We start from the raw sequence: 55,475 nt of genomic DNA, 5'->3' as shown, positions 1-55,475 counted from the left end.
GCGGCCGCACCGTCGTGTACGACGTCCTCGAAGAGGTCATCGCCGAGCACCCGGTGCTGCTGAACCGTGCGCCCACCCTGCACCGCCTCGGCATCCAGGCCTTCGAGCCGCAGCTGGTCGAGGGCAAGGCCATCCAGATCCACCCGCTCGTCTGCACCGCGTTCAACGCGGACTTCGACGGTGACCAGATGGCCGTGCACCTGCCGCTGTCCGCGGAGGCGCAGGCCGAGGCCCGCATCCTGATGCTGTCCTCGAACAACATCCTCAAGCCCGCCGACGGCCGTCCGGTGACGATGCCGACCCAGGACATGGTCCTCGGTCTGTTCTTCCTGACGACCGACGGCGAGATGCGCAACGTCAAGGGCGAGGGCCGTGCCTTCGGCTCGGCGGCCGAGGCGATCATGGCCTTCGACGCCGGCGAGCTCTCGCTCCAGTCGAAGATCGACATCCGCTTCCCGGTGGGCACCATCCCGCCGCGCGGCTGGACCCCGCCGGTCGCGGAAGAGGGCGAGCCGGAGTACCAGACCGGTGACAGCTTCCGTCTGAAGACCACGCTCGGCCGTGCGCTCTTCAACGAGCTGCTGCCCGAGGACTACCCGTTCGTCGACTACGAGGTCGGCAAGAAGCAGCTCTCCGAGATCGTCAACGACCTCGCCGAGCGCTACCCGAAGGTCATCGTGGCGGCGACGCTCGACAACCTGAAGGCGTCCGGCTTCTACTGGGCGACCCGTTCCGGCGTCACCGTCGCCATCTCCGACGTCGTCGTTCCCGAGGCGAAGAAGGCGATCGTCGCCGGCTACGAGGCCAAGGACGAGAAGGTCCAGAAGCAGTACGAGCGCGGTCTGATCACCAAGGACGAGCGCACGCAGGAGCTCATCCAGATCTGGACCCAGGCGACCAACGAGGTCGCCGAGGCGATGAACGACAACTTCCCGAAGACCAACCCGATCTTCATGATGGTGAACTCGGGTGCACGAGGCAACATGATGCAGATGCGTCAGATCGCCGGTATGCGTGGTCTGGTGTCGAACGCGAAGAACGAGACGATCCCGCGTCCGATCAAGGCGTCGTTCCGTGAGGGTCTGTCCGTGCTGGAGTACTTCATCTCCACGCACGGTGCCCGTAAGGGTCTGGCGGACACCGCCCTGCGTACCGCCGACTCGGGTTACCTCACCCGTCGTCTGGTCGACGTCTCCCAGGACGTCATCATCCGCGAGGAGGACTGCGGCACCGAGCGCGGCCTCAAGCTGCACATCGCGGAGGTCGGCGCGGACGGCGTGCTGCGCAAGGCGGACAACGTCGAGACGTCCGTGTACGCGCGCTGCCTCGCCGAGGACATCGTGGTCGACGGTCAGGTCCTGGCCCCGGCCGGCACCGACCTCGGTGACGTGCTCATCGACGAGCTGGTGGCCCGTGGCGTCGCGGAGGTCAAGACCCGCTCGGTCCTGACCTGCGAGTCCGCCGTCGGCACCTGCGCCATGTGCTACGGCCGTTCGCTGGCCACCGGCAAGCTGGTCGACATCGGTGAGGCGGTCGGCATCATCGCCGCCCAGTCCATCGGTGAGCCCGGTACCCAGCTGACGATGCGTACCTTCCACACCGGTGGTGTGGCCGGTGACGACATCACCCAGGGTCTGCCGCGTGTCGTCGAGCTCTTCGAGGCCCGTACCCCGAAGGGTGTCGCCCCGATCTCCGAGGCCCAGGGCCGCGTGCGGATCGAGGAGACCGAGAAGACCAAGAAGATCGTCGTCACGCCGGACGACGGCAGCGACGAGATGGCCTACCCCATCTCGAAGCGTGCCCGTCTCCTGGTCAGCGAGGGCGAGCACGTCGAGGTGGGCCAGAAGCTCACCGTGGGTGCCACCAACCCGCACGACGTGCTGCGCATCCTGGGTCAGCGTGCCGTCCAGGTCCACCTGGTCGGCGAGGTCCAGAAGGTGTACAACTCGCAGGGTGTGTCGATCCACGACAAGCACATCGAGATCATCATCCGGCAGATGCTGCGCCGCGTGACGATCATCGAGTCGGGCGACGCCGAGCTGCTGCCCGGCGAGCTGGTCGAGCGCTCGAAGTTCGAGCACGAGAACCGTCGTGTGGTCCAGGAGGGCGGTCACCCGGCTTCGGGTCGTCCGCAGCTCATGGGTATCACCAAGGCCTCGCTGGCGACGGAGTCCTGGCTGTCGGCCGCCTCCTTCCAGGAGACGACCCGAGTCCTGACGGACGCGGCGATCAACGCCAAGTCCGACAGCCTCATCGGCCTCAAGGAGAACGTCATCATCGGTAAGCTCATCCCGGCCGGTACGGGCCTGTCCCGCTACCGCAACATCCGGGTCGAGCCGACCGAGGAGGCGAAGGCCGCGATGTACTCGGCCGTCGGCTACGACGACATCGACTACTCGCCGTTCGGCACCGGCTCCGGCCAGGCCGTTCCGCTGGAGGACTACGACTACGGTCCGTACAACCAGTAGGAGATGGTTCTGAAGGGCGGTCACCCCGTTTCGTGCGGGGTGGCCGCCCTTCGGCGTTGTGGCGGCGCGCGGTGAGCTCCGGCGCCGTCACGACGGGCTCGCATGTCAGGCGGTGAAGCCGCCGTCCACGTGGATCGAGGCGCCGGTGATGTACGCGCCGTCCGGACTTGCCAGGTGGGCGACGGTGGCCGCGATCTCGGCCGCCTCCGCGTAGCGGCCCACCGCCGTGAATCCGGCGATCACCTCGGCGTCCGGTCCGTCGGCCGGGTTGCTCTCCGTGTCGGTGGGCCCGGGGTGCACCAGGTTGACGGTGATGCCACGCGGGCCGAGTTCCCGGGCCAGGCCCTTCGTCATCCCGGTCAGAGCCGTCTTGCTCATGGAGTACAGCGCCAGTCCGGGGAAGACCGCACGCTCGGCGACGTTGCTGCCGATGCTGATGATGCGGCCGCCCCGGCCCATGTGCCGAACTGCCGCCCGGGACGCCGCGAACGGCGCCCGGACGTTCACCGCGAGGGTGCGATCGATCTCCGCCGCCCCCAGGTCTTCGAGCGGGCCGACGAGGAAGACACCGGCGTTGTTGACCAGGATGTCGAGTCTGCCGAACGCCGAGGCGGCCTCGTCCACCGCGGCGGTGAGCGCCTCAGGGACGGTGCTGTCGGCCCGTACGGCCCGTGCACGGCGCCCTCCGGCCTTGACCTGCTCCACCACCTGGCCGGCACGTTCCGCGCCGCTCTCGTAGGTCAGGACGACGTCGGCACCTTCCTCGGCGAGCCGTAACGCCACGGCGGCGCCGATGCCGCGGCTGCCGCCCGTGACCAATGCCACGTTTCCTTCAAGTCGATTCATGACGTCGAGCATGGTCGGCGCCGGCCCCGGAAACTGGCGGGAATCCGACCTGGCATTCGACCTCCGCCGGAGGTCCGACTTTCTCGTACAAACCTGTGCCGGAAGGCGAAGGCGGAATCAACATGCGCGTTCTTCGGCGGGACGGTGTGCGGTGCGGGCGCGGGTGCGGGTGCGGGTGCGGAGCCGGTGGGCCGTGGCGGCGCGGGGCGCCTGTGACCTCGTACGTTCTCGAAGGAGTCGGCGGAGCGGCACGCGCCGGCACGCCGGCTTGTGCTGCCGTCCCGGGCTGAATCCTCGCCGTATCGATGAATGCACGGAATACACGGCACGGGGTTCACGGCCGGTCCGATTTTCCGGCTCCGGGCGGAGATTCTGTTCGAGAGCGCCGCTCTCGCGGACGACGCTACGGAATCCCCAACTCGAAGATGACGTAATGCGCGTACCACCCCGACGCCACCGCCGCCGTGGCGAAGAACACCACCAGGGTCGGCCACCTCAGCCGGGCCAACGCCGCCGCCGGGGCGAGCAGCAGGGGGAAGACGGGGAGCAGGTAACGCGGGGTGTTGCCGAACATCTGCTGGGTGCCGAGGATCGTCACGATCGAGGCGAGCGTGTACGCCGTCAGCACCAGTGGCGGCCGGCTGCGGAGCAGGAGTGCGACGAGGAACGGCAGCGCCACCACCACCTGCACGGCGATCAGGTCGGGGACCGGGTAGGCGAAGAGGTAGTCGCCGTGCCCCACCGCCACGTTCCGCAGCACGTCCAGGGTGTACGCGCCGAAGTCGAAGTAATGGGCCCAGGCCTCGCGCTGGAGCGAGAAGTACGCGCCCGGGGCGCCCATCGACCAGCCGACCCAGCCGATGTAGGTGAGCAGGCCGAGGGGTGCGGCGACCGCCGCGTACAGCGGGGCCGCGACGCCCTGCTCACGGCGGCTGTCCCGGCGCGCCAGCGTCACCAGGGCCGCCAGGCCGACCGCGCCGATCAGCACCGCTGCCGTGGGCCGGCTCAGGCCGGACAGGAAGGCGAGCAGGCCCGCCGTCACCCACCGGCGCCTCAGCACGGCGTGGCAGGTCCAGGCGGCGATCGCCACGAACAGGGACTCCGTGTAGACCGCCCACTCGACGCCGGCGGCCGGGGCCACGGCCCACAGGCCGGCCGCGACGGTGCCGGCGCGGGCCCCGGCCAGCAGCGAGACCACCGCGTAGATGCCGGCCGCGGCGACGAAGGAACAGACGACGGAGACGAGGATCGCCGAGCCGTAGAGGCCGATGCCGGTGATCTCCGAGACGGCTCGGACCAGACCGGGGTAGAGGGGGAAGAAGGCGACCGAGTTCTGCTCCGCACTGAACTGGCCGCCCGGGGCGAGGGGCCGGAGGGGCTCGGGGTGATAGCCCTTCCGCGCGACCTGGAGGTACCACCAGCCGTCCCACGTGGACAGGACGTCCCACCAGTGGGCGCCGCCGCCGAAACGGGGGTCCTTGTCGCGGTAGTCGCCGGCGGACGTCAGCAGCCAGGCGAAGACGAGGAGGCCGGTGAGCTTGGCGGCGCCGTAGAGGGCGAGGGGCGGGAGGTAGGGGCGGGCGGCCGGCGGAAGACGGAGCGCGCGGGGGCGTGGCGCCGGTTCGGCGGTCGTCGCGGTGTTGCTCTGAGCTGCGCTCATGCGTGTGCTGCCCCCAAAAAAAAGCCGCGCCGTGCGCCGTGCCGCGCGGGTCCTTCGGGCGGCTGCGGGTCCGTGGTCGCTGGTCGCGCGGTTCCCCGCGTCCCGAGGGGAGCGTCGAAGGGGACCGGCGATCAGAAGATCTGATCAGCGTCGCACAGCCGTGCATCCGATCGGCGTCGGCTCGCGCCGCTCTCCGTTCGCGTGTCGTTCGTCTCCGTGGTATATCGGGAGGCAACTCAAAACCGCAGCTCACGTCCCCCGCAACCGGTCCCCCTTCTTTTGTTTTGACCGGAGTGAATGCGCTGGGTACGCTCAGACCTTGTGCCTGGGGTGTGCCCTGATCCTCGTGCGTGCCTTCAAACCGCACCGGAGTGACGAAGTGGCCACCGCGATCCGCGCCCCCTTCTGCCTCGCGGCAGGAGCCCACGGAATCCGACACACCCGACCGCGTGGGTCGGCGATGTTCCAGGTTAGCTTCACCATTCGGCACACAGAAACCGGAGAAGTAGTGCCTACGATCCAGCAGCTGGTCCGCAAGGGCCGGCAGGACAAGGTCGAGAAGAACAAGACGCCCGCACTCGAGGGTTCCCCTCAGCGTCGCGGCGTCTGCACGCGTGTGTTCACGACCACCCCGAAGAAGCCGAACTCGGCCCTGCGTAAGGTCGCGCGTGTGCGTCTGACCAGCGGGATCGAGGTCACCGCTTACATTCCGGGTGAGGGACACAACCTGCAGGAGCACTCCATCGTGCTCGTGCGCGGCGGCCGTGTGAAGGACCTGCCCGGTGTTCGCTACAAGATCATCCGCGGCTCGCTCGACACCCAGGGTGTCAAGAACCGCAAGCAGGCCCGCAGCCGCTACGGCGCCAAGAAGGAGAAGTAAGAATGCCTCGTAAGGGCCCTGCCCCGAAGCGCCCGGTCATCATCGACCCGGTCTACGGTTCTCCTCTTGTCACGTCGCTCATCAACAAGGTGCTGCTGAACGGCAAGCGCTCCACCGCCGAGCGCATCGTGTACGGCGCCATGGAGGGCCTGCGCGAGAAGACCAGCAACGACCCGGTCATCACGCTCAAGCGCGCGCTGGAGAACATCAAGCCCACGCTTGAGGTCAAGTCCCGCCGCGTCGGTGGCGCCACCTACCAGGTGCCGGTCGAGGTCAAGCCCGGCCGTGCCAACACCCTGGCGCTGCGCTGGCTGGTCGGCTACTCCCGCGCCCGTCGCGAGAAGACCATGACCGAGCGTCTGCTCAACGAGCTTCTCGACGCTTCGAACGGCCTCGGTGCGGCCGTCAAGAAGCGCGAGGACACGCACAAGATGGCCGAGTCCAACAAGGCCTTCGCGCACTACCGCTGGTAGTCGCTACCCCCATCGAGACCGAGAGAAGACCGAAGCCTTATGGCTACCACTTCACTTGACCTGGCCAAGGTCCGCAACATCGGGATCATGGCCCACATCGACGCGGGCAAGACGACCACCACCGAGCGGATCCTGTTCTACACCGGTGTGTCGTACAAGATCGGTGAGGTCCACGACGGCGCTGCCACCATGGACTGGATGGAGCAGGAGCAGGAGCGTGGCATCACGATCACCTCTGCTGCCACCACCTGCCACTGGCCGCTGGAAGACGTCGACCACACCATCAACATCATCGACACCCCGGGCCACGTCGACTTCACCGTCGAGGTGGAGCGCTCGCTGCGCGTGCTCGACGGTGCCGTGACGGTGTTCGACGGCGTCGCCGGTGTCGAGCCGCAGTCCGAGACGGTGTGGCGTCAGGCGGACCGCTACGGCGTGCCGCGTATCTGCTTCGTCAACAAGCTCGACCGGACCGGTGCCGAGTTCCACCGCTGTGTCGACATGATCAGCGACCGCCTGGGCGCGCAGCCGATCGTCATGCAGCTCCCGATCGGTGCCGAGGCCGACTTCCAGGGCGTCGTGGACCTCGTCCGCATGAAGGCGCTCGTGTGGTCCGCCGAGGCCACCAAGGGCGAGATGTACGACGTCGTCGACATCCCGGCCACCCACACCGAGGCTGCCGAGGAGTACCGCGGCAAGCTTCTGGAGGCCGTGGCCGAGAACGACGAAGAGATCATGGAGCTGTACCTGGAGGGCGAGGAGCCCTCCGAGGAGCAGCTGTACGCCGCGATCCGTCGTATCACCATCGCGTCCGGCAAGTCCGACGGCACCACCGTCACCCCGGTGTTCTGCGGTACCGCGTTCAAGAACAAGGGCGTTCAGCCCCTGCTCGACGCGGTCGTGCGCTACCTCCCCTCCCCGCTCGACGTCGAGGCCATCGAGGGCCACGCCGTGAACGACCCGGAGGAGGTCGTCAAGCGCAAGCCGTCCGACGACGAGCCGCTGTCCGCGCTGGCGTTCAAGATCATGAGCGACCCGCACCTCGGCAAGCTCACCTTCGTCCGGGTCTACTCGGGCCGCCTGGAGTCCGGCACCGCCGTGCTGAACTCCGTCAAGGGCAAGAAGGAGCGCATCGGCAAGATCTACCGCATGCACGCGAACAAGCGTGAGGAGATCGAGTCGGTGGGCGCCGGCGACATCATCGCCGTCATGGGTCTGAAGCAGACCACGACCGGTGAGACGCTGTGCGACGACAAGCAGCCGGTGATCCTGGAGTCCATGGACTTCCCGGCCCCGGTCATCCAGGTCGCCATCGAGCCCAAGTCGAAGGGCGACCAGGAGAAGCTCGGCGTCGCGATCCAGCGCCTGGCCGAGGAGGACCCGTCCTTCCAGGTCCACTCGGACGAGGAGACCGGCCAGACCATCATCGGCGGCATGGGCGAACTGCACCTCGAGGTGCTGGTCGACCGTATGCGCCGTGAGTTCAAGGTCGAGGCCAACGTCGGCAAGCCGCAGGTGGCGTACCGCGAGACGATCCGCAAGGCCGTCGAGCGCGTCGACTACACCCACAAGAAGCAGACCGGTGGTACCGGTCAGTTCGCGAAGGTGCAGATCGGCATCGAGCCGCTCGAGGGTGGCGACACGTCGTACGAGTTCGTGAACAAGGTGACCGGTGGCCGTATCCCGAAGGAGTACATCCCTTCGGTGGACGCCGGTGCGCAGGAGGCCATGCAGTTCGGCATCCTCGCCGGTTACGAGATGACCGGTGTCCGCGTGATCCTGCACGACGGTGCCTACCACGAGGTCGACTCCTCCGAGCTCGCCTTCAAGATCGCCGGTTCGCAGGCCTTCAAGGAGGCCGCGCGCAAGGCGTCCCCCGTGCTCCTTGAGCCGATGATGGCCGTCGAGGTCACCACGCCCGAGGACTACATGGGTGAGGTCATCGGCGACATCAACTCCCGCCGTGGTCAGATCCAGGCCATGGAGGAGCGGGCCGGTGCCCGCGTCGTGAAGGGCCTCGTGCCCCTCTCGGAGATGTTCGGTTACGTCGGCGACCTGCGCAGCAAGACGTCCGGCCGGGCCAGCTACTCCATGCAGTTCGACTCCTACGCCGAGGTTCCGCGGAACGTCGCCGAGGAGATCATCGCGAAGGCCAAGGGCGAGTAAGTACCGCGTTCAACGCGGCGCGCACAGACGCCTTAGGCTTGACCCCGGAGCCTCACGGGTCGTTCCTCCGCATTCGTGGCGGAACGACCCGGGGCCCGGGACCCAACAGCAAAGATCACCTGGCGCCGACTGAACCCAGGCGTACAGAACCACTCCACAGGAGGACCCCAGTGGCGAAGGCGAAGTTCGAGCGGACTAAGCCGCACGTCAACATCGGCACCATCGGTCACATCGACCACGGTAAGACGACCCTCACGGCCGCCATTACCAAGGTGCTGCACGACGCGTACCCGGACCTGAACGAGGCGACCGCGTTCGACAACATCGACAAGGCGCCCGAGGAGCGTCAGCGCGGTATCACGATCTCCATCGCGCACGTCGAGTACCAGACGGAGACCCGTCACTACGCGCACGTCGACTGCCCCGGTCACGCGGACTACATCAAGAACATGATCACGGGTGCCGCGCAGATGGACGGCGCGATCCTGGTCGTGGCCGCCACCGACGGCCCGATGCCGCAGACCAAGGAGCACGTGCTCCTGGCCCGCCAGGTCGGCGTTCCGTACATCGTCGTCGCCCTGAACAAGGCCGACATGGTGGACGACGAGGAGATCATGGAGCTCGTCGAGCTCGAGGTCCGTGAGCTCCTCTCCGAGTACGAGTTCCCGGGCGACGACCTGCCGGTCGTCCGTGTCTCCGCGCTGAAGGCGCTGGAGGGCGACGCCGAGTGGACGCAGTCCGTGCTCGACCTCATGACCGCCGTCGACGAGAACATCCCGCAGCCCGAGCGTGACGTCGACAAGCCGTTCCTGATGCCGATCGAGGACGTCTTCACGATCACCGGTCGTGGCACCGTCGTCACCGGTCGTATCGAGCGTGGTGTCCTCAAGGTCAACGAGACCGTCGACATCATCGGCATCAAGACCGAGAAGACCACCACCACGGTCACCGGCATCGAGATGTTCCGCAAGCTGCTCGACGAGGGCCAGGCCGGTGAGAACGTCGGTCTGCTCCTCCGTGGCATCAAGCGCGAGGACGTCGAGCGCGGCCAGGTCATCATCAAGCCGGGCTCGGTCACCCCGCACACCGAGTTCGAGGCGCAGGCCTACATCCTCTCCAAGGACGAGGGTGGCCGCCACACGCCGTTCTTCAACAACTACCGTCCGCAGTTCTACTTCCGTACGACGGACGTGACCGGCGTCGTGACCCTCCCCGAGGGCACCGAGATGGTCATGCCGGGTGACAACACCGAGATGAAGGTGGAGCTCATCCAGCCCGTCGCCATGGAAGAGGGCCTGAAGTTCGCCATCCGCGAGGGTGGCCGCACGGTCGGCGCCGGCCAGGTCACCAAGATCAACAAGTGATCTCGGCCCGCAAGGGCTGACCAGGCAGGTCTGAAGGGGCCCGTACGACTCCGGTCGTACGGGCCTCTTTGCTGCTTCGGCAGGACCTCACTGCATGTTCTGCACGGGCGGATGGTCGTACGACGCCTCGCACACGTACACCTGGAGGGTGTAGCCGCGCCCGATGGTGATCTGCGTGTCCAGCGCCGGTCCGAGGAAGTGGTAGCCGGTGTATCCCGCGTCCTCCACCGGTGCCCAGCTGCCGCTGCCACCGTCCCACTCGGTGCCGTCGATCGTGAGCAGGGGCCGCACCCCGGCGCCGCACTCGGCGCAGGCCATGGGGAACGGGTCGGAGAAACTCCAGGGCGCGTGTCCCCCGAGCTTCCATCCCGGGGCGACGGCCAGGTCGTACTGGTAGCAGACCCCCGGCTCCTCGTCCTCGCCCTCGATGCCCTCCTCCCACTCGTGGATCCGGTCCGCCAGCCCCTGAGGCAGCTCGTGCGGGGCCGGGTACTCCGTGACGGTCTCGGGGTGCAGCACACAGGGCTCGGGCAGATAGTCGTCGCTGCCGATGACGGCGGGCCGCGGGGGAGCGGCGAGCGCGGTCACGACATCGGCGGCCCGGCGCCAACGCAGCTCGACCCTCGGCGAGTAGTCGTCCTCGGGATGGTCGAAGGCGCACCACAGCACCTGGAGCAGATCGGCGCCCTCGGGCCGGGGCAGCGTCGGCACATCCGCGGCACGTATCTGCGCGACCGGCACCAGCGGCACCGGCCCGTCCAGGGCTGCCCGGTACGGCGTGGTCCCCCGGTCGACCAGCGTGCGCTCCTCCTCGGTCAACAGGTCGGCGCCCTCGGCGTGCGGCCGGGCCCAGGCCTTGCGCAGGACACGCCGGCCGACGTGGACATCGTCCGGCGCCACACCGTGCTGCCAGGGACCCGCATGTTCCGGACAGGTCGGCCACGGCTCCTCGGCCGGCCACAGCAGGGGCCCGCCGACGGAACTGCCGGCCGCGGTGGGCGCACCGGCGCGGGGATGCAGGCGGACGGCGGTGCGGGCGAGCGGAGCCAGTTCGGGGAAGACCGCGGTGATGTCCAGAGGGCGGGGCGGCGTCGTACGGGTCGTCATGGCCGGAGGCTACCGGCCCGGTCTGACAGCACCGCTTCGAAGGTATTCGTCGCGTACGATCCGTCCCCCCACTACCACTTCGACTACGTCGGAGCGGGCCGCAACTACAAGTGGGTCGGCACCGCGAACCTACGCAATGTCCGGGACCAGCTCCACCAGGCCCGCGCCTGCGGCAACCACGGCCTGTGGGTGGCCAACGTGGGCGACCGACCTGAAGGGGAACGAGCTCCCGACGGAGTTCTTCCTCACCTACGCGTGGAATCCGGACCACTGGACCTTCGGCCGGCTCGCCGGGCGGGAGTGCCGGTACGGCCGCCAGAACTTCCAGGACGCGTGGTTCGAGCTGGTCGGGTACGAGGTGACGGCGACCGCGAACCTGTACGCGCTGCGGACGGCCGAGTTCACCGACCTGCTGTACGCACGGCAAGGCAGGGCCGCGATCAACTCCCTCGCCGCGCAGGCAGAGCAGGCTTTGTAGCGAGGCTTCGCCTTGGCCGACCGCTTCGACTCGCAGGTGGCGCGGCAAACGGCGGGGCTTCCAGCCCAGCCGCACATCGACTGCGGGGACGTGGACCGGTACGGCCCCAACGCGCCCTGGCGGCAACCGGAGATTAACCTGCCTTTTCGCTCGGGCTGCCTACCTCTCTGTGTCTGCGAAGAGTTCGGTCGTGGTGGTGGCTGTGGCGGCGCGGGTCAGCCACGTGGTGAGGGTGTCGTGGTCGTCGCAGGTGGTGATGCGGTCGCGGGCTTCGTCGCTGACGTCGATGCCACGGCCGCTGAGGACGACGAGGAGGGCTTCGGAGAGGCCTTCGAAGAGGCCTTCGGCGCGCAGGGCCTGGGCCGTCTGGGACTGGAAGATGGAGAGGTCGACGGCCATGAGGTGCCTCCAAAGGTCCGCGGCGGGAGTCTTGCCCAGGCCTTGTTCGGTGAGCTCGAGCCGGACGTTGACGTGGGTCACCCCGTACGAGGGGTTCGAGCCGGGAACGGCTGACCTGGCGCGCGAGGGCGCGCTAGTGTGCTCTGCATCCATCGGGAAGTTGCAGTCTTCCTAGGTGGTCAGGCCCTCGATCGGGATCGCTAGTCCCGGCCGGGGGCCGTCGTATGTGCGTCGCGAGTGACGGGTGACCGTGTGTTGCCCCGGCCGTCACTCGGTGTTGTCGCGGCGAGCATATGCCGGGCAACCGGCACCGAATCCAGCCCAGTTGGCCATGTTCACTCCGCAGGGTGACGGGTGACGGGTGACGGGTGACGGGTGACGGGTGACGGGTGACGGGCGGCGGCGGGGAGGCGGGTGGGGTTGGGGAGGGGGATTTCCCTGGGTTTTTTCACTACTTGGCGGCGGGCGTCACCGTCCCGCGGCGGACCGCGTGACGGTCAGCTCGGCCCAGACGGTCTTGCGGGGGCGGGGCCCGAGGGAGACGCCCCAGCGGTCGGCGAGGGCCTCCACGATCACCAGCCCGCGGCCGTTCTCGTCCTCCCCGGAGGGGAGTTGGAGGCGAGGGTGGCGCTCCTCGCAGGTGTCCGTCACCTCGATGCGGACCGTGTTCCCGACGACGTACATCAGCAGCCGGAAACCCCGGCCCGCCGTCCGCCCGTGCGTCGACGCGTTGGCCGCCAGTTCCGCGACGACGTACGCCACGTCCTCCGACGGCAGCCCCCACGACCGCAGTTGCTCGGTCGCCAGCAGTCGCGCCAGCCGGGCCCCTCTGCGGGTGGGCGACAGCAGCACGCTGAAGTTGCGGATCGGGCAGTCGAGGGGGGTGGAGATTTCCTGGTTCACATCACTCAGCGTGGCCGCTCGTGCCTACCGTGAACAGTGACGGAGCCGTTGCGTACGGTCACTGTCCGCTGCTTGTCCGGCGCTGTCCGGGCCGTCGGACACGGGCGTACGGGTAGGGCGTCGTCGAGGCACGGTCGTACGACGGAGGGGTGCGGGATGAGTGTGGACGGCGCGGTGGCGCGGCTCAGGAGCGAGGCGGACGAGCCGGGTTGGGAGGTGGATCCCGATGACGACTGGGGTGTCGCGGTCATCGCGACCGTCGGGCGGCAGCTGAAGCTGCGGCGGGAGGCGGTGGGGATGCGGGCCGCCGAGTTCGGGGTGGCGGTCGGGTACGGCGAGGACATGGTCTACAAAATCGAGGGTGGGAAGCGGATTCCGCGGCCGGAGTATCTGGACAGGGCGGACGAGGTGCTGGGGGCGGGTGGGCTGCTCTCGGCGATGAAGGAGGACGTGCGGCGGGTCCGGTACCCCAAGAAGGTGCGGGACCTGGCGCAGCTGGAGGCGAGGGCGGTGGAGCTCCAGCTCTACGACCCGCTCAACATCCACGGGTTGTTGCAGACACCTGAGTACGCGCGAGGACTGCTCCTCATGCGTCGCCCGGCGTACACCGGGGACGAGGTGGAGCGGTTCATCGCCGCGCGCGTGGCCCGTAAGGCCGTCTTCGAGCGGGACCCGGCGCCCGAACTCAGCTTCGTTCTGGAGGAGTGGACGCTTCGGCGTCCGCTCGGCGGGCGGGCGGTGCTCCGTCAGCAGCTGGAACACCTCCTGGAAGCTGCGCAGTTGCGGAACGTCGAGCTTCAGGTGATGCCGATGGACCGTGAGGAGCACGCGGGGGTCGACGGCGGAATCGAGGTGCTGAAGTCCGAGGACGGCTCGGCGGTGGGGCGTTCGGTAGCAGTGGCCAACGGCCGACCGGTGTCCGATGCGAAGCAACTCCGTATCCTTGAACTGCGGTACGGCATCATCCGGGCGCAGGCGCTCACGCCACGTGAGTCGACTGCCTTCATCGAACAACTGCTGGGGGAGACATGACCCGCACGACCACGGCCGAGGACGCCTCCGGTCTGACGTGGTTCAAGAGCAGCTACAGCAGTGGCAGTGAAGGCGACTCCTGCGTCGAAGTCGCCGTCAGCCCCGCCACCGTCCACATCCGCGACTCCAAGAACACCGCGACCACCTCCCGCGGTCCCCACCTCACCTTCCCGCCGGCCACCTGGACGGCCTTCCTCTCCCACGCGGCCGCCGCCGGCGAGTGAGGTACGCCCGCGAGTTGTTCGCGCCGCTGGGGGCGGCCGTCGCGGTGGGCGCGCTGAACGCCACCGGCACCTGGTCGTTCGCGGATGTCTCGGTCGGCGCGTTCCTGGCGGGCAGACGGCAGCAGTGGGACCGCCTCTTCGCCGCGGTCTGCGCGCTCTGCGCCTTCGACTACGACGAGGCGACGGCGATCGCCGACGAGATGGCCTACTTCCGCGACTACGACCTGTCCGCGCCACTCCTCGTCCTCTGGTCGGCCGGAGTGACGGGGGCCGAGAGCCTGCACGACCCGTCGCCGCCGGTCGTACGCCGCATGTGCCGCATGGCGGCTGACCTCCAACTGACCGAGTTCCTGAACATGTTGGTGCGGATGGCCCTCGACGCGGGTACGGACGCCGCTGCCGGTGCGCCTCAGGTCATCGAGATCCTCACCGCCGCCGGCGCCTTGGCGGACCCGGCCGGGAACGTCACCCCGCACCACGTCCACCGCATGTGGCGAGTCGCCCATCTGCCGTCGGTGCTCCGCCCGGACTCGTCCACTGCGGAGCACGTCAAGGCGGGGCTCCGGTCGTACGACGGGACGCTGGAGGAACTGCTCGGCGGCGGCCCGCCGGAGCGCGGCTACCGCTACGTCGGCCCCGCCGAACTCGCCGTCATGGCACGGCGATCCAGGGGCGGACCCGGCACCCGGATCGCCTCCGTGGCCGACTTCGAGTCGTGGGCCGCACGGCAGTCACCCGCGGAGCTGGCCGAGCCGTTCACGTACGTCGTCGGCGCCGACGGGCTGCTATGTCTCGCGCCCCGCCGCAGCGAACACGTGGCCTGCGCGGGCGGAGCGGCCGTACTCGGCGCCGGGGAGATCACCTTCGTGCGCGAGGCGGGTCAGTGGGCGGCGAGCGAGGTCAGCAACCAGTCGACGGGCTACTGCCCCGACGTCACGTCGTGGCCCGCGGTGGCCCGCGCTCTCGACGGCATCCCGCTCCGCCGACCCGCCGCCTTCACCCACGAGGTGGTGTTCCGCCGCTGCCCGGCCTGCGCGGAGCACAACATCGTCCGGGAGGGCGACTTCGTCTGCGTCTTCTGCGGCAGCGACCTGCCGAAGGCCTGGAACGTGGACGTGGACGACGTCGGCAGGTCAGCTCACCCGTGAGGCGTCGAAACGGACCTCCGCCGCCGGAGTCACCGCGACCGACGTGAGGGAGGGCCCAGGGCCCTCTACTCCGCCTTGTTCCCGCCACCACCCTGTTGCTGCTGACCCTCCGGTCGCACCGCGTCCTTCGCTTTCTTCGCGAGGTCGTCGTCCAGTTTCTTGAATTCGCGGACCACGGTGTCGGACATGTCGGCGAGGGAGTCGATCTGCTTGGTGATGTCCTCGCGGCCGTCGTGCCAGTTGGACTCGAAGTCGTCGAGGGCGTCGTAGACCGTGCCGCTGCCGACGTCGTCCTTGTAGGACTCGAACATCTTCTTGGTGTGGTTGAGACGTTCCTTGATGGAGCGCAGCTTGCGGCCGTAGTCCTCAAGCTCGCTCAACGGTATGGCGAGATCGCTCTTGCCGTTGCCCACGTGACCGTCCCCCGTTCGCGCGTCTCGTAGTCTGGGCCGCACCGTATATCAGATCATCGGGGGAGGGGTGGCGTACAGCATGGCCCGCTACATGGAGACGCTCACGATCGAGCGCGGCGGCTTCCGGATCAAGGTGCCGGAGTCGTGGTGGGAGTTCGACGTGCGGCCGGAGTCGCGGGACGACTCGATCCGGCGGATGGTGAACGAGCGCATCGCCCAGCACCCGGAGCTGGCGCAGTACCGGGACACGTACGTCGGCTTCCTGCGCAAGTCCGCGGCCGACGCGTGGAAGTCGGGCGCGATGTACTGCGGCTGCATGGCGGAGAGCTTCGGCGGGGACACGCCGATCACGGGCTCGGTCACGGTGTCGCTGGTCGGCGGCCGTACCCGCGAGGGCGCGCCGCTCTCCAACGACCCGGCCGCCATCGCCGCCCAGCTCGCCCCCAAGGAGGCCCACCGGGAGGGCGACTCCTGGCGCAAGGTGACGACCGTCGACATCCCCGGCGTCGGCCCCGCCGCCCGCACCTACGGCATCGAGGACATCCCGATCCCCGAGGACAGCCTGGGCCGCACGATCCGCGCCATCCTGATGCAGACCTTCATCCCGGTCCCCGGCCAGGAGGGCAAGGTCGCCCTGGTGGCCGGCAGCAGCCAGGTCCTCGACCTCGCTGACTCCTTCTTCGACATCTTCGACGCGATCACGTCGACGTTCCGGTTCGCGGACTGACCCTTTGCGGTGGGAGGCGCGGTGGCGGACCGGCGAGGGTCTGCTGGGGGTCGCCGACCCTGCGGAGTGGGACGCCGCGTTCGAGCGCGGCGAGGATCGTCTTGGCACGGCGGTGATCGGGCTGGCTCTCAACTGTCCCTTGGAGGAGGCGTCTCCCCGGATCGTGAGGGCGATGAGACTCCCGGACCAGGAGGAGCGGGGTTACGCCTGCACCGCGGCGGGCACCGCGGCCCGCCTCAACCGCCGGCTGACCCCCGAGCTGTTCGCCGCGCTGCACGCCGAGGGGCCGGACGGTCCGGCCGGGGACGCGATCGGCGACACGCTCACCTTCGTGCCGTTCCGGGACCTGCCGCCGTGGTTCAAGCGCCGGTGGGTGTACGTGACCGTGCGCGGCACGCTGGAGCACTGGTGGCTCCGCTCCGTGGACGCCGTCCAGGACGGCCGGCGGACCTTGCGCGGACGCCGACGCTGAGCCCCTGCCGGCACGGCCGACTCGACCGTCGGTCTTCACCTCGAACGGCCGTTCCTTGTAAGTTCGCGTGTGCACAAGGTTGTTGACGGGGCAAACGTGACGGGGGTTGCGGGGACATGGCGGGGTACCGACCGGCGGACTGGCATCCACTCGACCTCGACAGAGACCCGACCCCCGGTGACCCGCAGCGCGTCCGCACCCTCGCAGCACAGCTCCACACCTTCGCCGACGACGTCTCCGACGCCCTGCGTCTGGTCAAGGGCATGGCCGGCGAGGACACCCTCCTGCAGTGGGCCGGGAAGTCGGCGGAGGTGTTCAAGGAGCAGTTCAAGGACGTTCCGAAGAACCTGAAGAAGCTGAAGAAGTCGTACGAGATGTGCGGCGATGCGCTTGCGGACTACTGGCCGAAGCTGGAGCGGGCTCAGGCCTTGGCCGACAAGGCCCTGGTCAAGGCCAAGGAGGCCCAGTCGGACCTGTCCTCCGCCAAGTCCCGGCTCTCCTCGGCCGATTCGTGGGTGACCCGGGCCACCAAGGAAGCCGACAAGTACAAGGACGACCCCACCGGCAGCAAGTCGGACGCCGACAAGCCGGACGAGGGCAAGGTGCGGGCCGCCACCCGGGACGTGCAGAGCGCCAAGTCCGCGCACACTCAGGCCCAGTCGGACGTCACCACTGCCCAGAACGCCCTCGATGCCGCGAAGAAGATGGCCGAGGACGCGCGGAAGATGCGTGACGACGCGGCGGGTGAGGCGAAGCGGAAGATCGACGAGGCGTCGGATGCGGGGATACCGAACCGGCACTGGTGGCAGGACGTCGGGCACTGGTTCGAGGACAACTGGGACACCATCGTCACCGTCTGCAAGGTCGTCGTCGCCGTCGTCGGGATCATCGCGATGATCATCGGCGGGCCCATCCTCGGCGCGATCGTGCTGGTCGCCGCCCTCGTCGTGCTCGCGGACACGCTCTACAAATACTCCAAGGGCCAAGCGTCGCTGTGGGATGTGGCGTTCGCCGCGCTGGACTGCATACCCGGCGGCAAGGGCATCACCAGCCTTGGCAAGCTCGCCAAGGGCGTAAAGGAGATGAAGTTCCTCAAGGGCGGCCTCAAGGCCATGAGCAGAGGACTCGGCAAGGACCTGCGCAAGGGAGCCGAGGACGTCCTTGAGAAGAGCAAACCAGGCAAGGGGAGGTGCAAGAACGGCGACCCCGTCGACATGGTCTCCGGCGAGATGCTCATCGAGCAGACCGACGTGGGTCTGCCTGGCGTGCTTCCCGTCATTCTTCGCCGGACGCACCTGTCCACCTACCACTGGGGCAATTGGTTCGGCGAGTCATGGGCCTCCACCCTCGACGAGCGGCTGGAAGTGGACGAGGACGGAGTGCTGTTCGCCACCGAGGACGGAATGATCCTCTGCTATCCGGTTCCGGATGCCGAGGGTCCGGCGCTGCCGGTGGCGGGGCCTCGCTGGCCCCTGACCTCGGACGACGAACACCCTGGAGAGCTTCGGGTCACCGATCCCAAGACGGGGATCACCCGACACTTCTCCCCGTCGGCGAGCGGGAGTCAGAACGAATCGGCGTTCACCCTGCCGCTGGCCGCGATATCGGACCGCAACGGCAACCGCGTCCACTTCGACCGTGCTCCCGACGGCGCGCCCGTGGCGATACGGCACTCCGGCGGCTACCACCTCGACATCGACACCCGCAGCGGCCGCATTGTCCGGCTCGCTCTGCGCAACCCCGCCGACGGCCCCGCGGGCACCACGATGCTGCGGTTCGGCTACGACGAGGCCGGGGACCTCACGGAGATCCACGACTCCACCGGAGAGCCCTTCACCTTCGCCTACGACCTCGCCGGAAGAATCGAGTCCCGGACCGACCGGAACGGCTCCTGGTACCGCTACACCTACGACGACCACGACCGTGTCGTCCGGGGCGAGGGCGTGGACGGCGTGCTCGACTGCGCCATCGAGTACGACACGAAGGCCCGTGCCACCCGGTACACCGACTCCCTCGGCCGTACCACCGTCTACCGGCACAACGAGCGACTGCAACTCATCTCCACCACCGATCCGCTCGGCGCGACCGTACACAACGAGTGGGACGAGTCGGACCGGCTGGTGAGCCGCACCGACGCCCTGGGAAACATCTTCGGCTACGCCTACGACACCGTCGGCAACATCACCAGAATCACCCGTCCCGACGGCACGTCCGCGTCCGCCGCCTACAACGATCTCCACCTGCCGGTCTCCGTGACCGAGGAGGACGGCGTCACATGGCAGCACAGCTACGACGAACGAGGAAACCGGACCGCCACCCGCGACCCGCTCGGCGCCGAAACCCGCTACTCCTACGACGCGACCGGATTCCTGACAGAGGTCACCGACGCCCTGGGAAACCGGCACACGGCGGTCGGGAACGCCGTGGGGCTGCCGGTCCGGCTCACGAACCCGCTCGGCAGCGTCTCGACGGCCGAGTACGACTCCTTCGGCCGGACGACGGCTCTCACCGGGGCGCTGGGGCAGGTCACCCGGTTCGGATGGACCGTCGAGGGGCGGCTCTCCTGGCGGCAGACCGGTGACGCACCCGCGGAACGCTTCGAGTGGGACCCTGCCGGAAACCTCGTGCAATACACCGACGAGGCCGGCAACACCAGCACCTACACGCCCACGCACTTCCAGCTCGCCGCCGCCCGGACCCGCCCCGACGGCTCGCGGTACACGTTCACCTATGACACCGAGCTGAACCTGGTCCAGGTGACCAATCCTCAGGGTGCCACCTGGGACTACGCCTACGACGCGGTGAACCGGGTGATCGCGGAGACCGACTTCAACGGGCGCACGCTCAGCTACGAGGTGAACGCCATGGGAGGGCTCACGGCCGCCACCAACGGCGCCGGCGAGACCGTCTCCTTCGGCAGGGACGCCCTGGGCCGCACGACCTCCGTCCGGCACGACGGCCAGACCACGGTGCTCCGGTATGACAGGCAGGGGCAACTGGTCGAACAGACCGGGCCCGAGGTCAGGGTCGACCGAGCCTACGACCCGGTCGGCAGGCTCGTCTCGGAGAGTGTCGACGGCCGTACCACCACCTTCCGATACGACGCACTCGGCCGCCGGGTCGAACGTCGGACGCCTTCCGGGATCGTCTCCACGTGGACCTACGACGCGGCGGGGCGTCCCGACGGCCTGGAGGCCGCGGGCCACCGCATCGGCTTCCGGTTCGACGCCGCAGGCCGGGAGACCGCCCGCAGCCTTGGCCCCGGGATCACGCTCGGCCAGTCCTGGGACGAGGCCAACCGGCTCACGTCCCAGACGCTCTCCCGGCACCCGGAAGGCGCGGAGACGTTGCTCCAGCACCGCAGCTACGCCTACCGTGCCGACGGCTACCTGACGGAGTTGCGTGAGCTGACCAGCGGCACCCGGCGGTTCGACCTCGACGCCGGCGGACGCGTCACCGCCGTCCACGCGCGCGACTGGACGGAGAGCTACGCCTACGACGACCTCGGGAATCTGGTCCAGGCCTCGACACCGGTGACCGGCGCAGACGACAGGGACCGGGACTTCACGGGAACCCTGATCCGCCGCAGTGGCCGAACCAGCTACGAACGGGACTCCGACGGACGCATTGTCCGGTCGGTACGCCGGCTGCTCAACGGGCAGAAACGCGTGCGCACGTTCGCCTGGAACAGCCAGAGCCAGCTCGTCGGCACCGTGACGCCGGAGGGCACGGCCTGGCGCTACCTCTACGACGCGGAGGGCCGCAGAGTGGCGAAGCAGCGTTTCGCCGCGGACGGGACCGTCTCCGAGGAGACGCGCTTCACCTGGGACGGAGCACGGCTCGCCGAGCAGGTCACGACGAGTGGACAGGTGACCTCGTGGGACTACGCCCCGGGCACCCACCTGCCGCTGACGCAGATCGACCACCGGCCGGATCGTGCCCACGAGGACACCCGCTTCCACGCGGTGATCACCGATCTGTCGGGAGCGCCCGCCGAACTCGTCTCACCCGACGGTGAGCTGGCCTGGAAGCGCCTCACCACGCTGTGGGGCCTGCCGATGGGGGCACAGTCCGGCGGTTCGGCGGAATCGGCGGACGCGGTCACCTGCCCCCTGCGCTTTCCCGGCCAGTACGCCGACGCCGAGACCGGATGGCACTACAACCGTCACCGTCACTACGACCCGGAGACCGGGCACTACACGACTCCCGATCCACTCGGGCTGCTGCCCGCCGCCAACGACACCGCCTACGTGTCCAACCCCTACCGGTGGATCGACCCGCTCGGCCTGTACCGGGACGAGGACAACGGCCAGTACGCGCGCGATCCCGACGCACCGGAGACCGCGCACAACAGGAAGAGCGAGTACCCCTCCAGTTACCGGGAGTCGACCCACGACGAGATGGCCAAGAACTGGACGCTCGAAGGCGTGGACCAGGACGCGAGGCCCGTCGACTCGAAGGGCAACAAGATTCCGCGCGAGGACCTCACCTGGTTCGACTCCAAGGGTGACATCATCTGGGACCCGAAGAACCCCGGCTCGAAACCGTTCCATGAGACGGTCACGTACGAGCACACACAGCCCGTCGTGGATCACTGGAACAGCACCGGCTACGACACCGGCCGGGCCACCCGGAACGACTTCTACAACGACGCCAGCAAGATGGAAGCGATGGACAAGAGCAAGAACTCCCGCGGCGGGGCGCTGATGGACGCGCGATACCGACAGGACACGGGCGACAACTACTCCTGCCGCTGAAGACCGGGCCCGACGGCCCACAACCGATCCCGGACCCCCCGGAAGGAACCATGGATCTGCAGTCCACCGTCACCGCGTTCCCGCGGGCCACGCCGATCGACGGCCTGGAACGCGCCTGGACGTGGCGTCTGAACCCGGTGCTGAACTTCGCGGGGGCGCTGACCGGCGACGGCACCCGGCTTCTCCAGATGAACCAGGTCCGCCGACACGACGACGCGCTGGCGGCCGCGGTGCTTGCCTTCGCCCGCGCGCACGAGCCGGAGCTGATCGCCGAGGGGCGCTTCCTGACCTTCGTCGGCGGCTTCGAAGCGCCCGGGTACGCCTACGACGCCGTCGCGGCCACCGTTCCCGAGGTGCACGGTCACCACCGGGTCCAGAACCCCGACCTCACGTCCGTGACCACCATCGTCTTTCCCGCGTACCGGTGCGAGTTCTCCGGGCGGGAGACGTTGGAGGAGGCGGAGGCCAGGTATCACAAGATGCTGCCCACCGCAGACATCGGCCGTGGACCCGTGCCGTTCCTGAAGATGCGCTTCGACAACCCGCGTACCGGGGGAGGCAGCAACAACCCGGGACGGGCCCTGGCCCGGCCCGAGGTCCTGCTGGCCGAGATCCCGGAGCTGAGGGATGCTCCCGGCGGGTTCGTGGAGTACGAGAACCACGCGGGTGACGTACGGCGCGTGCAGTGGGACCGCAACGGTACGTGGGTGCTCTCGGACGCGTCCGGGAGCCGGGAGCTGGGGCTCGACGAGCTTCTGCCCCTGGTGGAGGAGAGTCTGTGCTGATCGTCGAAGACGCCGGAAACCACCTATGTGGTGTTGGCCCCGGCCGCCTGGACCCCACGGCAGCGCTGGCAGCTGCCGTCAGCCGGATGACAGGGTGGGTGACGGCGGGCCGGGGGCATCTTCGACGCCCCCCCATACGGTGCCGACCGACACGCGATGACGACGCGGCCGAGCGGCGTTGACCCGCTCCGATGGATCGCGTGACGACTCCATGACCGCTGACTCGACCTCCGCACCCACCCTTGCCGTTCCTTCGGCTGTGTACCGCCTCCTGGCCGGCACGGGGAACCTGCGGACGCTGCGCCTGGCTGATTCACTGATCGATCTCAAGCGCCGGCAGTTCCAGGGACCGCAGGTCGCTCTGCCGGACGTGTTCGAGGCCGAGTGGACCGGTGACCCCAAGGCGCGCAAGGCCGAGTTCGCCTCCGACTATCCGGGTGCGCCGATCCTGAGCCGACGCCTTGTCGACCGGGTCGGGCAGGAGCGGCTGGAGCAGGCCGGGCGGCTGGTCCCCGTCCGTACACCGGGCCCCGACCCGGACGAGTACGCCCTGTACGTGGTGGAGCCCCTCGTGGACTGCGTGGACACTCGCAGGTCGAACCGGCCGAAGAAGGCCACCGGAGAGATGCGGAAGATTGTCTTCCGTCCAGAGGCGGTGCCTGCCGAGTTGCCGGCGTTCCGGGTTCCGCAGTTTCCCGTCGCGGTGTGCTGGACCGGCTGGATGCGTGATCTGCTGGGCGAGATCCTCGGAGACGGTCTGGAGGCCCGCCTGCTGTGGTCACCGGAGCCCTCGGCCGCTCCACACCCCGATCCGTGGGCGTTGTGATCCCGGCACGCGCGGCGCTCCCGATCGGCCGGTCCCCTGGCCCGTATGGATGGTGACGCGATGTCTGGCATGTCCCGACGGGGCTCGGCGGTCTACCGGCTTCTGCCGAGCCTGAGCGACTACGCGACGCTGCGTCTGAACGGGACGGACCAGAGCCGGCTCATGCGCTGGCAGCGTCTGGGCAGCGAAGAGGAGCGACCCACCGGGCTGCGTGCCGAATGGCTGGACGACGACGGCACTCCCAGGAGTGAGTTCCCCAGCGGCAGTCCCGGAGCGCCCGTGCTCAGCCGCCGTCTGACTGAGGGGTTCGGGGACGAACTGCTGTCGGCCGGGAACCTGGTACCCGTCGAGATCCGCAACGGCAAGGGCGACGACTACGTCCTGTACCTCGTCGATCAGGTGGTCGACTGCCTCGATCAGCGCAGGTCGTCCAAGCCGAAGCGGAACGGCGAGATCAAGAAGCCCGTGTACCGTCCCGAGGCCCTGCCGACCCGGCTGCCTGCGTTCCGGCTGCCGCAGTTCCCTCGTGCCGTCCAGTGGAACGGCTGGGCCGTCGATCGGCTCCTCGGGCTCGCCGGGGACCAGATCGAGGCCCGCCTGACCTGGTCCGAGGACCCCGCGGCCAAGCCTCCCCCCGACCCCTGGGGATTCTGACGCGCCCTGTCCGACGCCGAGCGTCAGCGCAAGGTCGGCACCCCGCCTCCCTCGGCCCGCGTCAGCGTGACCCCGGGCAGACCGCGCAGCCGGCGCTCCGCGAGAGCCGCGAGCCGGCCGGCGCTCGGCGGGGCGGAGCCCAGGCCGATGGCGTAGCGGACCGGGTTCGTGGTGAAGGGGCGGGGCCAGGCGTGGCAGTCGGGGACCGATGCCGAGAGGTCGGTGAGGAGGGCTCGCATCCTGCCCCGCACCCGGCCCTCGTCCGCGTCCGGGCGAACCGTCAGGACCGCCCAGGCCGCGTGGCGGCGGTGCAGCGGGGGCGGGGCGAGGAGTTCGGCCCGGGGGTAGGGGTCCGCGGTTGCTTCCAGCAACTCCCAGGCTCGGAACAGTTCTTGGGCCACCAGGTCACGCATGCCCGCCGTCACCTGGTCGGTGCAGGGGCGTACGGGGGCGGAGGGTGTCATGACGGTGAGGGGGAGGAGGGGCGGGGTTCGGTCGGTTGTCCTGCCTACCGGTTCCCGCCAGTCCCAGGCCGCCCAGGTCGCGAAGAAGTGCCGTAGGAGATCGCCCGGCGCGAGGTCGCCGGCCTCGGCCGTGGTGCGGGCGGCCAGGACGGACCAGGCCAGGCCCGGCAGACCGCCGAACGGAGCCGAGTCCAGGCCCCGGGCCTTCGCCCACGCCTTCACCTGCGTGGCCAGCCGGGCGAAGGCGGGCCCGTGCCCGCCCACCGAGGCCAGCACCGCGTCGGCGTCGCTCACCGCGCTGAGCGCGAGCGCGGCCGCCTCGCCCAGCTCGGCCCGGCGGGTGACCGCCTCGGCGGGGTCCGTCGAACCCGTGGTGACCACGGCCAGGTCCACGTCCAGCCCGTCGATCCGCAGCCGCAGACCGGGTACGCGGGCCCCGACCACCTCACGCACGTCCGTCGCCTCGGGGAGAGCAGCGGCCAACCGCGCCCGTACGGCGCGGAGTTCGACCGTGTCGGGCAGCACCGCGACCAGGTCCAGGTCCGCACCGGGCAGTGCGCAGCCCATACGCCGGGAGCCGACGACATGGACGACGCCGTCGGAGAACGCCTTCTCGAGGCGGTGGGTGGTCTCCGCGGCCACCCGCGCCACCATGTCCTGCGCCGCGTCCCGCGCGGCCTCCTGCGCCCACTGCGCCGTGTCCCGCGCGGCCTCCTGCGCCCACCGCACCTCGCCCGTTCCCAGCGTCACCGTGGCCCGCACCCGCATCGGCTCGTCCCCGCGCCGCGAGAGCAGCGCCAGTTCGCCGACCCTGACCGGCATCGGGGCGAGCCGGGCCGCGCAGGCGTCGGCCAGGGCGTTCGGGTCGGTGGTGCGGCCCAGGCTGAGGTGGGGGGTGAAGCCGGTGTGGCGGCCGCCGCAGCGGGGGAAGTGGCGCAGGAGCGTGCGGTGCAGGTCGGCCCAGGGCTCCTCACCCGCGGCGGCGGGGTCGAGCCAGACGGTCGCGTCGTCCCGGTGGCCGAACCACTGCACCCCTTCCAGCCGGGCGTCGAAGGGAGTGGTGGCGGCCGTCGCGAGCACTGCTGCCGCCCGTTCGAAGGTGTGTTCCGGTACGAATCCGAAGAGCAGGTTCACATGCGGGGGCCAGCGGTGGATCTGCGGGTCGTGGTCCCGGCGGATCTCCTGCAGCGGGGCCCACAGCTCCTCGGGCGGGAGCCATGCCAGCGCCGTCCGCGGTGTCGGTTCCTCGGCAAGGGAATCCAGGGCGTCCGCCTCCGGAGCGCCCACCGCGAGCTCGGCCAGGACACCGTAGTGGTCGGAGATGTACGTCCCCTCGGCCGACGGCACGTCACCGCGGAGTTCGGCGCGTCGTGCCCGCACCCCCTCGCCGCGCAGCAGCACCCGGTCCAGCCGCGAGGCCCGGCCCGTCAGTGACGAGATCGCGGCCAGCGGATTGCTGCGGGGGTCGAAGGTCGGGGTCGTGTCGTCGGCGCCGTGCACCTCGCTCCAGGCGTCCCGCAGGCCCAGCGTCAGCTGCGGTGTGTGGCCGCCGTCGTTGAAGTCGCCCAGCACGAGCAGATCGGCGTCCACGCCCGCCAGGCCCTCGGCGATGCGGGTGAGTTCGGCCTCGCGCCGGTCGGCGCCGTTCTCCGAGTGGTCGCTGCTCAGATGGGTCGCCGCGATGACCACGGGACGTCCGCCCGCCTCCACGACGAGGGCGGTCACCGCCTTGTGCGGGCCCAGTTCATGGTGCGCGGCCTCGATGACGGGGAGCCGGCTCAGGAGCAGCAGACCGCACGTGTCGACGTCCCGCCCGCGCGGGTCCGTGCCCAGCGTCCAGCCCGCCCGCACCCACTCCTCGCCCAGCAGCAGGGCGAGGAGTTCCGCCTCGACCTCCTGCAACGCGATCACGTTCACATCCGCGTCGCGCAGGGCCCGCGACAGGAGAGGTCTGCGCCGGGCGGTGTCGATGCGGTCGGCGTCGTACCGGTCCCAGAGCGTGTTCCAGGTCAGGACCCGCACACCCCCGCCCGCCCGCACATCCCCGGCACCCCACGCACCGCCGGACGCGTCCCCGCGTCGCGAGGGCGCGGGCACCCAGTCCGCGCCGCCCCACGCGTACGGCGTACGGGCCGTGAAGAACGGCGCCCGGAGCAGCCGGGCCTCGCGAACGCGCCCGGCCTGCGTCGCGTCGATCCGGTCCGCCCCCGTGGCCCGGTCCCACACCACTTCGCCGTCGGCCTCGATGAACAGCACCCGGTGCCAGGGGATCTCGCCCCCGGGCACGAACGCGGGCAGTGGGACCCGCTTGGGCGCGGCGCCGCGCCGGCGGACGCCGAGCACGAAGCGGGCCGGGTCGAAACGCGCGTCCCAGCGCACCCGGTGATAGATCTCCTCACTCGTCCGCACGCGTCACACCTCTTCCTCGACGGTCCCGGCGGCCCCGATGTACCAGGTGCGATGGGCGTCGCCGGGATAAGGCGGGACGAAGCGCCGCAGCTGGCCGGTGAGCACGTCGGGCGGCACCGGGTGCTCGCGGCGGGTGTTGCGCCGTACCAGTTCGTCCTCGTCCACCAGGGCCACGGCGTGCGTGATCAGGGCGTCGCGGCGGTGGGCGATGCCGTGCACCAGCGACCGCTGCTGCTTGGTGAGGGACGTGGCGTCCCACACCACGGTCCCGCCGCCGGCCAGGGCCCGGTCCAGCCGCCCGAGCCCCTCACGGAGGACCTCGCCGTTGGCCCGCTGGTCGGCGCGTGAGCCGCGCGCCTCGCGCAGGTCGTCCAGGGAGACGTACGCGTCCACACCCGTGAGCCCCCGTGCGAAGGTGCTCTTGCCGCTGCCGGCCGGGCCGACCGTCTGGATCAGCTTCGGGAACCCGCCGGACCGCCAGCGCCAGGTCGCGGCGACGGCCTCGTCGGCACTGCCGATCCGCCCCAGCGCGTACGCCTCCCGGGCCTCGGCCCGGCACCGGGCGGCCGTGTCGGCCGGCAGCCCGGCGAACACCTCCCGCAGCCCGGGGCTCCTTACGTCCTCGGCGTGCAGGGCCGACCACTCCACCTGCTCGCGCGCCGCGTCCGTGTGCGCGGTGGCCCGGGCGACCGCGTGCAGCAGGCCCAGGTCGGCGGCGTACGACAGGCGTACCAGACCGGCCCGGCGGTCCTCGTCCGGATACGGCCGGTGCAGCGCCGGGTGCAGTCCCACGAGGTCGGCGACCCGGCGGGCGAGCGGTATGCCCGCCACCGCGGCGAGCCGTACCGCCAGCCGACCCCGCCGCACCCCGTGCAGCGACGCGGCCAGGACGCCGGCCAGCAGGTCGTCCCCGGACCGCCCCGCCGGATCGAAGCGGCCGACGGCCCGTGCGTCGCCCTCGCCGGGCAGCCCCACGGCCTCCTCCAGCGCCCGCACGTCGACGGCCGCCCCCGATCGCACCGCCCACAGGGCCGCCCCGGCCCCGAGCCCGTTCACGACGACGGCCGCGTGCATCCAGTGCGTGTCCGTCCGCACATGTCCCGCCCGTACCCACTTGGCCACGCGCTCCCCGAACTCCTGAGCGCCGAACCCGTCCGCGACCCGGACGACGTAGCCCTCCTGCCGCCCGGGATCCAGCCGCAGGGCGCGCAGCGCCCGCTCGTCGAACACGCCGCGCCACAGCACCCGGGGAACGGGAACGCCGAGCCCGCGCAGGAAGACCACCGTCCGGTCCCAGTCCAGGCAGCGGCCCTCCGCGTCCCAGACCGAGAAGCCGTAGAAGTAGCTCTCCAGGTCGTCGTACGCGATCGAGTGCCGGGCGAACATGTTCTCCCCGCACACCCGCCACCCCTCCGGGACGGCGTGGCCGATCCGGGCCTGGAGTGCCTTGACCCAGGTACGGGAGGGATGGTGAGCCGAGTCCAGCGAACGGGCGTGCAGGCCGTCGGCGTAAAGTGTGGTGTTCTCGCCGTCGAGCTTCTCGGTCACGACGACCTCGCGACCGCGCAGACCGGACAGGTCGGTGATCCGGAGGTCGTCGGCGGTCGCTCCGGGCGACCAGGGCAGATGCCGGGTCCGTGGATAGTGCGTACGCATGCTGAACGTCCCCCGTGACAGCTGTTGTGCCTGTTCAGCGTAGGGGTGCCGGGGTAGCGCGGGCGAGTGGATTACGGTGCGGCCGGAACCGGCCGGCCCGCTCGGGAACGCCGCCGGGCGGGTCCGGGTTTGACCTGCGTCACTCCGGGGGTAAGCTCCCGGGCCCGATTGGCCAGCCCCCCACCCTCTGTGGCAGACTGTCGGAGTTGCTCGGTCGAGTGTTGATGCTGCGCGCCTCCCGCCGGGGGGACCGGAAGCGAGTCCCACAGTACTCGTCGTCCTAACTGCCACTACGGCAGCACTGGGGCGGACGTACGGGAATCTTTCGGGAAGTGCGGTGCGGCACCGGCCAGGCACCCGGTGGGCCTTCCGCCCCCGGCTTGCGGTTCCGGAAGGGCCGTGTGCATTCCCCGCAGGGATGTTCGAACAAGGGGCATCTGTGTCAGCGGGAGCGCGACACGCCCGACCGCGTGGGTCGGAGAAGAGAAGTAGGCATCGGGTTCCAGAGCGTGCAGAGAAGGACTACTGAGTAGCCATGGCGGGACAGAAGATCCGCATCCGGCTCAAGGCCTACGACCACGAGGTCATCGACTCCTCGGCGAAGAAGATCGTCGAGACGGTGACCCGCACTGGTGCGTCGGTCGCGGGCCCGGTGCCGCTGCCCACTGAGAAGAACGTGTACTGCGTCATCAAGTCGCCGCACAAGTACAAGGACTCGCGCGAGCACTTCGAGATGCGCACCCACAAGCGCCTGATCGACATCCTCGACCCGACCCCCAAGACCGTTGACTCTCTGATGCGACTCGACCTCCCGGCCGGTGTCGACATCGAGATCAAGCTCTGAGGCCGGTGATCTGAGAATGGCTAAGCAGATCAAGGGCATCCTGGGCGAGAAGCTCGGCATGACGCAGGTGTGGGACGAGAACAACCGTGTTGTTCCGGTCACCGTCGTCAAGGCCGGCCCCAACGTCGTCACCCAGGTCCGTACCAACGACGTCGACGGCTACGAGTCGGTCCAGATCGCCTTCGGCGAGATCGACCCGCGCAAGGTGAACAAGCCCCTCAAGGGCCACTTCGCGAAGGCCGACGTCACCCCCCGTCGCCACCTTGTCGAGATCCGTACGGCGGACGCCTCCGAGTACACCCTCGGCCAGGAAGTCACCGCCGAGGTCTTCGAGGCCGGCGTGAAGGTCGACGTCACCGGCAAGAGCAAGGGCAAGGGCTTCGCCGGTGTCATGAAGCGTCACAACTTCAAGGGCCTCGGCGCCGGTCACGGCACCCAGCGCAAGCACCGCTCGCCCGGTTCCATCGGTGGCTGTGCCACCCCGGGCCGCGTGTTCAAGGGCCTCCGCATGGCGGGTCGCATGGGCAACGAGCGTGTCACCACCCAGAACCTGACCGTCCACGCCGTTGACGCGGAGAAGGGTCTGCTGCTCATCAAGGGCGCGGTTCCCGGTCCGAACGGCGGCCTCGTCCTGGTCCGCACCGCGGCCAAGGGGGCCTGAGGTAACCGATGAGCACTGTTGACATCCTTTCGCCTGCCGGCGAGAAGACCGGTAGCGTCGAGCTCCCCGCGGAGATCTTCGGCGTGGAGAAGGTCAGCATCCCGCTGATCCACCAGGTCGTCGTCGCGCAGAACGCGGCTGCCCGCCAGGGCACGCACAAGACGAAGACCCGTGGCGAGGTCCGTGGTGGCGGCAAGAAGCCGTACCGCCAGAAGGGCACCGGCCGCGCCCGTCAGGGCTCGACCCGCGCGCCGCAGTTCGCGGGCGGTGGCGTCGTGCACGGTCCCGTGCCGCGCGACTACTCGCAGCGCACCCCCAAGAAGATGAAGGCTGCCGCTCTGCGTCACGCCCTCACCGACCGGGCGCGCCACAACCGCATCCACGTCGTCACCGGCGTGGTCGAGGGCGAGAACCCCAGCACCAAGGCCGCTCGCACGCTGTTCGGCAAGATCTCGGAGCGCAAGAACCTGCTCCTGGTCGTCGACCGCGCCGACGAGGCCGCGTGGCTCTCCGCCCGCAACCTGCCCCAGGTCCACATCCTGGAGCCGGGCCAGCTGAACACGTACGACGTGATCGTCTCGGACGACGTGGTCTTCACCCAGGCCGCTCTCGAGTCCTTCGTCGCCGGCCCGAAGGCCAACGACACCGAAGGGACCGAGGTCTGATGGCTATCCGCCACCCGAGCATCGCCTCGAAGGCGGCCAAGGCCGCCAAGGCCGCGCGCGTCGCCAAGGCGAAGCGCCACGCCGCCGAGGGCAAGAACACCGTCGAGACCCCGCTCAGCAAGTCGTACACGGACCCCCGTGACGTGCTGCTGAAGCCGGTCGTCTCGGAGAAGAGCTACGCGCTCCTCGACGAGAACAAGTACACGTTCATCGTCGCCCCGGACGCCAACAAGACCCAGATCAAGCAGGCCGTCCAGGCGGTCTTCTCGGTCAAGGTCACCGGGGTCAACACCCTCAACCGCCAGGGCAAGCGCAAGCGCACCAGGACCGGTTTCGGTCAGCGCGCGGGCTCCAAGCGCGCGATCGTGACCCTCGCCGAGGGCGACCGTATCGACATCTTCGGCGGTCCGACCGCGTAAGCGGGTCGGATCGTCCGATATCGGACGAGGACTGAGAAATGGGAATCCGCAAGTACAAGCCGACTACGCCGGGCCGTCGTGGCGCCAGCGTCGCCGACTTCGTCGAGGTCACGCGGTCCACGCCGGAGAAGTCGCTGGTCCGCCCCCTGCACAGCAAGGGCGGCCGTAACAACGCCGGTCGTGTGACCGTTCGCCACCAGGGTGGCGGACACAAGCGCGCCTACCGAGTGATCGACTTCCGTCGTCACGACAAGGACGGCGTGCCGGCGAAGGTCGCGCACATCGAGTACGACCCCAACCGCACCGCGCGCATCGCGCTGCTGCACTACGCGGACGGCGAGAAGCGCTACATCCTCGCCCCGCGCAACCTGCAGCAGGGCGACACCGTGGAGAACGGTCCCGGGGCCGACATCAAGCCGGGCAACAACCTGGCCCTCCGCAACATCCCGGTCGGTACCACGGTCCACGCGATCGAGCTCCGTCCCGGCGGTGGCGCCAAGTTCGCCCGCTCCGCGGGTGCCTCGGTGCAGCTGCTCGCCCGTGAGGGCGCCATGGCGACCCTCCGTATGCCGTCCGGCGAGATCCGCATGGTGGACGCGCGCTGCCGCGCCACCGTCGGTGAGGTCGGCAACGCCGAGCAGTCGAACATCAACTGGGGCAAGGCCGGCCGCAAGCGGTGGCTGGGCGTCCGCCCGACCGTCCGTGGTGTCGTCATGAACCCGGTCGACCACCCGCACGGTGGTGGTGAGGGCCGGACCTCCGGTGGCCGTCACCCCGTGTCCCCGTGGGGCAAGAAGGAAGGCCGTACTCGTTCGCCCAAGAAGGCGTCGAACAAGTACATCGTCCGCCGCCGCAAGACGAACAAGAAGCGCTAGGAGCGGGTTTAGATGCCGCGCAGTCTCAAGAAGGGGCCCTTCGTCGACGACCACCTGATCAAGAAGGTGGACGCCCAGAACGAAGCCGGCACCAAGAACGTCATCAAGACCTGGTCCCGTCGCTCCATGATCGTGCCGGCCATGCTCGGCCACACGCTTGCGGTGCACAACGGCAAGACCCACATCCCGGTGTTCGTCACCGAGTCGATGGTCGGTCACAAGCTCGGCGAGTTCTCGCCGACGCGCACCTTCCGGGGTCACGTCAAGGAAGACCGGAAGTCGAAGCGCCGCTAGTAGCGGATCGCATTCAGACACGTAAGTAACTGAGAGGGACAACCATGGAAGCCAGGGCCCAGGCGCGGTACATCCGCGTTACGCCCATGAAGGCCCGCCGCGTGGTGGACCTTATCCGTGGCATGGATGCCACGGAGGCTCAGGCTGTTCTGCGATTCGCTCCGCAGGCAGCCTCCGTGCCGGTCGGCAAGGTGCTCGACAGCGCCATCGCCAACGCCGCGCACAACTACGACCACACCGACGCCGACAGCCTCTTCATCTCCGAGGCGTACGTCGACGAGGGTCCGACCCTGAAGCGGTTCCGGCCGCGTGCCCAGGGCCGTGCCTACCGGATCCGCAAGCGGACCAGCCACATCACCGTGGTCGTCAGCAGCAAGGAAGGAACCCGGTAATGGGCCAGAAGGTTAACCCGCATGGGTTCCGGCTCGGTGTCACCACGGACTTCAAGTCCCGGTGGTACGCCGACAAGCTGTACAAGGACTACGTCAAGGAAGACGTCGCCATCCGTCGGATGATGACGTCCGGCATGGAGCGCGCCGGCATCTCGAAGGTGGAGATCGAGCGCACCCGTGACCGTGTGCGGGTGGACATCCACACCGCGCGTCCGGGCATCGTCATCGGCCGCCGCGGCGCCGAGGCCGACCGCATCCGCGGTGACCTGGAGAAGCTGACCGGCAAGCAGGTCCAGCTGAACATCCTCGAGGTCAAGAACCCGGAGACGGACGCTCAGCTGGTGGCCCAGGCCGTCGCCGAGCAGCTCTCCTCCCGCGTCTCCTTCCGCCGTGCCATGCGCAAGAGCATGCAGTCGGCGATGAAGGCCGGCGCCAAGGGCATCAAGATCCAGTGCGGTGGCCGCCTCGGCGGCGCCGAGATGTCCCGCTCGGAGTTCTACCGCGAGGGCCGCGTGCCCCTGCACACGCTCCGCGCGAACGTGGACTACGGCTTCTTCGAGGCCAAGACGACCTTCGGCCGCATCGGTGTGAAGGTCTGGATCTACAAGGGCGACGTCAAGAACATCGCCGAGGTCCGCGCCGAGAACGCCGCTGCCCGCGCCGGCAACCGCCCGGCCCGTGGTGGTGGCGCTGGTGACCGCCCGGCCCGTGGTGGCCGTGGTGGCGAGCGGCGCGGTCGCAAGCCGCAGCAGGCTCCCGCTGCCGAGGCCCCCCAGGCCGAGGCCGCTGCCGCTCCGGCTGCTGAGAGCACCGGAACGGAGGCCTGACCGACATGCTGATCCCCCGTAGGGTCAAGCACCGCAAGCAGCACCACCCGAAGCGTCGCGGTGAGGCCAAGGGCGGTACCACGGTCGCGTTCGGCGAGTACGGCATCCAGGCCCTCACGCCGGCGTACGTGACCAACCGCCAGATCGAGGCGGCCCGTATCGCGATGACCCGCCACATCAAGCGTGGCGGCAAGGTCTGGATCAACATCTACCCGGACCGTCCGCTCACGAAGAAGCCTGCCGAGACCCGCATGGGTTCCGGTAAGGGTTCTCCGGAGTGGTGGATCGCGAACGTGCACCCGGGCCGGGTCATGTTCGAGCTGTCCTACCCCAACGAGAAGATCGCCCGTGAGGCCCTGACTCGCGCAGCCCACAAGCTGCCGATGAAGTGCCGGATCGTCAAGCGCGAGGCAGGTGAAGCGTGATGTCGGCCGGTACCAAGGCGTCCGAGCTGCGCGAGCTGGGCAACGAGGAGCTTCTGGGCAAGCTCCGCGAGGCCAAGGAAGAGCTGTTCAACCTCCGCTTCCAGGCGGCCACGGGTCAGCTCGAGAACCACGGCCGTCTGAAGGCGGTCCGCAAGGACATCGCGCGGATCTACACCCTGATGCGCGAGCGTGAGCTGGGCATCGAAACGGTGGAGAACGCCTGATGAGCGAGAGCAATGTGACTGAGAAGACCGAGGCGCGCGACAGCTTCCGCAAGACCCGTGAGGGTCTCGTCGTCAGCGACAAGATGGACAAGACCGTCGTCGTCGCCGTCGAGGACCGCGTCAAGCACGCGCTGTACGGCAAGGTCATCCGCCGTACGAACAAGCTCAAGGCGCACGACGAGCAGAACGCCGCGGGCGTCGGCGACCGTGTCCTCCTCATGGAGACCCGGCCGCTGTCCGCGACGAAGCGCTGGCGCGTCGTCGAGATCCTCGAGAAGGCCAAGTAATTTCCTGCGGGGCAAACCCCGCAGGTCAGTTCCGCCAGGCTCGGGGCGGGTGAGCACTCACTCACCCGCCCCGGGAACCGGCAGACAAACAGGAGATAGACGTGATCCAGCAGGAGTCGCGACTGCGCGTCGCCGACAACACTGGTGCGAAGGAGATCCTTTGCATCCGTGTGCTCGGTGGCTCCGGTCGCCGCTACGCGGGCATCGGTGACGTCATCGTCGCCACCGTCAAGGACGCGATCCCCGGTGGCAACGTGAAGAAGGGTGACGTCGTCAAGGCGGTCATCGTTCGCACCGTCAAGGAGCGCCGCCGTCCGGACGGCTCGTACATCCGCTTCGACGAGAACGCCGCCGTCATTCTGAAGAACGACGGCGACCCTCGCGGCACCCGCATCTTCGGCCCGGTCGGCCGTGAGCTGCGCGAGAAGAAGTTCATGAAGATCATCTCGCTCGCGCCGGAGGTGCTGTAAGCATGAAGATCAAGAAGGGCGACCTGGTCCAGGTCATCACCGGTAAGGACAAGGGCAAGCAGGGCAAGGTCATTGCCGCTTACCCGCGCGAGGAGCGTGTCCTGGTCGAGGGTGTCAACCGGGTCAAGAAGCACACCAAGGCCGGTCCGACCGCTCGCGGTTCGCAGGCCGGCGGCATCGTCACGACCGAGGCGCCCGTCCACGTCTCCAACGTCCAGCTGGTCGTTGAGAAGGACGGCAACAAGGTCGTCACGCGTGTCGGGTACCGCTTCGACGACGAAGGCAACAAGATCCGCGTTGCCAAGCGGACGGGTGAGGACATCTGATGGCTACCACCACTGCTCCGCGTCTGAAGCTGAAGTACCGCGAGGAGATCGCGGGCAAGCTGCGTGACGAGTTCCAGTACGAGAACGTCATGCAGATCCCCGGCCTCGTCAAGATCGTGGTCAACATGGGTGTCGGCGACGCCGCCCGTGACTCGAAGCTGATCGAGGGCGCGATCCGCGACCTGACCACCATCACCGGTCAGAAGCCGGCCGTCACCAAGGCCCGCAAGTCCATCGCGCAGTTCAAGCTGCGTGAGGGTCAGCCGATCGGTGCCCACGTCACGCTCCGTGGCGACCGCATGTGGGAGTTCCTGGACCGCACCCTGTCGCTCGCGCTCCCGCGCATCCGCGACTTCCGCGGTCTGTCCCCCAAGCAGTTCGACGGCCGTGGCAACTACACCTTCGGTCTCACGGAGCAGGTCATGTTCCACGAGATCGACCAGGACAAGATCGACCGTACCCGGGGTATGGACATCACCGTGGTGACCACGGCGACCAACGACGCTGAGGGCCGCGCGCTCCTTCGTCACCTCGGCTTCCCGTTCAAGGAGGCGTGAGCGAGATGGCGAAGAAGGCTCTGATTGCCAAGGCCGCCCGCAAGCCCAAGTTCGGTGTGCGTGGCTACACGCGCTGCCAGCGCTGCGGCCGTCCGCACTCCGTGTACCGCAAGTTCGGCCTGTGCCGCGTGTGCCTTCGTGAGATGGCTCACCGTGGCGAGCTGCCGGGCGTGACCAAGAGCTCCTGGTAATCCCCGCTTTTAGGGATTTCAGAGGCTCTCGGTAAGCAATGGGCGTGTCAGGCGCCCACCCCTTCATGGCTTAGGCTTGGAGGGTTGGGCGCCTGACGGTCGCCCGTACGACTTACTACGCCGTAGGTCCACCGCGCCGCACCCGTCCCGTCTCGGATCGGGGAGAGGGATGGCGCACCAGGAAACCCCGGCGAGAGAGGCCGAAGGCCAATTCATGACCATGACTGATCCGATCGCAGACATGCTGACGCGTCTGCGGAACGCGAACTCGGCGTACCACGACTCTGTGACGATGCCGGCGTCCAAGATCAAGTCTCACATCGCGGAGATCCTCCAGCAGGAGGGCTTCATCACGGGCTGGAAGGTCGAGGACGCCGAGGTCGGCAAGAACCTCGTCCTGGACCTGAAGTTCGGTCCCAACCGTGAGCGCTCCATCGCGGGCATCAAGCGGATCTCCAAGCCCGGTCTCCGGGTGTACGCGAAGTCCACCAACCTGCCGAAGGTGCTCGGCGGCCTGGGCGTGGCGATCATCTCCACGTCGCACGGTCTCCTCACCGACAAGCAGGCCGGCAAGAAGGGCGTAGGCGGAGAAGTTCTCGCCTACGTCTGGTAGCAGAAGGGAACGGAGGAAACAGCTATGTCGCGCATCGGCAAGCTCCCCATCGCGGTTCCCGCCGGCGTGGACGTCACCATCGACGGCCGCACGGTGAAGGTCAAGGGCCCCAAGGGCGAGCTGACCCACACCGTCGTGGCTCCGATCGACATCGCCAAGGGCGAGGACGGCACTCTCGCGGTGACCCGCCCCAACGACGAGCGTCAGAGCAAGGCCCTGCACGGCCTGTCCCGCACGCTGGTGGCGAACATGATCACCGGCGTGACCCAGGGTTACGTGAAGAAGCTCGAAATCAGCGGTGTCGGTTACCGCGTGACCGCCAAGGGCTCGAACCTCGAGTTCGCGCTCGGTTACAGCCACCCGATCCTGGTCGAGGCCCCCGAGGGCATCACCTTCAAGGTCGAGGCTCCGACCCGTTTCTCGGTCGAGGGCATCGACAAGCAGAAGGTCGGCGAGGTCGCGGCCAACATCCGCAAGCTGCGCAAGCCCGACCCGTACAAGGCCAAGGGCGTCAAGTACGAGGGCGAAGTCATCCGCCGCAAGGTCGGAAAGGCGGGTAAGTAAGCCATGGCATACGGACAGAAGATCCTCAAGGGCGACGCCTACAAGCGCGCCGCGATCAAGCGCCGTCACATCCGGATCCGTAAGAACATTTCCGGTACGGCGGAGCGTCCCCGTCTGGTCGTTACCCGCTCCAACCGCCACATCGTGGCCCAGGTGATCGACGACATCAAGGGTCACACCCTGGCGTCGGCGTCCACGCTGGACACCTCGGTCCGTGGTGGCGAGGGTGACAAGTCCGCGCAGGCCAAGCAGGTCGGCGCCCTGGTCGCCGAGCGTGCCAAGGCCGCCGGCGTCGAGGCCGTGGTGTTCGACCGTGGTGGCAACCAGTACGCCGGGCGCATCGCCGCCCTGGCGGACGCCGCCCGCGAGGCCGGGCTCAAGTTCTGAGCCGCTTGTAGCTAGCGGAAAGAGAGAGGTAATCCAATGGCTGGACCCCAGCGCCGCGGTGGCGGTGCCGGTGGCGGCGAGCGGCGGGACCGGAAGGGCCGTGACGGCGGCGCTGCTGCCGCCGAGAAGACCGCGTACGTTGAGCGCGTCGTCGCGATCAACCGCGTCGCCAAGGTTGTGAAGGGTGGTCGTCGCTTCAGCTTCACCGCGCTGGTCGTGGTGGGCGACGGTGACGGCACCGTGGGTGTCGGTTACGGCAAGGCCAAGGAGGTGCCGGCCGCCATCGCCAAGGGCGTTGAGGAGGCCAAGAAGCACTTCTTCAAGGTCCCCCGTATCCAGGGCACCATCCCGCACCCGATCCAGGGTGAGAAGGCTGCCGGCGTCGTGCTGCTCAAGCCCGCGTCCCCCGGTACCGGTGTTATCGCCGGTGGCCCGGTGCGTGCCGTGCTCGAGTGCGCCGGTATCCACGACGTGCTGTCGAAGTCGCTCGGCTCCGACAACGCGATCAACATCGTGCACGCGACCGTGGAGGCCCTGAAGGGCCTGCAGCGTCCCGAGGAGATCGCGGCCCGCCGTGGTCTGCCGCTCGAGGACGTCGCCCCCGCGGCTCTGCTCCGTGCGCGTGCCGGGGCGGGTGTGTGATCATGGCGCAGCTCAAGATCACGCAGGTCAAGTCCTACATCGGCAGCAAGCAGAACCACCGTGACACCCTGCGTTCCCTTGGTCTCAAGGGCATCAACACGCAGGTCGTCAAGGAGGACCGCCCCGAGTTCCGCGGCATGGTGCACACCGTCCGCCACCTCGTGACGGTCGAGGAGGTCGACTGATCATGGCGGAGAACAACCCGCTCAAGATCCACAACCTCCGTCCGGCCCCCGGCGCCAAGACCGCCAAGACCCGTGTCGGTCGTGGTGAGGCGTCGAAGGGTAAGACGGCCGGTCGTGGTACCAAGGGTACGAAGGCCCGTTACCAGGTTCCGGAGCGCTTCGAGGGTGGCCAGATGCCCCTCCACATGCGTCTTCCGAAGCTGAAGGGCTTCAAGAACCCGTTCAAGACCGAGTACCAGGTCGTGAACCTCGACAAGCTGGCCGCGCTGTACCCGGAGGGTGGCGAGGTCACCGTCGAGGGTCTCGTCGCCAAGGGTGCCGTTCGCAAGAACAGCCTCGTCAAGGTCCTCGGCCAGGGTGAGGTCTCCGTGGCGCTGCAGGTGACGGTCGACGCCGTCTCCGGCTCCGCCAAGGAGAAGATCACCGCCGCCGGCGGCACCGTCACCGAGCTCGTCTGATCGTTTCGGACGTCTCGATGACGTAAGCGAATCCCGACCGGGGATACCTCACAATGGGGTATCCCCGGTTGGTCGTTCCTAGGGGGGCAGTGCGGCCGGTAAGGTGGCCAGCACTGTTGTTTTTCCCATTCGTCGAACCTCAAGACCGTCACCCTTGACGCACTTGCGCGGGGGTCGCAGGAGGCACCGTGCTCACCGCGTTCGCCCGGGCGTTCAGGACGCCCGACCTGCGCAAGAAGCTGCTCTTCACGCTGGGCATCATCGTGGTCTACCGGGTCGGTACGCACATCCCGATCCCGGGTGTGAACTACACGTCGGTGCAGCAGTGCGTGAAGGAGGCCTCTGGCAACCAGGGTCTCTTCGGCATGATCAACATGTTCAGCGGTGGCGCGCTGCTGCAGATCACGATCTTCGCGCTGGGCATCATGCCGTACATCACGGCCAGCATCATCCTTCAGCTGCTGACCGTGGTCATCCCGCGCCTGGAAGCCCTGAAGAAGGAGGGTCAGGCCGGTACGACGAAGATCACGCAGTACACCCGGTACCTGACGGTGGCCCTGGCCATCCTCCAGGGCACCGGTCTGGTGGCCACCGCCCGCAGCGGCGCGCTCTTCAACGGCTGCTCGGTCGCGTCCAGCATCGTCCCGGACCAGTCGATCTTCACGACGATCACGATGGTCGTCTGCATGACCGCCGGTACGGCCGTCGTGATGTGGCTCGGCGAGCTGATCACCGACCGTGGCATCGGCAACGGCATGTCGATCCTGATGTTCATCTCGATCGCCGCGACCTTCCCGTCGGCGCTGTGGGCCATCAAGAAGCAGGGCACCCTGGCCGACGGCTGGATCGAGTTCGGCTCCGTCATCGCGATCGGCCTGGTCATGGTCGGGCTCGTGGTCTTCGTCGAGCAGGCCCAGCGCCGCATCCCGGTGCAGTACGCGAAGCGCATGATCGGCCGTCGTTCCTACGGTGGTACGTCCACGTACATCCCGCTCAAGGTGAACCAGGCGGGTGTGATCCCGGTCATCTTCGCCTCGTCGCTGCTGTACATCCCGGCTCTCGTGGCGCAGTTCGCGGGCGGCAACTCGGGCTGGAAGAGCTGGATCGAGCAGAACCTGACCAAGCAGGGCGACAGTCCGACGTACATCACCCTGTACTTCCTGCTCATTGTTTTCTTCGCGTTCTTCTACGTGGCGATCTCCTTCAACCCCGAGGAAGTCGCCGACAACATGAAGAAGTATGGTGGCTTCATCCCGGGCATCCGGGCTGGCCGACCGACCGCTGAGTACCTGTCGTACGTGCTCAACCGGATCACCTGGCCGGGTTCGCTGTATTTGGGGCTGATCGCTCTCGTACCGACAGTGGCGTTGGTCGGCTTCGGGGCGAGCCAGAACTTCCCGTTCGGCGGGACCAGCATCCTCATCATCGTGGGTGTCGGTCTCGAGACGGTGAAGCAGATCGAGAGCCAGCTCCAGCAGCGCAATTACGAAGGGTTCCTCCGCTGATGCGTATCGTCCTCGTCGGGCCGCCGGGCGCCGGTAAGGGAACGCAAGCCGTTCGCCTTGCCAAGGAGCTGCAGATCCCGCACATCTCCACGGGCGACCTGTTCCGCGCCAACATCAGCCAGAAGACGGAGCTCGGGAAGCTCGCGAAGTCCTACATGGACGCCGGCAACCTCGTTCCCGACGAGGTCACCATCGCCATGGCCAAGGACCGCATGGAGCAGGAGGACGCCGCCAACGGCTTCCTGCTGGACGGTTTCCCGCGCAACGTCTCGCAGGCCGAGGCGCTGGACGAGCTGCTGAAGGCCGAGAAGATCAAGCTGGACGCCGTGCTTGACCTCGAGGTCCCCGAGGAAGAGGTCGTCAAGCGGATCGCCGGGCGCCGCCTGTGCCGCAGCAAGGCGGACCACGTGTTCCACGTGACGTACAGCCCGCCGAAGACCGACGGCGTCTGCGACATCTGCGGTGGCGAGCTCTACCAGCGCGACGACGACTCCGAGGACACCGTCCGCACGCGGCTGGAGGTCTACCACACGCAGACCGAGCCGATCATCGACTACTACAAGTCGCAGGGCCTGGTCGCGACGATCTCCGCCCTCGGCCCGGTGGACGAGGTGACCAAGCGGGCGCTGGAAGCGCTCAAGCGTGACGGGGACGACGAGAAGTAGTCCCCGGCGGTTCCGGCCGCGGTGCCCCCTCGGGTGCCGCGGCCGTACTGTTGTGTTCGAGTTCGGTTGACGCCGACGTTGACGTTGTCGTGAGTATGGAGAGCGCAGGCCACCCATGGTGCAGATCAAGACCCCCGAGCAGATCGCCAGGATGCGGGCGGCGGGCCTGGTCGTGGCGGCGATCCACGCGGCCACCCGGGAGGCGGCGGTCCCCGGCGCCAGCACCAAGGACCTGGACGGGGTGGCCCGCAAGGTCCTCGCCGAGCACGGCGCCAAGCCGAACTTCCTCGGCTACGGCGGTTTCCCCGCGACCATCTGCACGTCCGTCAACGAGGTGGTCGTCCACGGCATCCCCTCGGAGGACGTCGTCCTCAAGGACGGCGACATCATCTCCATCGACTGCGGCGCCATCGTCGACGGCTGGCACGGCGACGCCGCCTACACCGCCTTCGTGGGCTCCGGGCACGCTCCGGAGCTGATCGAGCTCTCCCGGGTGACCGAGGAGTCGATGTGGGCCGGCATCGCGGCGATGAAGCAGGGCAGCCGGCTCGTGGACGTGTCCCGGGCGATCGAGACGTACATCCGCCGCCAGCCGAAGCCGGGCGGCGGCCGCTACGGCATCATCGAGGACTACGGCGGCCACGGCATCGGCACCGAGATGCACATGGACCCCCACCTGCTGAACTACGTCGACCGGCGGCGGGGCAAGGGCCCGAAGCTGGTGCCCGGCTTCTGCCTGGCCATCGAGCCGATGGTGTCGCTGGGGACGCCCCGGACCGAGGTCCTCGAGGACGACTGGACGGTCATCACGACGGACGGCACCTGGTCCTCGCACTGGGAGCACTCGGTCGCCCTCACCGAAGAGGGCCCGCTGGTGCTGACGGCTCCCGACGGGGGCCGGGCGAAGCTGGCGGAGTACGGGATCACGGCGGCGCCCGACCCGCTGGCCTGAAGATCGCAAAGAGATCATAAAGCCCCCCTGCGAATCGATCCTCCGTTCGAGTCTTGAGGATAAGATCATTGGCGACCGGCAGGGGGGCGGTCGCGCAGTGGTGTGCCCGCTTCCCTGTCATGCACATGATGAAAGGGAAAACGGTGGGTTCCACTCTGAAGCGAACGGTCGGCATCCTCGCGGGGGCGGCCGCTCTGGCCATCACGACCGGCACCGCGCCCGCGTTCGCGTCCGCGGCCGGCTGTCACGGCGGCGCCTGTGTCCGGGTCGACGGCTCCGGCCTCAAGGTCAACTGGATCCAGGCCTACTCGGGCGACGAGACCTTCCACGGCAAGTTCAAGATCTACGCCGAGAAGATGGGGTACGTGAAGTACTCGCCGCTGACGACGTACTACGACAACGGCGACCACCTCACCTACTACCGGGTCGCGATCAACGCGAACTGGAAGGACGGCACCGACATCTGCGTCCAGGCCCTCCTGGACGGCACCCACGACGACGGCACCGCCTGCGAGACCGTCGAGAAGTGAGCAGCCGGAAGCAGACAGTGGTATAGGCAGTAGGGAGCGGCCGGGGGAACGGCCGCTCCGCCCCGCCCCGCCCGCCGCGCATAACCTGCCGGCGGGCGGGGCATTGTCATGGGCAGGTGCGCAGGACGAGTGAGTTCGTCTTTTTCCGGGCGCTGACGTAGACTGACTCGTCGGCTCTCGTGCACCCGCATGTCCGCATGCCCCTCGTGAGTCGATCAAGGTAGTCGATTCGAAGGGCGAAGCGTGGCCAAGAAGCAAGGTGCCATCGAGATCGAGGGCACTGTCGTCGAGTCTCTTCCGAACGCCATGTTCAAGGTCGAGCTCCAGAACGGCCACCAGGTCCTGGCACACATCAGCGGCAAGATGCGAATGCACTACATCCGCATCCTCCCTGACGACCGGGTCGTGGTGGAGCTGTCTCCGTACGACCTGACGCGTGGCCGGATCGTCTACCGATACAAGTAGATCTTGCCCACGTCCCGTGTGAGCGGGGCCGCCGGCAACTGACCCGGAGAACCTCAATCCCATGAAGGTCAAGCCGAGCGTCAAGAAGATCTGCGACAAGTGCAGGGTGATCCGCCGTCATGGTCGGGTCATGGTCATCTGCGAGAACCCGCGCCACAAGCAGCGCCAGGGCTGACGCACGACCGATCCCTCTGCATCCATCGCAGAGATTCGCGCGACGCAAGCTGAATATGTTCATACGCAGAACCCAGGTGCCACGGTGCCTGACACCCCCGGTTCGGAGGCCGGGGACCCAGTACGTACCTGATACGGCGGCTGGGAACCGGTTCTGCGGAAGACCTCCGAAGATCACCAGGAGCCATTGAATGGCACGCGTTTCCGGTGTTGACATCCCGCGCGAAAAGCGCGTGGAGGTCGCGCTCACCTACGTGTTCGGCATCGGCCGGACACTCTCGCAGCAGACGCTGGCCGAGACCGGCATCGACCCGAACACCCGCGTTCGCGACCTGACCGAAGAGCAGCTGGTCGCCATCCGCGAGTACGTCGACAACAACATCAAGACCGAGGGTGACCTCCGTCGCGAGATCCAGGCCGACATCCGCCGCAAGGTCGAGATCGGCTGCTACCAGGGTCTGCGTCACCGTCGCGGTCTGCCCGTCCGCGGTCAGCGCACCAGCACCAACGCCCGCACCCGCAAGGGCCCGCGTCGCGCCATCGCCGGCAAGAAGAAGCCGGGCAAGAAGTAGTCCGCAGCGGACAACGCTTCATCAGCGGTCTTCGCTGTAGGACCGACCACCTCCCCGTAGGAGTTACTAGATGCCCCCCAAGGGTCGTCAGGGCGCTGCCAAGAAGGTGCGCCGCAAGGAAAAGAAGAACGTCGCTCACGGCCACGCGCACATCAAGAGCACGTTCAACAACACGATCGTCTCCATCACGGACCCGTCCGGCAACGTGATCTCCTGGGCCTCCGCCGGCCACGTCGGCTTCAAGGGCTCGCGGAAGTCCACGCCGTTCGCCGCGCAGATGGCCGCCGAGTCGGCTGCCCGCCGCGCCCAGGAGCACGGCATGCGCAAGGTCGACGTGTTCGTGAAGGGCCCGGGTTCCGGTCGTGAGACCGCGATCCGCTCCCTGCAGGCCACGGGCCTCGAGGTCGGCTCCATCCAGGACGTCACCCCGACCCCGCACAACGGCTGCCGTCCGCCGAAGCGCCGTCGCGTCTGACGTCGCTTCGCAGGGCTGCTCGGGCGGTACGGCTCCGTAAGGGTCGTGCCGCCCGTACCCTTGCAGTACCCGCACTCTTACGGGTGCGGTTCCGTCGGGCGTCAAATAGCGGGCGTCCACGAAAGAAGGATCTGATCCACACATGCTGATCGCTCAGCGTCCCTCGTTGACCGAAGAGGTCGTCGACGAGTTCCGCTCCCGGTTCGTGATCGAGCCGCTGGAGCCGGGCTTCGGCTACACCCTCGGCAACTCCCTCCGCCGTACCCTCCTCTCCTCGATCCCCGGCGCGGCCGTCACGTCGATCCGGATCGACGGCGTGCTGCACGAGTTCACCACCGTGCCGGGCGTCAAGGAGGACGTCACCGACCTGATCCTCAACATCAAGCAGCTGGTCGTCTCCTCGGAGCACGACGAGCCGGTCGTGATGTACCTGCGCAAGCAGGGCCCGGGTCTGGTCACCGCCGCCGACATCGCGCCCCCGGCCGGTGTCGAGGTGCACAACCCCGACCTCGTCCTCGCCACGCTCAACGGCAAGGGCAAGCTGGAGATGGAGCTGACGGTCGAGCGCGGCCGCGGTTACGTCTCCGCCGTGCAGAACAAGCAGGTGGGCCAGGAGATCGGCCGTATCCCGGTCGACTCCATCTACTCGCCGGTGCTCAAGGTCACGTACAAGGTCGAGGCGACCCGTGTCGAGCAGCGCACCGACTTCGACAAGCTGATCGTCGACGTCGAGACGAAGCAGGCCATGCGGCCGCGTGACGCCATGGCGTCGGCCGGCAAGACCCTGGTCGAGCTGTTCGGTCTCGCCCGCGAGCTGAACATCGACGCCGAGGGCATCGACATGGGCCCGTCCCCGACGGACGCCGCCCTGGCCGCCGACCTGGCGCTGCCGATCGAGGAGCTGGAGCTCACGGTCCGCTCCTACAACTGCCTCAAGCGTGAGGGCATCCACTCCGTGGGTGAGCTCGTCGCCCGCTCCGAGGCCGACCTCCTGGACATCCGCAACTTCGGTGCGAAGTCCATCGACGAGGTCAAGGCGAAGCTGGCCGGCATGGGCCTGGCCCTCAAGGACAGCCCGCCCGGATTCGACCCCACCGCTGCGGCGGACGCGTTCGGCGCGGACGACGACGCGGACGCGGGCTTCGTGGAGACCGAGCAGTACTGAGAGCTCGGGCCTTCCGGTCCGTACTCGGGTGCGGGTGCGCTGTGGCTTGTCGCGCAGTTCCTCCCCCCGGCCTTCGGCCGGGGGGACTCCCAGCGCCCTTTCCGGGGCGCCCCTTCGGGGACGCCCCGGATCTCCGACGGGCGACCGCCCGCTCGGATACTGACCTCGGTACCTGACACGGCCGGGGCAGACACACAGGAGAAGAACCATGCCGAAGCCCACCAAGGGTGCCCGTCTGGGCGGCGGCGCCGCGCACGAGAAGCTGCTCCTCGCGAACCTCGCGAAGTCGCTCTTCGAGCACGGCCGTATCACCACCACCGAGGCGAAGGCCCGCCGCCTGCGCCCGTACGCCGAGCGTCTGGTCACCAAGGCGAAGAAGGGCGACCTTCACAACCGCCGTCAGGTGCTCCAGGTCATCACGGACAAGAGCATCGTGCACACGCTCTTCACCGAGATCGGCCCGCGGTACGAGAACCGCCCGGGTGGCTACACCCGGATCACCAAGATCGGTAACCGTCGTGGCGACAACGCGCCCATGGCTGTCATCGAGCTGGTGGAGGCGCTGACCGTCGCCCAGCAGGCGACCGGTGAGGCCGAGGCCGCGACGAAGCGTGCGGTCAAGGAGGCCGAGGAGGCCAAGGTCGAGGAGACCAAGGTCGACGAGGCTCCGGCCGACGAGGCTGCCGAGGAGTCCAAGGAGGCGTAAGCCGTCCTTGGGCTGCCGGTCCGTCGCGGCTGGTCGCGCAGTTCCCCGCGCCCCTAGGGGGCGCGCTGGTGGGTCCGTTCCTTTCGAGGGGCGGGCCCACTTTTTCGTGCCTGAGAGGAATCTTCCGTGAGTGACGACGTTCAGCCCGGCCACGTCCGTATCCGTCTCGACCTGTCCTACGACGGCACCCACTTCCACGGCTGGGCCAAGCAGGCCGGCGGGAAGCGGACCGTGCAGGGGGAGATCGAGGACGCGCTGCGGGTCGTCACGCGGTCGCAGGAGACGGTGTACGACCTGACCGTGGCCGGACGGACGGACGCCGGGGTGCACGCACGGGGGCAGGTGGCGCATGTCGACCTGCCGGCCGGGGTGTGGGAGGAGCAGCGGGAGAAGCTGCTGAAGCGGCTGGCGGGGCGGTTGCCGAAGGACGTGCGGGTGTGGTCGGTCGGCGAGGCGCCGGCGGGGTTCAACGCGCGGTTCGCGGCGCTGTGGCGGCGGTACGTCTACCGGGTCGGGGACCGGCCGGGCGGCGTTGACCCGCTGCTGCGCAACCACGTCCTGTGGCACGACTGGGAGCTGGACGTCGAGGTGATGGACGCCGCCGCGAAGTCGCTGGTGGGGGAGCACGACTTCGCCGCCTACGCGAAGAAGCGTGAAGGAGCGACGACGATCCGGGAGATCCTCGGCTTCGGGGTGACCCGGCGCGCCGACGGGGTCGTCGAGATCGAGGTCCGGGCCGACGCCTTCTGCCACAACCAGGTGCGGTCGATGGTCGGCGCGCTGCTTTTCGTGGGGGACGGGCACCGGGGCGTGGAGTGGCCGCGGAAGGTGCTGGACGCGGGGGTGCGGGACAGCGCCGTGCATGTCGTACGGCCGCACGGGCTGACCCTGGAGGAGGTCGCGTACCCGGCGGCCGACCAACTGCTGGAGAGGCAGCGGCAGGCTCGCCGGGTACGGGTACGGGCGGTGTGAGGGGTCAGCCGGCCAAGATCTTCTTGAAGGTCGGCTGCAGGAACGGCACGAGTGACTTCGCGTAGCTGCCCGTCATGTGGCTGTAGTCGAAGTAGACCACCGTGCCACCGATGACCGCGGGGCAGTAGCCGTTCGAGCAGAAGGCCGGGACGGTGTCGATCACCTTGGCCCCGTTCTCCTCGGCCACGTCGCGTTCCAGGGCACGGTTCGCCGGGTGGTCGACGATCTTGTCGGACTTCGCGGTGCAGGACGCCAGGTCGTTCGCCTTCTCGGCCAGGCAGTCCGGGACGCTGAAGCCCGGGTAGGGCGTGTCCGTCAGGTAGACCAGCTTGGCGCCGGTGGCCTTGAGCGCCTTGAAGGTCTCCTCGGCGCCCGAGCGGGTGACGGTCGGCTGGACACGGTTCGTGACGACGATGACATCAGGCTTGAGCTTGCCGATGTAGGCCAGGGCCGACTTCCGCCAGCTGGTGCACTCGGTGTAGTCCCGCCCGAGGTCCGCGCGGGTGATCTTGTAGTCCTCGGGGCTGCAGCCGCCCTTCGCCACGGTCACGATCTTCGCGTGCAGGTTCTCGCCGAGTTCCTGGAAGGCGTTGTCCCACTGCCAGGAGTGGGAGTCGCCGAAGACGACGACCGTCTTCTTGCCCTCCGGGTCACCGATGACGCAGTCGTCGCGCATGACGAACTCGGTGGGCTCGAGGTTGTCGATGCAGCCGTGTGTGGTCTGGTCCTTCGGTGCCTTCAGCAGGTCGTCCTGGGTGATCTCGGGCTTGGCCCGCTTGGCCACCGCCTCCTGTACGGAGGCGGTGCCCTGGTAGCCCAGGGCCGCAGCGCTGCTCCCGGTGGAGCCGACGGCCAGGTTGAGTGGGATCACGTGCAGGGCGACGACCATGGCGGCGACGGTGGAGGCGGTCAGCGCACCCCCGGTGACCACGCCTCGCCAGGGTATGGCGACCAGCTTCACGTTCTCCCTGAACCGCTTCTCGATCATGTAGTGCATCAGGATCGCCAGCAGGAAGGAGAAGACCGCGACCCGGAAGCGGTCGGAGTAGCCGAACTCGCGGTCGATCATGCTGGGGAAGAGGATCAGGAGCGGCCAGTGCAGGAGATACCAGCCATAGCTGACGTTCCCGATGAAGTTGAAGATCGGATTGTCAAGGACCTTCTCGGCGCCGAAGCGCGGGTTTGCACAGCCACCGGCGATGACCATGCCGGCGCCCAGCAGCGGGCCGGCCACCGCGTAGCCCGGCAGCGGGGTGTGCTTGGTGATGAGGAGGCCGGTGACGAGAAGGGTGCCCAGGCCCAGCCAGGTGATGACGCCTGCCAGCCCGGTGTTCATGCGGGACAGCAACTGGGCGCTGAGGGCGAGCAGGACGCCGAAGGCCAGCTCCCAGATGCGGGTGGTGGTGCTGAAGTAGGCCATGGGCTGGTTCGACGTGGTCATCGTGTAGCCCAGGTAGAACGAGCCGCCGACCACGGCCGTCAGGAACACCGCCACCAGGGCGCGGTTGCGGAAGATCAGCTTGCTGAGCCAGACCATGACGACCAGCATGATCGGGGCGACCAGGTAGAACTGCTCCTCGATGCCCAGCGACCAGAAGTGCTGGTAGGGGGACTGGCTGCCGTCGTTGGCGAAGTAGTCGGTGCCGTTCTCGGCGAGACGCCAGTTGATCAGGCTCACCGACGCGCTGAGTCCGTCCGCCATGTAGTCCCGGAAGCGGAACGGGCTGACGTAGATCCAGGACACGATGGCTGTGGCCGTGATGGTGATGGCCGTGCCCGGCGCGAGACGCCGGAACCGGCGGGCCCAGAACTTGGCCAGGGACACCTTGCCGGTCTTGTCGATCTCGGCCAGGAGCTGGCTGCCGATGAGGAAGCCGCTCAGCACGAAGGAGACGTCCACGCCGCCGTGGATGTCGAGGATGCCGCAGTGCATGCTGACGACCATCATGATGGCCACGGCACGCAGGCCCTGAATGTCCGGCCGGTACTTGCGCAGACGCTCCGTCTGGGCGTCGGCGGCCGATGAACGATGGCGGGTCACGGTTCTCCAGTAACTGTCCGGGCTGGCCGGCGACTTCAGTGGACCGTCGGGCAGGCGACAGCCGTACCGCTGACGCGCACACCTTGGGCGGGGATGCGGATGCCGCACGACAGCCGTAGCTGGGCGGGGAGTTCGTTCTGCGCGCCGACATGCGAGTGGCAGCCCACCACGGCCTCACGGAGAAACGATTCGTTGCCGATCGAGGAGTCGTGGTCGACCACGGACTCGTGGATCTGTGCGCCCTCGGCCACGGTGACGTGCGCGCCGATGATGGAACGGTCGACGAGTGCGCGCGGGCCGATGACGGCGTGCGGGCCGATCGTCGAGCCGCCCGTGACCCGGGCGGTCGGGTCGACGGTGGCCGTGTGATGGATCAGGGCGTCGCCGGGCGCCGCCACCAGGGGCGAGGCCGCCTCGCCGGTGACCAGGTCCGCGGAGCCGTGGACGAAGGCCAGCGGGGTGCCGAGGTCTCGCCAGTAGTCCTCCGTGGTGTGGCCGAACACGCGCCGGCCCGCGGCGACCAGCTGCGGGAAGGTCGTCTGCTCGACCGAGACCTCCCGGTCGGCCGGGATGGCGTCCAGCACGGACCGGCGGAAGACGTAGCAGCCGGCGTTGATCTGGTCGGTGACGCACTCTTCGGGCGTCTTGGGCTTCTCCAGGAAGGAGAGCACCCGGCCGGACTCGTCGGTGGGGACCAGACCGAAGGCGCGCGGGTCGGGGACCCGGGTGAGGTGCAGGGTCACGTCGGCGTCGTGTGCCTGGTGCCGCTCCAGGACGGCAGGCAGGTCCACGCCGGACAGGATGTCGCCGTTGAGGATCAGCACCGGCGCGTCGGCCGAGGTGCCGCGCAGCAGGCGCCCGGCGTTGCGGATCGCCCCGCCCGTGCCGAGCGGGACTTCCTCGACGGCGTAGGAGATCGCCAGGTCCTGGGAGAAGTCCCTGAACTCCTCCTCGAAGAGGCGGGCGAGGTATGAGGTGGCGAACACCACGTGCTCGACGCCGGCGTCCATCAGCTTGGCGATCTGGTGCCGGATGAAGGAAGTGCCCGCCACGTTGAGCAGTGGCTTCGGGGTGTGGTTGGTCAGCGGGCGCAGGCGCGTTCCCTTGCCGCCGACCAGGATGATGGCTTCTTGCATGACTGCCTCCGCTCGGTCAGTTGGTGGTGGCGGTGCCGGGTCCCGCGTAGTCGGAGGTGAAGCAGGACTTGATGGCCGCCTCGGAGAGGGGACGTCCGGCGAAGTCGAGCCGGGAGGCGACCTTGTCGTCGGGCTTGGTGTTCGGGTCGTCGTCGAACCAGAGCGACCACCAGTAGATGCCCTGCATCTTGCGGTCCTGGACGACCTGGCAGACCGCCTTGTACCAGTTGGCCTGCACCTGCGGGTTGACGGTCCGCCGGGCATAGAAGTCGCCGGGGGCGTGGTAGGCGCCGTTCATGGCGCCGATGCCGGTCTCGGAGACGAGGATCTTGGGCAGCGGGCCGGCGGCCTTGCGGTCCAGCCAAGTGTTCCAGCCCTTGACCAGGTCCGAGACGGGTGCCGTGTCCGGCGCCTTGACCGGGAAGTAGGCGTCGACGCCGAGGTGGTTGACCGGCATGTTGATCCGGCCGGTGACGTAGTTGTCCCAGTTGGCGTTGTAGGAGACCTCGCCGGAGAAGTCCTTCTCGGCGTAGGAGACCAGGGGCTCCCAGCCCACGTCGCCCTCCAGGGAGTTCAGCTCGGTACCGATCACGAAGGTGTTGGTCTTCGCGTCGTCGGCGGCCCGGAGGTACGGGGTGAGGAACTTCTTGTACGAGGCGAACCAGGCGGAGCGGGAGGCCGGGTCGATGTCACCGCGCCAGTGCTTGGTCGGCTTGAGGGTCCCCTCGTCCAGGATCGGTCGGACCTGGGTGCGGAATCCGGCGTCCTTGAACACCTTCAGCACCTTCTGAAGCCGCTCGGGGGAGGGCGTCTTGGCGCCGGCCGAGAGCGTGTCGGAGGTGGAGTTCTGGATGAAGAAGGGGAAGGAGACGGACACCGAGTTGGCGCCCAGGCCGATGAGGTACTCGGCCTGTTTGCGAGCCTGCTTCTCGATGAACGTGTCCGACCGTTTCGTCTTCTCCTCCTCCCAGTAGAGCTGTACGCCCCACTGAGCCATGCCCTGCTTCCAAGGCTTGGCGACCTGGAGGGCGTCGGCGGCGGAGGACGCGGGACCGGAGGGGGAGGAGGCCGTTGCCGTTCCGGACTTGTGGCCGGACGAGGTCGAGGATTCCTTCTCGTCGCCGATCACGATCTTGGGCAGGGCCGACCCCGACTCCCAGCGCACCGGGTGGTTGCCGAGGGTGAAGGGGCTGCCGAGGACGATGGTGAGGACGGTCACCGGGAAAATGGCAAGGAGGGGCAGTCGTGAACGCATGTCAGTGGTTGTCTTCCGGGTGACTAGGCGGGCTTGGCGATCACGACGAACTTGTTCTCCTCGCGCCTGACGAACTTCAGGAAGCCCTTGAAGCCGCCGAGTCCTTCCAGCACGGAGAAGACGGGGATGCAGGCGACCACGACGATCGGCTCCCACCACTTGCGCCGGCCGCTGGCCGACGCGAGCGCGTTCAGCCTCAGGCCCTCCCAGTACGTCCAGATGACGTAGGCGAAGTTGAGGGCCCACAGGAGCACGATGGACTGGGTCACCGGTGAGGTGTTCATGTCGTTGAAGAGCCAGCCCACGAGCAGCACGGCGCCGATGTGCTGGAGCGGGCCGAGGATCCAGGTGGCCACGCAGATCGACAGGAACCAGCGGTAGCGCAGCGGGACCGCGCGGTTGCAGCAGAGGGCGACCAGGCCCCAGGCCCAGCGTTCGCGCTGCTTGACGAAGTCGGCCGCGTTGGCGGGCGAGGCGCCGTAGCAGCGGCCGTTGAACCAGTCGCTGCGTCCCGGGTACTTGCGGCAGAAGGTCAGGGCGAGCCGGGCGTCCTCGACGATCTCCTTGGGCCCGAAGTCCCAGCCGATCTCGGCCTCGATGGACGCGCGTAGCACGAGCAGCTCGCCGTGTACACCGGCTGCGGGTGTGCCGAGGCCGGTCAGGGCCCGGAAGCGGGCGATGTCGTCGGCGGGGCGCACCGCGTCGGCGAGCCAGGTGAAGAGGCTGACCGCGTTCTCGCGGGGGTAGGTCAGGATGCCCTGGGCCATGTGCTTGGCCTCGTCGGGGTGGGCGCGGCGCTGCCGGTTGATGAACTGGGCGAGGGAGGCCGCGGTGTCGGGGCCGACGCCGGTGTCGTCGTCCATGTGCAGCACCCAGACGTACTCGAGGGCCTCGCCCTCCGCGATGCGCAGCTCGTGGGCGTAGTGGTTGGCGCGGGCCTTGAAGCGGGTGCCGTTGGCCGGGACGTAGTCCTTGGGGACGGTGATCACCCGGATCAGCGGGTGGGAGGCGGCGAGCCGGTCGATGTCCGCCGCCGCCTCGCAGCCCTCCTCGGTCAGGATGTCGACCCGCATGTACGGGAACCACTCCGGGAGGTGCTCGACGTAGGAGAGGATCGAGCGTTCCAGGGCCGGGTAGGTGTCGTGGCGGCCGATGGTCGGGCACAGCGCGATCAGGAAGTCCTGCTCGGCCGGGGCGGGCGGGGTCATCCGGTCGTTCTTGCGGACCCGGCGGCGGATCAGCAGGGCGCCCTGGAGCCCGATCAGCACGCCGGCCGCCGGGAGGGACCACACGATGGTCAGGATCCAGCTCATCAGCGAGGAACTGGGCCGGTAGGACCACAGTCCGAGGACGACCAGCAGGACGAACGGCAGCAGGAACGGCAAGATGCCGGGTTTCCACGAGGCGGTGCGTTTGGCCAGCTTCGCGGTGTGTCGCGAATGCGGGGTTCCCCCGTCGACCACTGTCGATGCCATACGGCTACATGCTCTTCCGTGAGATCGGTGGGTGCCGGACGGCATGGCTCGGTGACGGGTGCGGTGACACGAGAAACCTCGTCTCACCGGTCCCGTTCCGGGCCGTGATGTTGCCCCCCGGCGCCTTCTTCGGCGTTCTGCGGCCGGCTCAGATGCCCCCCCGGGCGACCTGCGCCCCGGCCGTACAAGAAAACAAATCCTGCCACGTAAGAATCGGCCATGAAACTTCTGTGAGCAAGATGTAGTGGGAAAGTAATAAACCTATGTCTGGCGCAACGAAGCCCAGTCAAAACCGGAATGCCCGTCTCCGGTGCCCGTGATGACCTGGGAAGATGCGTAAGTCGCCTTCACGTCTTCTGCGGTGTTTTTTCCGCTCGGGGTGGAGACGTTGGCGTAGGTGAGGGCCTGCCCCCATACCGTCCACATGACCCACGGGGTCCGCGTGAGGGTCCGGGACTGGGCCGCGTTCAGGGGGACGTGGAAGGACTCGGCGACGACGCGCGGCCGGTCGAACTCCTCCAGCCCGCGGTACCAGATCTCGGTCCAGGCGCCCTCGCCGAGCGGCTTCGCCGGGGTGTCGCTGTAGGCGTCGACGCCTACGACGTCGACGTAGTCCCCGCCGGGGTAGTACTTGGCGGGCGAGCGGCCGTAGCCCCCGTCCCAGGAGTTCGGCGACCACACGAAGAGCAGGCTGTGCAGCCCGCGCCGGTTCACCAGGTAGTCGTACGTCAGCCGCCACAGCCTTCGGTACGTGGACGGATCCTGCCCTGCCCACCAGAAACCGTGGCCCGGGGCCGCGTTCATCTCGTGGTACGGCCGCAGCAGCACCGGCACTCCCTGGCCGGCGAGGTAGCCGAGGTGGTCCGCGAGGAAGTCGAGGTCGTGCAGGAGGGCCTGGTGCTCGGCGGTGCCCTCGGTGACCACCCGGCCGAACCAGCCGGGGTCCTTCGCGCCGGGGGAGTTGGCATGCAGCGTCTGGGCGAAGCCCTTGACCGGGCTGCCCGGGTAGGGCTGGTGAAAGGAGAAGCCGACCAGACCGGCCGGCCTGCCCCCGTTGTGCGGCAGGGACACGTCCGCGTGTGCCGCGCACTCCCGATGCAGGCCGGAGGCCCGGTAGGAGCCGTCGGCCGCCCGGGGCAGCCCCGCCCACACGCCGACGGCGAGGTCCACCGCGTCCTCTGTGTACCCCCAGTAGGGGCGGCAGGCGGGCCAGGCCTTGTTGTACGAGCGTGCCGTGCCCACCGCCCAGCCCGGCTGCGCGTATCCGGGACCGAGGTCCAGCTCCACGAAGCCGGGCAGCCGGCCGGTGATGTCGTGGACCTTCTTGTAGTAGTAGCCCGGCTGCTTCGTGCCCCGGTAGTCGCCGTACGACGGGTTGTACCGCTCGTTCTGCAACTCCACGTGCTGGCCGATGACCGTCCGGGACGGCTCGCCGCGCCGCGCCCGGTTCTCCAGGCCGGCGAGCAGGGCGTAGACCCGGCGGGCGGCGGGCGTCGCCTCGGGATCGCGGTCGCGCAGGTCGGTCGGGACGAGCCGGGGGGCGCGCGCGGCGTCCTCGGCGTCCCGCCGGGCCCACCACACCGCCGGCGGACCCAGCAGCCCGGCGGCAGCCGCCCCTATGAGCCCGACCCGTCCCCGCATGCGCATGACCTCGCCCGCCCCGTCTCTCTCCCCGACCGGCCCCACCCTTGGCCGAAACCATTCTGCCCCGCCCCGGGCAGCGGCCCGTCCGGGGCGCTGGGGGTACCGCCGGCCGACGGCCGGGGAAGGAACCGCGCGACCAGCCGGGGCGGCGCCACAGCCGACGGACGGCACGTCGCCGCACGCCCAGGCGGGCTCGAACGATGAGCCAGGCGACGGTCGAGGTGTCGCCCGCCACACCCTTGACGGTGAAGGACGAGCCGGCGGTGCGACCCGCGCCGTAGGCCACGCCAAGGGCCCGACGACCGGTGATGTCCCCGATCACCGGTCAGGTACGGGGAGACTCTCACGCGTCCCGTGGCGAGGTCAGCGGTTGGCGGCTGCCGAGGCCTGGGCCTCGCCGCGGCGGTGGATCTGGCGGAAGGTGAACTCCGCCAGGTCGTCGCCGGCCTGGAAGACCTTGGTGTCCTTGGTGGTGACGTCCTTGCCGTTCAGGAAACCGGCGGTGGTGAAGTACGCGTAGCGGCCGTACGAATTGGTCGTCGTACGGCAGACGCCGGAGTCGCAGAAGGTCTTCACGCCGGCGCCGCCCAGGGCGGTCACGAAGCCCTTCTTGTCGGCGTCGGTCTTGGCCTTGCCGGCCTGCGCCTCGGTGTTGAACACCGCCACGCCGACCGTGACCGCGACGCCGTCCTTGACGTAGGTGACCCGCAGCAGACGGGTGCAGCCGTCCTTGTCGAGGACGGTCGGGAGGGAGCCCTTGGCGGCCGTGGCGCACTTCTTCGTGTCGGCCGTGGCGCCCTTCTTGTAGACCGTCTCGCCCATGGTCAGCTGGGTGCCCGGGAAGAGGGTCGCGGCGCTCAGCGGGGCCGTGTCCTTCTGCACGCTCGATATGAACTCCTCCGGGTCCAGCGGCGGCGGCGCGCTGGTCGGAGCGAAGGACGGCACCGCGCCGGCCGTGTCGCTGGGCAGCGAGGCACTGGCCGGCAGGTTCGTGGGCGTGCCGGAGGCCTTGTTGTCACCGTTGGCGGACACCACGGCCATCGCGACGGCGGTGCCGATCGCCAGCGTGGCGACCACGCCACCGCCGATGAACAGCACTCTGCGCCGCTTGTTCCGCGTCTCCGAC

The 55,475-nt window shown here is 68.6% G+C and carries 60 protein-coding genes and 1 pseudogene (1 of these 61 running past the window's edge); 47 read left to right on the top strand and 14 right to left on the bottom strand.

Features of this window, described 5'->3' with window-relative positions; translation table 11 throughout:
• Positions 1-2,468: the 3' portion of a DNA-directed RNA polymerase subunit beta' gene (locus AB0472_RS37965; protein ID WP_366363570.1), read on the top strand. Its footprint begins 1,432 nt before the window's first position; 2,468 of the gene's 3,900 nt are visible here — the last part of the coding sequence; the start codon falls outside the window, past its left edge; the stop codon is at positions 2,466-2,468.
• 105 nt (positions 2,469-2,573) lie between these two features.
• Here the strand turns inward: AB0472_RS37965 and AB0472_RS37960 are convergent, their stop codons facing one another.
• Positions 2,574-3,314, bottom strand: coding sequence for a 3-oxoacyl-ACP reductase family protein (locus AB0472_RS37960; protein ID WP_366363568.1), 741 nt, complete (start codon positions 3,312-3,314; stop codon positions 2,574-2,576).
• Between the two features lie 403 nt (positions 3,315-3,717).
• Complete coding sequence (locus tag AB0472_RS37955) at positions 3,718-4,974, bottom strand: glycosyltransferase family 39 protein (protein WP_366363566.1); 1,257 nt, start codon at positions 4,972-4,974, stop codon at positions 3,718-3,720.
• A gap of 508 nt (positions 4,975-5,482) precedes the next feature.
• Between AB0472_RS37955 and rpsL the strand changes: the two genes are divergently transcribed.
• The 4 genes from rpsL (at position 5,483) to tuf (ending at position 9,857) form a co-directional block, all read left to right on the top strand.
• Positions 5,483-5,854, top strand: coding sequence for a 30S ribosomal protein S12 (gene rpsL, locus AB0472_RS37950; protein WP_003948652.1), 372 nt, complete (start codon positions 5,483-5,485; stop codon positions 5,852-5,854).
• Between the two features lie 2 nt (positions 5,855-5,856).
• The gene (rpsG, locus tag AB0472_RS37945; RefSeq protein WP_007384059.1) at positions 5,857-6,327 is read left to right on the top strand and encodes a 30S ribosomal protein S7; all 471 of its coding nucleotides are present in this window, start codon (positions 5,857-5,859) and stop codon (positions 6,325-6,327) included.
• A 39-nt stretch (positions 6,328-6,366) separates the two neighbouring features.
• The gene (gene fusA, locus AB0472_RS37940) at positions 6,367-8,493 is read left to right on the top strand and encodes an elongation factor G (RefSeq protein WP_351957571.1); all 2,127 of its coding nucleotides are present in this window, start codon (positions 6,367-6,369) and stop codon (positions 8,491-8,493) included.
• A gap of 170 nt (positions 8,494-8,663) precedes the next feature.
• Positions 8,664-9,857 (top strand): elongation factor Tu, encoded by a 1,194-nt coding sequence (tuf, locus tag AB0472_RS37935; protein WP_093499665.1) that lies wholly within the window; start codon positions 8,664-8,666, stop codon positions 9,855-9,857.
• Between the two features lie 87 nt (positions 9,858-9,944).
• On the opposite strand, the gene AB0472_RS37930 is transcribed toward tuf, so the two are convergent.
• Positions 9,945-10,964: a hypothetical protein gene (locus tag AB0472_RS37930; protein WP_366363563.1), complete on the bottom strand. Its 1,020-nt coding sequence runs from the start codon at positions 10,962-10,964 to the stop codon at positions 9,945-9,947.
• A 69-nt stretch (positions 10,965-11,033) separates the two neighbouring features.
• On the opposite strand from AB0472_RS37930, the pseudogene AB0472_RS37925 reads away from it, so the two are divergent.
• Positions 11,034-11,577, top strand: a pseudogene (locus tag AB0472_RS37925) (glycosyl hydrolase 115 family protein); the annotation flags it as partial.
• A gap of 24 nt (positions 11,578-11,601) precedes the next feature.
• Here AB0472_RS37925 and AB0472_RS37920 read toward each other — a convergent pair.
• Both AB0472_RS37920 and AB0472_RS37915 read right to left on the bottom strand, forming a co-directional pair.
• A complete protein-coding gene (locus AB0472_RS37920; RefSeq protein WP_366363607.1) occupies positions 11,602-11,841 on the bottom strand; it encodes a hypothetical protein in 240 nt (79 codons plus the stop codon).
• Positions 11,842-12,309: 468 nt separating this feature from the next.
• Positions 12,310-12,744 carry an ATP-binding protein gene (locus AB0472_RS37915; protein ID WP_366363561.1) on the bottom strand — a complete coding sequence of 145 codons (435 nt, stop codon included), beginning with the start codon at positions 12,742-12,744 and terminating at the stop codon, positions 12,310-12,312.
• Between the two features lie 156 nt (positions 12,745-12,900).
• Between AB0472_RS37915 and AB0472_RS37910 the strand changes: the two genes are divergently transcribed.
• The 3 genes from AB0472_RS37910 (at position 12,901) to AB0472_RS37900 (ending at position 15,148) form a co-directional block, all read left to right on the top strand.
• Entirely contained in the window at positions 12,901-13,776 is an 876-nt protein-coding gene (locus tag AB0472_RS37910) for a helix-turn-helix transcriptional regulator (protein WP_366363559.1), read from the top strand.
• Positions 13,773-14,000 carry a DUF397 domain-containing protein gene (locus AB0472_RS37905; RefSeq protein WP_366363557.1) on the top strand — a complete coding sequence of 76 codons (228 nt, stop codon included), beginning with the start codon at positions 13,773-13,775 and terminating at the stop codon, positions 13,998-14,000. The genes AB0472_RS37910 and AB0472_RS37905 overlap by 4 nt, the downstream gene beginning before the upstream one ends.
• Positions 14,001-14,653: 653 nt before the next feature.
• Positions 14,654-15,148, top strand: a complete 495-nt coding sequence (locus AB0472_RS37900; RefSeq protein ID WP_366363605.1) for a hypothetical protein — start codon at positions 14,654-14,656, stop codon at positions 15,146-15,148.
• Between the two features lie 65 nt (positions 15,149-15,213).
• Here AB0472_RS37900 and AB0472_RS37895 read toward each other — a convergent pair whose 3' ends face one another.
• Complete coding sequence (locus AB0472_RS37895; protein ID WP_181802795.1) at positions 15,214-15,561, bottom strand: hypothetical protein; 348 nt, start codon at positions 15,559-15,561, stop codon at positions 15,214-15,216.
• A 79-nt stretch (positions 15,562-15,640) separates the two neighbouring features.
• Here AB0472_RS37895 and AB0472_RS37890 point away from each other — a divergent pair, with 79 nt between their 5' ends.
• From AB0472_RS37890 to AB0472_RS37865, 6 genes are all read left to right on the top strand, one after another.
• Positions 15,641-16,288: a hypothetical protein gene (locus AB0472_RS37890; protein ID WP_093499654.1), complete on the top strand. Its 648-nt coding sequence runs from the start codon at positions 15,641-15,643 to the stop codon at positions 16,286-16,288.
• A gap of 172 nt (positions 16,289-16,460) precedes the next feature.
• Complete coding sequence (locus AB0472_RS37885; protein WP_366363554.1) at positions 16,461-16,760, top strand: hypothetical protein; 300 nt, start codon at positions 16,461-16,463, stop codon at positions 16,758-16,760.
• Positions 16,761-16,876: 116 nt separating this feature from the next.
• Positions 16,877-21,517, top strand: coding sequence for an RHS repeat-associated core domain-containing protein (locus tag AB0472_RS37880; RefSeq protein WP_366363552.1), 4,641 nt, complete (start codon positions 16,877-16,879; stop codon positions 21,515-21,517).
• 50 nt (positions 21,518-21,567) lie between these two features.
• Positions 21,568-22,302, top strand: a complete 735-nt coding sequence (locus AB0472_RS37875; protein WP_366363550.1) for a hypothetical protein — start codon at positions 21,568-21,570, stop codon at positions 22,300-22,302.
• A gap of 211 nt (positions 22,303-22,513) precedes the next feature.
• Entirely contained in the window at positions 22,514-23,128 is a 615-nt protein-coding gene (locus AB0472_RS37870; RefSeq protein WP_366363548.1) for a hypothetical protein, read from the top strand.
• A gap of 60 nt (positions 23,129-23,188) precedes the next feature.
• On the top strand, positions 23,189-23,782 hold the full coding sequence (locus AB0472_RS37865; protein ID WP_366363546.1) for a hypothetical protein: 594 nt from the start codon (positions 23,189-23,191) through the stop codon (positions 23,780-23,782).
• A 23-nt stretch (positions 23,783-23,805) separates the two neighbouring features.
• On the opposite strand, the gene AB0472_RS37860 is transcribed toward AB0472_RS37865, so the two are convergent.
• Both AB0472_RS37860 and AB0472_RS37855 read right to left on the bottom strand, forming a co-directional pair.
• Entirely contained in the window at positions 23,806-26,655 is a 2,850-nt protein-coding gene (locus tag AB0472_RS37860) for a poly(A) polymerase (protein ID WP_366363544.1), read from the bottom strand.
• 3 nt (positions 26,656-26,658) lie between these two features.
• Complete coding sequence (locus AB0472_RS37855; protein WP_366363542.1) at positions 26,659-28,311, bottom strand: RNA ligase family protein; 1,653 nt, start codon at positions 28,309-28,311, stop codon at positions 26,659-26,661.
• 535 nt (positions 28,312-28,846) lie between these two features.
• Here AB0472_RS37855 and rpsJ point away from each other — a divergent pair.
• From rpsJ to truA, 32 genes are all read left to right on the top strand, one after another.
• Positions 28,847-29,155, top strand: coding sequence for a 30S ribosomal protein S10 (gene rpsJ / locus AB0472_RS37850; RefSeq protein ID WP_003948644.1), 309 nt, complete (start codon positions 28,847-28,849; stop codon positions 29,153-29,155).
• A gap of 16 nt (positions 29,156-29,171) precedes the next feature.
• Entirely contained in the window at positions 29,172-29,816 is a 645-nt protein-coding gene (gene rplC / locus AB0472_RS37845; RefSeq protein WP_062706771.1) for a 50S ribosomal protein L3, read from the top strand.
• An 8-nt stretch (positions 29,817-29,824) separates the two neighbouring features.
• On the top strand, positions 29,825-30,481 hold the full coding sequence (gene rplD, locus AB0472_RS37840) for a 50S ribosomal protein L4 (protein ID WP_366363540.1): 657 nt from the start codon (positions 29,825-29,827) through the stop codon (positions 30,479-30,481).
• On the top strand, positions 30,481-30,900 hold the full coding sequence (rplW, locus tag AB0472_RS37835; RefSeq protein ID WP_366363538.1) for a 50S ribosomal protein L23: 420 nt from the start codon (positions 30,481-30,483) through the stop codon (positions 30,898-30,900). The genes rplD and rplW overlap by 1 nt, the downstream gene beginning before the upstream one ends.
• Before the next feature lie 38 nt (positions 30,901-30,938).
• Positions 30,939-31,775, top strand: coding sequence for a 50S ribosomal protein L2 (rplB, locus tag AB0472_RS37830; protein ID WP_093499642.1), 837 nt, complete (start codon positions 30,939-30,941; stop codon positions 31,773-31,775).
• A 12-nt stretch (positions 31,776-31,787) separates the two neighbouring features.
• Positions 31,788-32,069, top strand: coding sequence for a 30S ribosomal protein S19 (gene rpsS / locus AB0472_RS37825; protein ID WP_023547380.1), 282 nt, complete (start codon positions 31,788-31,790; stop codon positions 32,067-32,069).
• Positions 32,070-32,113: 44 nt separating this feature from the next.
• Positions 32,114-32,461, top strand: coding sequence for a 50S ribosomal protein L22 (gene rplV, locus AB0472_RS37820; RefSeq protein WP_003974262.1), 348 nt, complete (start codon positions 32,114-32,116; stop codon positions 32,459-32,461).
• Positions 32,461-33,288, top strand: a complete 828-nt coding sequence (rpsC, locus tag AB0472_RS37815; RefSeq protein ID WP_093499641.1) for a 30S ribosomal protein S3 — start codon at positions 32,461-32,463, stop codon at positions 33,286-33,288. The genes rplV and rpsC overlap by 1 nt, the downstream gene beginning before the upstream one ends.
• Positions 33,289-33,293: 5 nt before the next feature.
• A complete protein-coding gene (gene rplP, locus AB0472_RS37810; protein WP_030788270.1) occupies positions 33,294-33,713 on the top strand; it encodes a 50S ribosomal protein L16 in 420 nt (139 codons plus the stop codon).
• The gene (gene rpmC, locus AB0472_RS37805) at positions 33,713-33,937 is read left to right on the top strand and encodes a 50S ribosomal protein L29 (RefSeq protein ID WP_018564811.1); all 225 of its coding nucleotides are present in this window, start codon (positions 33,713-33,715) and stop codon (positions 33,935-33,937) included. Before rplP ends, rpmC begins: the two co-directional genes overlap by 1 nt.
• A complete protein-coding gene (rpsQ, locus tag AB0472_RS37800) occupies positions 33,937-34,224 on the top strand; it encodes a 30S ribosomal protein S17 (protein WP_093499639.1) in 288 nt (95 codons plus the stop codon). The genes rpmC and rpsQ overlap by 1 nt, the downstream gene beginning before the upstream one ends.
• 101 nt (positions 34,225-34,325) lie before the next feature.
• The gene (rplN, locus tag AB0472_RS37795; RefSeq protein ID WP_003998823.1) at positions 34,326-34,694 is read left to right on the top strand and encodes a 50S ribosomal protein L14; all 369 of its coding nucleotides are present in this window, start codon (positions 34,326-34,328) and stop codon (positions 34,692-34,694) included.
• Between the two features lie 2 nt (positions 34,695-34,696).
• On the top strand, positions 34,697-35,020 hold the full coding sequence (rplX, locus tag AB0472_RS37790) for a 50S ribosomal protein L24 (protein WP_352101243.1): 324 nt from the start codon (positions 34,697-34,699) through the stop codon (positions 35,018-35,020).
• The gene (gene rplE / locus AB0472_RS37785) at positions 35,020-35,577 is read left to right on the top strand and encodes a 50S ribosomal protein L5 (protein ID WP_366363534.1); all 558 of its coding nucleotides are present in this window, start codon (positions 35,020-35,022) and stop codon (positions 35,575-35,577) included. Before rplX ends, rplE begins: the two co-directional genes overlap by 1 nt.
• Before the next feature lie 5 nt (positions 35,578-35,582).
• The gene (locus tag AB0472_RS37780; RefSeq protein WP_003948630.1) at positions 35,583-35,768 is read left to right on the top strand and encodes a type Z 30S ribosomal protein S14; all 186 of its coding nucleotides are present in this window, start codon (positions 35,583-35,585) and stop codon (positions 35,766-35,768) included.
• Positions 35,769-35,982: 214 nt separating this feature from the next.
• Positions 35,983-36,381: a 30S ribosomal protein S8 gene (rpsH, locus tag AB0472_RS37775; protein WP_030420829.1), complete on the top strand. Its 399-nt coding sequence runs from the start codon at positions 35,983-35,985 to the stop codon at positions 36,379-36,381.
• Positions 36,382-36,405: 24 nt separating this feature from the next.
• On the top strand, positions 36,406-36,945 hold the full coding sequence (rplF, locus tag AB0472_RS37770; protein WP_046732374.1) for a 50S ribosomal protein L6: 540 nt from the start codon (positions 36,406-36,408) through the stop codon (positions 36,943-36,945).
• A gap of 3 nt (positions 36,946-36,948) precedes the next feature.
• On the top strand, positions 36,949-37,332 hold the full coding sequence (rplR, locus tag AB0472_RS37765; protein WP_089099426.1) for a 50S ribosomal protein L18: 384 nt from the start codon (positions 36,949-36,951) through the stop codon (positions 37,330-37,332).
• Positions 37,333-37,368: 36 nt separating this feature from the next.
• Positions 37,369-37,974, top strand: a complete 606-nt coding sequence (rpsE, locus tag AB0472_RS37760) for a 30S ribosomal protein S5 (protein ID WP_004984517.1) — start codon at positions 37,369-37,371, stop codon at positions 37,972-37,974.
• 2 nt (positions 37,975-37,976) lie between these two features.
• On the top strand, positions 37,977-38,159 hold the full coding sequence (gene rpmD / locus AB0472_RS37755) for a 50S ribosomal protein L30 (protein ID WP_003974250.1): 183 nt from the start codon (positions 37,977-37,979) through the stop codon (positions 38,157-38,159).
• Between the two features lie 2 nt (positions 38,160-38,161).
• Positions 38,162-38,617 carry a 50S ribosomal protein L15 gene (rplO, locus tag AB0472_RS37750; protein WP_006140897.1) on the top strand — a complete coding sequence of 152 codons (456 nt, stop codon included), beginning with the start codon at positions 38,162-38,164 and terminating at the stop codon, positions 38,615-38,617.
• Positions 38,618-38,805: 188 nt separating this feature from the next.
• On the top strand, positions 38,806-40,122 hold the full coding sequence (gene secY, locus AB0472_RS37745) for a preprotein translocase subunit SecY (protein WP_351957586.1): 1,317 nt from the start codon (positions 38,806-38,808) through the stop codon (positions 40,120-40,122).
• The gene (locus AB0472_RS37740) at positions 40,122-40,787 is read left to right on the top strand and encodes an adenylate kinase (protein ID WP_366363530.1); all 666 of its coding nucleotides are present in this window, start codon (positions 40,122-40,124) and stop codon (positions 40,785-40,787) included. The genes secY and AB0472_RS37740 overlap by 1 nt, the downstream gene beginning before the upstream one ends.
• A 115-nt stretch (positions 40,788-40,902) precedes the next feature.
• A complete protein-coding gene (map, locus tag AB0472_RS37735) occupies positions 40,903-41,739 on the top strand; it encodes a type I methionyl aminopeptidase (protein WP_366363528.1) in 837 nt (278 codons plus the stop codon).
• 143 nt (positions 41,740-41,882) lie between these two features.
• Positions 41,883-42,269 carry a hypothetical protein gene (locus AB0472_RS37730; protein WP_366363526.1) on the top strand — a complete coding sequence of 129 codons (387 nt, stop codon included), beginning with the start codon at positions 41,883-41,885 and terminating at the stop codon, positions 42,267-42,269.
• 243 nt (positions 42,270-42,512) lie between these two features.
• Complete coding sequence (gene infA, locus AB0472_RS37725) at positions 42,513-42,734, top strand: translation initiation factor IF-1 (protein WP_003948620.1); 222 nt, start codon at positions 42,513-42,515, stop codon at positions 42,732-42,734.
• Between the two features lie 61 nt (positions 42,735-42,795).
• The gene (gene rpmJ, locus AB0472_RS37720; protein ID WP_003998809.1) at positions 42,796-42,909 is read left to right on the top strand and encodes a 50S ribosomal protein L36; all 114 of its coding nucleotides are present in this window, start codon (positions 42,796-42,798) and stop codon (positions 42,907-42,909) included.
• A 190-nt stretch (positions 42,910-43,099) separates the two neighbouring features.
• Positions 43,100-43,480: a 30S ribosomal protein S13 gene (gene rpsM / locus AB0472_RS37715; protein ID WP_031167100.1), complete on the top strand. Its 381-nt coding sequence runs from the start codon at positions 43,100-43,102 to the stop codon at positions 43,478-43,480.
• Positions 43,481-43,550: 70 nt separating this feature from the next.
• Positions 43,551-43,955, top strand: coding sequence for a 30S ribosomal protein S11 (rpsK, locus tag AB0472_RS37710; protein WP_003956432.1), 405 nt, complete (start codon positions 43,551-43,553; stop codon positions 43,953-43,955).
• Between the two features lie 142 nt (positions 43,956-44,097).
• Positions 44,098-45,120, top strand: coding sequence for a DNA-directed RNA polymerase subunit alpha (locus tag AB0472_RS37705; protein WP_003966937.1), 1,023 nt, complete (start codon positions 44,098-44,100; stop codon positions 45,118-45,120).
• Between the two features lie 208 nt (positions 45,121-45,328).
• On the top strand, positions 45,329-45,826 hold the full coding sequence (gene rplQ, locus AB0472_RS37700) for a 50S ribosomal protein L17 (RefSeq protein ID WP_366363524.1): 498 nt from the start codon (positions 45,329-45,331) through the stop codon (positions 45,824-45,826).
• Positions 45,827-45,952: 126 nt separating this feature from the next.
• Positions 45,953-46,798, top strand: a complete 846-nt coding sequence (gene truA / locus AB0472_RS37695) for a tRNA pseudouridine(38-40) synthase TruA (RefSeq protein WP_366363523.1) — start codon at positions 45,953-45,955, stop codon at positions 46,796-46,798.
• A 4-nt stretch (positions 46,799-46,802) separates the two neighbouring features.
• On the opposite strand, the gene AB0472_RS37690 is transcribed toward truA, so the two are convergent.
• The 6 genes from AB0472_RS37690 to AB0472_RS37665 form a co-directional block, all read right to left on the bottom strand.
• A complete protein-coding gene (locus AB0472_RS37690; protein ID WP_366363522.1) occupies positions 46,803-48,839 on the bottom strand; it encodes an acyltransferase family protein in 2,037 nt (678 codons plus the stop codon).
• A gap of 35 nt (positions 48,840-48,874) precedes the next feature.
• Positions 48,875-49,975 (bottom strand): NDP-sugar synthase, encoded by a 1,101-nt coding sequence (locus AB0472_RS37685; protein WP_366363521.1) that lies wholly within the window; start codon positions 49,973-49,975, stop codon positions 48,875-48,877.
• 16 nt (positions 49,976-49,991) lie between these two features.
• Positions 49,992-51,230: a hypothetical protein gene (locus AB0472_RS37680; protein ID WP_366363520.1), complete on the bottom strand. Its 1,239-nt coding sequence runs from the start codon at positions 51,228-51,230 to the stop codon at positions 49,992-49,994.
• Between the two features lie 23 nt (positions 51,231-51,253).
• Entirely contained in the window at positions 51,254-52,705 is a 1,452-nt protein-coding gene (locus AB0472_RS37675) for a glycosyltransferase family 2 protein (protein WP_366363518.1), read from the bottom strand.
• 261 nt (positions 52,706-52,966) lie between these two features.
• Positions 52,967-54,346, bottom strand: a complete 1,380-nt coding sequence (locus tag AB0472_RS37670; RefSeq protein WP_366363516.1) for a glycosyl hydrolase — start codon at positions 54,344-54,346, stop codon at positions 52,967-52,969.
• A gap of 366 nt (positions 54,347-54,712) precedes the next feature.
• The coding region (locus tag AB0472_RS37665) for a hypothetical protein (protein ID WP_366363515.1) at positions 54,713-55,475 on the bottom strand (763 nt) is incomplete at its 5' end.

Source organism: Streptomyces sp. NPDC086777 (genome assembly GCF_040702065.1).
Classification (GTDB): domain Bacteria; phylum Actinomycetota; class Actinomycetes; order Streptomycetales; family Streptomycetaceae; genus Streptomyces.
Note: the sequence above shows the minus strand (reverse complement) of the source record. Positions and strands in the feature narration are given on the sequence as shown.

Bases quoted from the DNA above. Each gene is read 5' to 3' on its own strand.
- AB0472_RS37955 (WP_366363566.1), bottom strand. From the start codon at position 4,974: ATGAGCGCAGCTCAGAGCAACACCGCGACGACCGCCGAACCGGCGCCA.
- rpmD (WP_003974250.1), top strand. From the start codon at position 37,977: ATGGCGCAGCTCAAGATCACGCAGGTCAAGTCCTACATCGGCAGCAAG.
- rplV (WP_003974262.1), top strand. From the start codon at position 32,114: ATGGAAGCCAGGGCCCAGGCGCGGTACATCCGCGTTACGCCCATGAAG.
- AB0472_RS37930 (WP_366363563.1), bottom strand. From the start codon at position 10,964: ATGACGACCCGTACGACGCCGCCCCGCCCTCTGGACATCACCGCGGTC.
- rpmC (WP_018564811.1), top strand. From the start codon at position 33,713: ATGTCGGCCGGTACCAAGGCGTCCGAGCTGCGCGAGCTGGGCAACGAG.
- rpsK (WP_003956432.1), top strand. From the start codon at position 43,551: ATGCCCCCCAAGGGTCGTCAGGGCGCTGCCAAGAAGGTGCGCCGCAAG.
- rpsQ (WP_093499639.1), top strand. From the start codon at position 33,937: ATGAGCGAGAGCAATGTGACTGAGAAGACCGAGGCGCGCGACAGCTTC.
- rplO (WP_006140897.1), top strand. From the start codon at position 38,162: ATGGCGGAGAACAACCCGCTCAAGATCCACAACCTCCGTCCGGCCCCC.
- rplW (WP_366363538.1), top strand. From the start codon at position 30,481: ATGGCTATCCGCCACCCGAGCATCGCCTCGAAGGCGGCCAAGGCCGCC.
- AB0472_RS37675 (WP_366363518.1), bottom strand. From the start codon at position 52,705: ATGGCATCGACAGTGGTCGACGGGGGAACCCCGCATTCGCGACACACC.
- rplF (WP_046732374.1), top strand. From the start codon at position 36,406: ATGTCGCGCATCGGCAAGCTCCCCATCGCGGTTCCCGCCGGCGTGGAC.
- AB0472_RS37960 (WP_366363568.1), bottom strand. From the start codon at position 3,314: ATGAATCGACTTGAAGGAAACGTGGCATTGGTCACGGGCGGCAGCCGC.
- rpsG (WP_007384059.1), top strand. From the start codon at position 5,857: ATGCCTCGTAAGGGCCCTGCCCCGAAGCGCCCGGTCATCATCGACCCG.
- rpsC (WP_093499641.1), top strand. From the start codon at position 32,461: ATGGGCCAGAAGGTTAACCCGCATGGGTTCCGGCTCGGTGTCACCACG.
- rpsE (WP_004984517.1), top strand. From the start codon at position 37,369: ATGGCTGGACCCCAGCGCCGCGGTGGCGGTGCCGGTGGCGGCGAGCGG.
- AB0472_RS37680 (WP_366363520.1), bottom strand. From the start codon at position 51,230: ATGCGTTCACGACTGCCCCTCCTTGCCATTTTCCCGGTGACCGTCCTC.
- AB0472_RS37685 (WP_366363521.1), bottom strand. From the start codon at position 49,975: ATGCAAGAAGCCATCATCCTGGTCGGCGGCAAGGGAACGCGCCTGCGC.
- rpsM (WP_031167100.1), top strand. From the start codon at position 43,100: ATGGCACGCGTTTCCGGTGTTGACATCCCGCGCGAAAAGCGCGTGGAG.
- AB0472_RS37890 (WP_093499654.1), top strand. From the start codon at position 15,641: ATGGCCCGCTACATGGAGACGCTCACGATCGAGCGCGGCGGCTTCCGG.
- AB0472_RS37670 (WP_366363516.1), bottom strand. From the start codon at position 54,346: ATGCGGGGACGGGTCGGGCTCATAGGGGCGGCTGCCGCCGGGCTGCTG.
- AB0472_RS37870 (WP_366363548.1), top strand. From the start codon at position 22,514: ATGACCGCTGACTCGACCTCCGCACCCACCCTTGCCGTTCCTTCGGCT.
- rplD (WP_366363540.1), top strand. From the start codon at position 29,825: ATGAGCACTGTTGACATCCTTTCGCCTGCCGGCGAGAAGACCGGTAGC.
- AB0472_RS37705 (WP_003966937.1), top strand. From the start codon at position 44,098: ATGCTGATCGCTCAGCGTCCCTCGTTGACCGAAGAGGTCGTCGACGAG.
- rplX (WP_352101243.1), top strand. From the start codon at position 34,697: ATGAAGATCAAGAAGGGCGACCTGGTCCAGGTCATCACCGGTAAGGAC.
- rplE (WP_366363534.1), top strand. From the start codon at position 35,020: ATGGCTACCACCACTGCTCCGCGTCTGAAGCTGAAGTACCGCGAGGAG.
- rplB (WP_093499642.1), top strand. From the start codon at position 30,939: ATGGGAATCCGCAAGTACAAGCCGACTACGCCGGGCCGTCGTGGCGCC.
- AB0472_RS37920 (WP_366363607.1), bottom strand. From the start codon at position 11,841: ATGGCCGTCGACCTCTCCATCTTCCAGTCCCAGACGGCCCAGGCCCTG.
- rplC (WP_062706771.1), top strand. From the start codon at position 29,172: ATGGCTAAGCAGATCAAGGGCATCCTGGGCGAGAAGCTCGGCATGACG.
- AB0472_RS37900 (WP_366363605.1), top strand. From the start codon at position 14,654: ATGGCACGGCGATCCAGGGGCGGACCCGGCACCCGGATCGCCTCCGTG.
- AB0472_RS37780 (WP_003948630.1), top strand. From the start codon at position 35,583: ATGGCGAAGAAGGCTCTGATTGCCAAGGCCGCCCGCAAGCCCAAGTTC.
- rpmJ (WP_003998809.1), top strand. From the start codon at position 42,796: ATGAAGGTCAAGCCGAGCGTCAAGAAGATCTGCGACAAGTGCAGGGTG.
- map (WP_366363528.1), top strand. From the start codon at position 40,903: ATGGTGCAGATCAAGACCCCCGAGCAGATCGCCAGGATGCGGGCGGCG.
- AB0472_RS37740 (WP_366363530.1), top strand. From the start codon at position 40,122: ATGCGTATCGTCCTCGTCGGGCCGCCGGGCGCCGGTAAGGGAACGCAA.
- AB0472_RS37875 (WP_366363550.1), top strand. From the start codon at position 21,568: ATGGATCTGCAGTCCACCGTCACCGCGTTCCCGCGGGCCACGCCGATC.
- rpsH (WP_030420829.1), top strand. From the start codon at position 35,983: ATGACCATGACTGATCCGATCGCAGACATGCTGACGCGTCTGCGGAAC.
- rpsS (WP_023547380.1), top strand. From the start codon at position 31,788: ATGCCGCGCAGTCTCAAGAAGGGGCCCTTCGTCGACGACCACCTGATC.
- rplP (WP_030788270.1), top strand. From the start codon at position 33,294: ATGCTGATCCCCCGTAGGGTCAAGCACCGCAAGCAGCACCACCCGAAG.
- AB0472_RS37885 (WP_366363554.1), top strand. From the start codon at position 16,461: ATGAGACTCCCGGACCAGGAGGAGCGGGGTTACGCCTGCACCGCGGCG.
- rplR (WP_089099426.1), top strand. From the start codon at position 36,949: ATGGCATACGGACAGAAGATCCTCAAGGGCGACGCCTACAAGCGCGCC.
- AB0472_RS37905 (WP_366363557.1), top strand. From the start codon at position 13,773: ATGACCCGCACGACCACGGCCGAGGACGCCTCCGGTCTGACGTGGTTC.
- AB0472_RS37865 (WP_366363546.1), top strand. From the start codon at position 23,189: ATGTCTGGCATGTCCCGACGGGGCTCGGCGGTCTACCGGCTTCTGCCG.
- AB0472_RS37880 (WP_366363552.1), top strand. From the start codon at position 16,877: ATGGCGGGGTACCGACCGGCGGACTGGCATCCACTCGACCTCGACAGA.
- fusA (WP_351957571.1), top strand. From the start codon at position 6,367: ATGGCTACCACTTCACTTGACCTGGCCAAGGTCCGCAACATCGGGATC.
- AB0472_RS37910 (WP_366363559.1), top strand. From the start codon at position 12,901: ATGAGTGTGGACGGCGCGGTGGCGCGGCTCAGGAGCGAGGCGGACGAG.
- AB0472_RS37855 (WP_366363542.1), bottom strand. From the start codon at position 28,311: ATGCGTACGCACTATCCACGGACCCGGCATCTGCCCTGGTCGCCCGGA.
- rplQ (WP_366363524.1), top strand. From the start codon at position 45,329: ATGCCGAAGCCCACCAAGGGTGCCCGTCTGGGCGGCGGCGCCGCGCAC.
- rpsJ (WP_003948644.1), top strand. From the start codon at position 28,847: ATGGCGGGACAGAAGATCCGCATCCGGCTCAAGGCCTACGACCACGAG.